The sequence below is a fragment of the Gordonia sp. BP-119 genome, assembly GCF_016924115.1.
GTDB classification, from domain to species: domain Bacteria; phylum Actinomycetota; class Actinomycetes; order Mycobacteriales; family Mycobacteriaceae; genus Gordonia; species Gordonia hongkongensis.
Window position 1 is genome coordinate 1 of record NZ_JAFFZF010000014.1, and the last position, 57,671, is coordinate 57,671.

At 69.4% G+C, this 57,671-nt stretch carries 49 protein-coding genes and 1 pseudogene (1 of these 50 running past the window's edge); 12 read left to right on the plus strand and 38 right to left on the minus strand.

The features are described 5' to 3' along the window. Positions 1-163: 163 nt before the first annotated feature. The 6 genes from hemB to JW364_RS10390 all read right to left on the minus strand — a co-directional run bounded on the left by hemB (position 164) and on the right by JW364_RS10390 (position 6,565). On the minus strand, positions 164-1,141 hold the full coding sequence (hemB, locus tag JW364_RS10365; protein ID WP_205334471.1) for a porphobilinogen synthase: 978 nt from the start codon (positions 1,139-1,141) through the stop codon (positions 164-166). 154 nt (positions 1,142-1,295) lie between these two features. Continuing rightward, positions 1,296-2,987 carry a bifunctional uroporphyrinogen-III C-methyltransferase/uroporphyrinogen-III synthase gene (locus tag JW364_RS10370; RefSeq protein ID WP_205334470.1) on the minus strand — a complete coding sequence of 564 codons (1,692 nt, stop codon included), beginning with the start codon at positions 2,985-2,987 and terminating at the stop codon, positions 1,296-1,298. 49 nt (positions 2,988-3,036) lie between these two features. Then, a complete protein-coding gene (gene hemC, locus JW364_RS10375; RefSeq protein ID WP_065629205.1) occupies positions 3,037-3,981 on the minus strand; it encodes a hydroxymethylbilane synthase in 945 nt (314 codons plus the stop codon). After that, a complete protein-coding gene (locus JW364_RS10380) occupies positions 3,978-5,357 on the minus strand; it encodes a glutamyl-tRNA reductase (protein WP_205334469.1) in 1,380 nt (459 codons plus the stop codon). Before JW364_RS10380 ends, hemC begins: the two co-directional genes overlap by 4 nt. After that, positions 5,354-6,160, minus strand: coding sequence for a redox-sensing transcriptional repressor Rex (locus tag JW364_RS10385; protein WP_137809729.1), 807 nt, complete (start codon positions 6,158-6,160; stop codon positions 5,354-5,356). The genes JW364_RS10380 and JW364_RS10385 overlap by 4 nt, the downstream gene beginning before the upstream one ends. Before the next feature lie 150 nt (positions 6,161-6,310). Then, positions 6,311-6,565, minus strand: a complete 255-nt coding sequence (locus JW364_RS10390) for a glutaredoxin family protein (protein ID WP_137809730.1) — start codon at positions 6,563-6,565, stop codon at positions 6,311-6,313. A 180-nt stretch (positions 6,566-6,745) separates the two neighbouring features. Here JW364_RS10390 and JW364_RS10395 point away from each other — a divergent pair, with 180 nt between their 5' ends. Continuing rightward, on the plus strand, positions 6,746-7,873 hold the full coding sequence (locus tag JW364_RS10395) for an HAD family phosphatase (protein ID WP_165630531.1): 1,128 nt from the start codon (positions 6,746-6,748) through the stop codon (positions 7,871-7,873). A gap of 36 nt (positions 7,874-7,909) precedes the next feature. Here JW364_RS10395 and JW364_RS10400 read toward each other — a convergent pair whose 3' ends face one another. The 11 genes from JW364_RS10400 to JW364_RS10450 all read right to left on the minus strand — a co-directional run bounded on the left by JW364_RS10400 (position 7,910) and on the right by JW364_RS10450 (position 20,089). Next, a complete protein-coding gene (locus tag JW364_RS10400) occupies positions 7,910-9,571 on the minus strand; it encodes an HNH endonuclease signature motif containing protein (protein WP_165630532.1) in 1,662 nt (553 codons plus the stop codon). A 410-nt stretch (positions 9,572-9,981) separates the two neighbouring features. Then, positions 9,982-11,145 (minus strand): zinc-binding dehydrogenase, encoded by a 1,164-nt coding sequence (locus tag JW364_RS10405; protein WP_137809731.1) that lies wholly within the window; start codon positions 11,143-11,145, stop codon positions 9,982-9,984. A 71-nt stretch (positions 11,146-11,216) separates the two neighbouring features. Further along, positions 11,217-12,389, minus strand: coding sequence for a lysophospholipid acyltransferase family protein (locus tag JW364_RS10410; RefSeq protein WP_189340042.1), 1,173 nt, complete (start codon positions 12,387-12,389; stop codon positions 11,217-11,219). A gap of 192 nt (positions 12,390-12,581) precedes the next feature. Continuing rightward, on the minus strand, positions 12,582-13,634 hold the full coding sequence (locus JW364_RS10415; RefSeq protein WP_065629199.1) for an NAD-dependent epimerase/dehydratase family protein: 1,053 nt from the start codon (positions 13,632-13,634) through the stop codon (positions 12,582-12,584). A 97-nt stretch (positions 13,635-13,731) separates the two neighbouring features. Continuing rightward, positions 13,732-13,833 carry a 30S ribosomal protein bS22 gene (locus JW364_RS10420; protein ID WP_003402602.1) on the minus strand — a complete coding sequence of 34 codons (102 nt, stop codon included), beginning with the start codon at positions 13,831-13,833 and terminating at the stop codon, positions 13,732-13,734. Positions 13,834-14,126: 293 nt separating this feature from the next. Next, on the minus strand, positions 14,127-14,360 hold the full coding sequence (locus tag JW364_RS10425) for a helix-turn-helix domain-containing protein (RefSeq protein WP_004019963.1): 234 nt from the start codon (positions 14,358-14,360) through the stop codon (positions 14,127-14,129). A gap of 188 nt (positions 14,361-14,548) precedes the next feature. Then, on the minus strand, positions 14,549-15,409 hold the full coding sequence (gene proC / locus JW364_RS10430) for a pyrroline-5-carboxylate reductase (protein WP_065629198.1): 861 nt from the start codon (positions 15,407-15,409) through the stop codon (positions 14,549-14,551). 6 nt (positions 15,410-15,415) lie between these two features. Then, positions 15,416-16,273, minus strand: a complete 858-nt coding sequence (locus tag JW364_RS10435; protein ID WP_058252638.1) for a thioesterase family protein — start codon at positions 16,271-16,273, stop codon at positions 15,416-15,418. A 38-nt stretch (positions 16,274-16,311) separates the two neighbouring features. Continuing rightward, the gene (locus tag JW364_RS10440; RefSeq protein ID WP_058252637.1) at positions 16,312-17,214 is read right to left on the minus strand and encodes a sugar phosphate isomerase/epimerase; all 903 of its coding nucleotides are present in this window, start codon (positions 17,212-17,214) and stop codon (positions 16,312-16,314) included. Positions 17,215-17,266: 52 nt separating this feature from the next. Continuing rightward, on the minus strand, positions 17,267-19,057 hold the full coding sequence (locus JW364_RS10445) for a hypothetical protein (protein ID WP_205334082.1): 1,791 nt from the start codon (positions 19,055-19,057) through the stop codon (positions 17,267-17,269). 54 nt (positions 19,058-19,111) lie between these two features. After that, complete coding sequence (locus tag JW364_RS10450; protein ID WP_171011611.1) at positions 19,112-20,089, minus strand: Ppx/GppA phosphatase family protein; 978 nt, start codon at positions 20,087-20,089, stop codon at positions 19,112-19,114. Positions 20,090-20,143: 54 nt separating this feature from the next. Between JW364_RS10450 and JW364_RS10455 the strand changes: the two genes are divergently transcribed. Beyond that, the gene (locus JW364_RS10455; protein ID WP_058252634.1) at positions 20,144-21,004 is read left to right on the plus strand and encodes a hypothetical protein; all 861 of its coding nucleotides are present in this window, start codon (positions 20,144-20,146) and stop codon (positions 21,002-21,004) included. Between the two features lie 29 nt (positions 21,005-21,033). Here the strand turns inward: JW364_RS10455 and JW364_RS10460 are convergent, their stop codons facing one another. The 4 genes from JW364_RS10460 to JW364_RS10475 all read right to left on the minus strand — a co-directional run bounded on the left by JW364_RS10460 (position 21,034) and on the right by JW364_RS10475 (position 24,417). After that, a complete protein-coding gene (locus tag JW364_RS10460) occupies positions 21,034-21,720 on the minus strand; it encodes a response regulator transcription factor (protein ID WP_058252633.1) in 687 nt (228 codons plus the stop codon). After that, a complete protein-coding gene (locus tag JW364_RS10465; RefSeq protein ID WP_205334081.1) occupies positions 21,717-23,129 on the minus strand; it encodes a cell wall metabolism sensor histidine kinase WalK in 1,413 nt (470 codons plus the stop codon). Before JW364_RS10465 ends, JW364_RS10460 begins: the two co-directional genes overlap by 4 nt. A 139-nt stretch (positions 23,130-23,268) precedes the next feature. After that, positions 23,269-23,589 (minus strand): GNAT family N-acetyltransferase, encoded by a 321-nt coding sequence (locus tag JW364_RS10470; RefSeq protein WP_058252631.1) that lies wholly within the window; start codon positions 23,587-23,589, stop codon positions 23,269-23,271. Positions 23,590-23,670: 81 nt separating this feature from the next. Continuing rightward, a complete protein-coding gene (locus JW364_RS10475) occupies positions 23,671-24,417 on the minus strand; it encodes a phosphoglyceromutase (RefSeq protein ID WP_058252630.1) in 747 nt (248 codons plus the stop codon). A 151-nt stretch (positions 24,418-24,568) separates the two neighbouring features. Between JW364_RS10475 and JW364_RS10480 the strand changes: the two genes are divergently transcribed. After that, positions 24,569-26,017, plus strand: a complete 1,449-nt coding sequence (locus JW364_RS10480; RefSeq protein ID WP_068970361.1) for an APC family permease — start codon at positions 24,569-24,571, stop codon at positions 26,015-26,017. Between the two features lie 71 nt (positions 26,018-26,088). Here the strand turns inward: JW364_RS10480 and JW364_RS10485 are convergent, their stop codons facing one another. The 3 genes from JW364_RS10485 to mshA all read right to left on the minus strand — a co-directional run bounded on the left by JW364_RS10485 (position 26,089) and on the right by mshA (position 29,815). Continuing rightward, complete coding sequence (locus tag JW364_RS10485) at positions 26,089-27,696, minus strand: AMP-binding protein (protein WP_137809733.1); 1,608 nt, start codon at positions 27,694-27,696, stop codon at positions 26,089-26,091. A gap of 82 nt (positions 27,697-27,778) precedes the next feature. Beyond that, complete coding sequence (locus tag JW364_RS10490; RefSeq protein ID WP_065629192.1) at positions 27,779-28,399, minus strand: YbjN domain-containing protein; 621 nt, start codon at positions 28,397-28,399, stop codon at positions 27,779-27,781. Between the two features lie 60 nt (positions 28,400-28,459). After that, a complete protein-coding gene (gene mshA / locus JW364_RS10495) occupies positions 28,460-29,815 on the minus strand; it encodes a D-inositol-3-phosphate glycosyltransferase (protein WP_137809734.1) in 1,356 nt (451 codons plus the stop codon). 127 nt (positions 29,816-29,942) lie between these two features. Here mshA and JW364_RS10500 point away from each other — a divergent pair, with 127 nt between their 5' ends. Genes JW364_RS10500 through JW364_RS10510 form a run of 3 tightly spaced genes read left to right on the plus strand, consistent with a single transcriptional unit; the run spans position 29,943 to position 32,634 of the window. Next, on the plus strand, positions 29,943-30,929 hold the full coding sequence (locus tag JW364_RS10500) for a metal ABC transporter solute-binding protein, Zn/Mn family (protein ID WP_137809735.1): 987 nt from the start codon (positions 29,943-29,945) through the stop codon (positions 30,927-30,929). Positions 30,930-30,973: 44 nt separating this feature from the next. Further along, positions 30,974-31,768 (plus strand): metal ABC transporter ATP-binding protein, encoded by a 795-nt coding sequence (locus JW364_RS10505; RefSeq protein ID WP_223259038.1) that lies wholly within the window; start codon positions 30,974-30,976, stop codon positions 31,766-31,768. Next, positions 31,765-32,634, plus strand: coding sequence for a metal ABC transporter permease (locus tag JW364_RS10510; protein WP_058252624.1), 870 nt, complete (start codon positions 31,765-31,767; stop codon positions 32,632-32,634). Before JW364_RS10505 ends, JW364_RS10510 begins: the two co-directional genes overlap by 4 nt. A 52-nt stretch (positions 32,635-32,686) precedes the next feature. On the opposite strand, the gene JW364_RS10515 is transcribed toward JW364_RS10510, so the two are convergent. After that, entirely contained in the window at positions 32,687-33,232 is a 546-nt protein-coding gene (locus tag JW364_RS10515) for a DUF2599 domain-containing protein (protein WP_165630535.1), read from the minus strand. Positions 33,233-33,245: 13 nt separating this feature from the next. Here JW364_RS10515 and JW364_RS10520 point away from each other — a divergent pair, with 13 nt between their 5' ends. Continuing rightward, positions 33,246-34,394 (plus strand): beta-mannosidase, encoded by a 1,149-nt coding sequence (locus JW364_RS10520; protein ID WP_242697003.1) that lies wholly within the window; start codon positions 33,246-33,248, stop codon positions 34,392-34,394. A gap of 24 nt (positions 34,395-34,418) precedes the next feature. Here the strand turns inward: JW364_RS10520 and JW364_RS10525 are convergent, their stop codons facing one another. From JW364_RS10525 to JW364_RS10540, 4 genes are read right to left on the minus strand one after another with little or no spacing between them, the layout of a single operon-like run. Further along, positions 34,419-36,074, minus strand: a complete 1,656-nt coding sequence (locus JW364_RS10525) for a glycosyltransferase family 39 protein (RefSeq protein WP_137809739.1) — start codon at positions 36,072-36,074, stop codon at positions 34,419-34,421. Continuing rightward, a complete protein-coding gene (locus JW364_RS10530; protein WP_137809740.1) occupies positions 36,071-37,630 on the minus strand; it encodes a glycosyltransferase in 1,560 nt (519 codons plus the stop codon). The genes JW364_RS10525 and JW364_RS10530 overlap by 4 nt, the downstream gene beginning before the upstream one ends. Continuing rightward, positions 37,627-39,237 (minus strand): hypothetical protein, encoded by a 1,611-nt coding sequence (locus JW364_RS10535; RefSeq protein ID WP_205334080.1) that lies wholly within the window; start codon positions 39,235-39,237, stop codon positions 37,627-37,629. The genes JW364_RS10530 and JW364_RS10535 overlap by 4 nt, the downstream gene beginning before the upstream one ends. 5 nt (positions 39,238-39,242) lie before the next feature. Beyond that, positions 39,243-41,204, minus strand: coding sequence for an LPXTG cell wall anchor domain-containing protein (locus tag JW364_RS10540; protein WP_137809742.1), 1,962 nt, complete (start codon positions 41,202-41,204; stop codon positions 39,243-39,245). A 221-nt stretch (positions 41,205-41,425) separates the two neighbouring features. Between JW364_RS10540 and JW364_RS10545 the strand changes: the two genes are divergently transcribed. Next, positions 41,426-42,229: an alpha/beta fold hydrolase gene (locus tag JW364_RS10545; RefSeq protein WP_068972228.1), complete on the plus strand. Its 804-nt coding sequence runs from the start codon at positions 41,426-41,428 to the stop codon at positions 42,227-42,229. Positions 42,230-42,700: 471 nt separating this feature from the next. On the opposite strand, the gene JW364_RS10550 is transcribed toward JW364_RS10545, so the two are convergent. Then, positions 42,701-44,266 (minus strand): carboxylesterase/lipase family protein, encoded by a 1,566-nt coding sequence (locus JW364_RS10550; protein ID WP_205334079.1) that lies wholly within the window; start codon positions 44,264-44,266, stop codon positions 42,701-42,703. A gap of 99 nt (positions 44,267-44,365) precedes the next feature. Between JW364_RS10550 and JW364_RS10555 the strand changes: the two genes are divergently transcribed. Continuing rightward, positions 44,366-45,124 (plus strand): LamB/YcsF family protein, encoded by a 759-nt coding sequence (locus tag JW364_RS10555; protein WP_055475217.1) that lies wholly within the window; start codon positions 44,366-44,368, stop codon positions 45,122-45,124. 20 nt (positions 45,125-45,144) lie between these two features. Here the strand turns inward: JW364_RS10555 and rlmB are convergent, their stop codons facing one another. The 5 genes from rlmB to JW364_RS10580 form a co-directional block, all read right to left on the minus strand. Beyond that, on the minus strand, positions 45,145-46,095 hold the full coding sequence (rlmB, locus tag JW364_RS10560; protein WP_055475218.1) for a 23S rRNA (guanosine(2251)-2'-O)-methyltransferase RlmB: 951 nt from the start codon (positions 46,093-46,095) through the stop codon (positions 45,145-45,147). Next, a complete protein-coding gene (cysS, locus tag JW364_RS10565; protein ID WP_205334078.1) occupies positions 46,095-47,486 on the minus strand; it encodes a cysteine--tRNA ligase in 1,392 nt (463 codons plus the stop codon). The genes rlmB and cysS overlap by 1 nt, the downstream gene beginning before the upstream one ends. A 63-nt stretch (positions 47,487-47,549) precedes the next feature. Further along, complete coding sequence (locus tag JW364_RS10570) at positions 47,550-48,896, minus strand: condensation protein (RefSeq protein WP_068972202.1); 1,347 nt, start codon at positions 48,894-48,896, stop codon at positions 47,550-47,552. After that, positions 48,893-50,344 (minus strand): acyltransferase, encoded by a 1,452-nt coding sequence (locus JW364_RS10575; RefSeq protein WP_068972203.1) that lies wholly within the window; start codon positions 50,342-50,344, stop codon positions 48,893-48,895. Before JW364_RS10575 ends, JW364_RS10570 begins: the two co-directional genes overlap by 4 nt. Then, positions 50,344-51,852 (minus strand): condensation domain-containing protein, encoded by a 1,509-nt coding sequence (locus JW364_RS10580; protein ID WP_068972229.1) that lies wholly within the window; start codon positions 51,850-51,852, stop codon positions 50,344-50,346. The genes JW364_RS10575 and JW364_RS10580 overlap by 1 nt, the downstream gene beginning before the upstream one ends. Positions 51,853-52,348: 496 nt before the next feature. Between JW364_RS10580 and JW364_RS10585 the strand changes: the two genes are divergently transcribed. Together JW364_RS10585 and JW364_RS10590 are read left to right on the plus strand one after the other, a co-directional pair. Beyond that, entirely contained in the window at positions 52,349-53,701 is a 1,353-nt protein-coding gene (locus tag JW364_RS10585; protein ID WP_068972204.1) for a hypothetical protein, read from the plus strand. Next, positions 53,698-54,930: a nucleotide disphospho-sugar-binding domain-containing protein gene (locus JW364_RS10590; protein ID WP_068972205.1), complete on the plus strand. Its 1,233-nt coding sequence runs from the start codon at positions 53,698-53,700 to the stop codon at positions 54,928-54,930. The genes JW364_RS10585 and JW364_RS10590 overlap by 4 nt, the downstream gene beginning before the upstream one ends. Here the strand turns inward: JW364_RS10590 and ispF are convergent. Genes ispF through JW364_RS10605 form a run of 3 tightly spaced genes read right to left on the minus strand, consistent with a single transcriptional unit; the run spans position 54,927 to position 56,602 of the window. Further along, entirely contained in the window at positions 54,927-55,394 is a 468-nt protein-coding gene (gene ispF, locus JW364_RS10595) for a 2-C-methyl-D-erythritol 2,4-cyclodiphosphate synthase (RefSeq protein WP_068972206.1), read from the minus strand. The two genes, JW364_RS10590 and ispF, sit on opposite strands and share 4 nt — an antisense overlap. Further along, a complete protein-coding gene (ispD, locus tag JW364_RS10600) occupies positions 55,391-56,083 on the minus strand; it encodes a 2-C-methyl-D-erythritol 4-phosphate cytidylyltransferase (protein WP_068972207.1) in 693 nt (230 codons plus the stop codon). The genes ispF and ispD overlap by 4 nt, the downstream gene beginning before the upstream one ends. Before the next feature lie 30 nt (positions 56,084-56,113). Then, on the minus strand, positions 56,114-56,602 hold the full coding sequence (locus JW364_RS10605) for a CarD family transcriptional regulator (RefSeq protein ID WP_004020903.1): 489 nt from the start codon (positions 56,600-56,602) through the stop codon (positions 56,114-56,116). Between the two features lie 446 nt (positions 56,603-57,048). On the opposite strand from JW364_RS10605, the pseudogene JW364_RS10610 reads away from it, so the two are divergent. Next, positions 57,049-57,671 (plus strand): annotated as a pseudogene (locus JW364_RS10610) (hypothetical protein) (it continues 61 nt past the right edge of the window).

A 57,671-nucleotide genomic window follows, 5' to 3' on the forward strand; every position in this document is an offset into this window, starting at 1 on the left:
TGGCCACCGCCTGAACCGCGGCACCGCCGCCCCACCTAGATCGATCACCACGACCACACCCCGGAACCGACACATCCCCGCAGCAGGAACCTCAACCCAGGCTGGACCCTAATTCAGCAGGCTCCTAGTGAACGGGCAGCACGACGAGCCCCACACGCTCAGGTCAGGACAGGCGCTGCGCCACCTCGACCGCCCAGTAGGTCAGGACAATCGACGCACCGGCCCGTCGGATGGCGGTCAGCGATTCCAGGATCGCCGCGTCGCGATCGATCCACCCGCGTTCGGCGGCGGCGGAGATCATCGAGTACTCACCGCTGATCTGGTAGGCCGCGACCGGCACGTCACTCATGTCGGCGACGTCGCGCACGATGTCGAGGTAACTCATCGCCGGCTTCACCATCACGATGTCGGCGCCCTCCTCGAGGTCGAGCCGGACCTCGCGCAGCGCCTCGACCCGGTTGGCCGCGTCCTGCTGGTACGTGCGCCGGTCGCCCTGCAACGACGAGCCGACCGCCTCGCGGAACGGGCCGTAGAACGCGGAGGCGTACTTCGCGGCGTAGGCCAGGATCCCGGTGTCGGTGAAGCCCGCCGCGTCGAGGGCGGCCCGGATCGTGGCGACCTGGCCGTCCATCATCCCGCTCGGCCCGAGCAGATGCGCACCCGCCCGCGCCTGGGCCAGGGACATCGACACGTAGCGTGCGAGGGTCTCGTCGTTGTCGACGCGACCCCGACCGTCGACGACGCCGCAGTGCCCGTGATCGGTGAACTCGTCGAGGCATGTGTCGGCCATCAGGACCGTGGCGTCCCCGAGATCGTCACCGAGGGTGCGCAGAGCCCGGTTGAGGATTCCGTCGTCGGCATCCGCACCCGACCCGGTGGCGTCCTTGTCCTCGGAGCGCGGCACCCCGAACAGCATGAGCCCGCCGACACCGGCGTCGACGGCCTCGGCCGCGGCGGTCCGCAGCGAATCCATCGTGTGCTGCACGACGCCCGGCATCGACGAGATCGGAGCCGGGTCGTCGATGCCGTCGGCGACGAACATCGGCAGCACCAGATGTCGCGGCTCCAGCGAGGTCTCGGCGACCAGCCGGCGCATGGCCGGGGTGGTGCGCAGTCGTCGGGGCCGGATCACGGGTGGCATGGGTCTCCTTCGTCTCACGGGCCCTTCGAGGCTCGTCGCTATCGCTCCTCGCACCTCAGGGAGCAGGAGCCTCGGCTTTCGCTCCTCGCACCCTTCGAGGCTCGTCGCTGCGCTCCTCGCACCTCAGGGCGGCGCCTCAGGGAGCAGGAGCAGCTCAGGAACGCGAGCGGCGAGACTTCTTGCGCGGGGGCGGAAGTGCGCCCTCGGCCCGAAGTCGGGCGGCGTGCTCGGCGAGCGCGTCGACGAGTTCGAGCACCGATGCGTTCTCCGGCTGAACATCCACCCGGAGCCCGAATTCCGTTGCGGTCTCGGCGGTCTTGGGTCCGATGCACGCGACGATGGTGCGCGCGTGCGGCTTTCCGGCGATGCCCACGAGATTGCGCACGGTCGAGCTGGAGGTGAAGCAGACCGCGTCGAAACCACCGGTCTTGATCATCTCGCGGGTCTCGGCGGGCGGCGGCGCGGCGCGCACGGTGCGGTACGCGGTGACGTCGTCGATCTCCCAGCCGCGGTCGCGCAGTCCCTCGGACAGTGTCTCGGTCGCGATGTCGGCGCGCGGCAACAGAACTCGGTTCACCGGGTCGAAGACGTCGTCGTAGGGCGGGAAGTCCTCGAGGAGACCGAGCGAGCTCTGCTCACCCGACGGCACGAGTTCGGGGTTGATGCCGAAGGAGCGCACCTTCTCGGCGGTGGCCTCACCGACGCAGGCGATCTTGACGCCGGAGAACGCCCGGGCGTCCAGCCCGAACTCGGCGAACTTCTCCCACACCGCGCGCACCGCGTTGGTGGAGGTGAACACCACCCACTGGTACCGCCCGTCGACAAGACCCTTGACGGCGCGTTCCATCTGCGCGGGGCTCCGCGGCGGCTCGACCGCGATGGTCGGCACCTCCTTGGGCATCGCACCGTGGCTGACGAGGCGTTCGCTCATGTCGCCGGCCTGGTCCTTCGTCCGCGGCACCAGGACGGTCCAGCCGTACAGGGCGCGCGACTCCCACCACGACAGCTTGCCGCGCGCACCCACGACCTTGCCGACCGTGACGATCAGCGGACCGGTGAGCGCGTTGCCCTGCTCGTTGAGCGTCGCGAGCGTGGCCTCGATGGTGCGCTGCGCACAGGTGGTGCCGTTGATGGTGATGGCGGCCGGGGTCTGGGGGGCCATGCCGTGCTCGGTGAGCGCGCTGGCGGTCTCGGCCAGGTGGCCCGATGTCGCGTGCAGCACCAGCGGGCCGGGGGCGGCGGCCAGCGCGGCCCAGTCGACCTCGCCGCGCACGTCGGCCTCGGTGTGGGTGGAACCGAGCGGCATGCCGGCGTAGCTCGGGACCACGGATGCGGCGGGCAGGCCCGGCAGCACCTCGAAGGTGACGGTCGTACGGGCGACGGCGTTGACCTCGGCGAGGACCGAATCGGTGGTCAGCGGATCGCCGGCGACCACGCGCACGACGTCGTCGCCGTTGCGGGCCGCGGCCACGAGGGTCTTGGCGACCTCGGCCGGATCGCCGAGCGCCGGTCGGACCACCGACTCCTCGTCGGCCTGCCCGGCATCGGCCGCGCCGGCCTCGTCACCGACGGCCTGCGAATCGTCGGCCGATGCGGCGGGCGTCGACGCGGCGTCGTCAGCGGGCTTATCGGCCTTCTTGGCGGATCGGCGAGTATCGGCGGCGGGTTCGTCGCGATGCGCACTGCCGATCAGCGACACCACCGGCGCGGGTACATCGGGATCGATGTAGGCGGTGGTCGCGTTGGTGATCACGGTGCGTGCCCGCACGGTGAGCAGGTCTGGGTCCCCTGGACCCGACCCCACGAACAGGATCCGTCCGGGATTTGCCTTCTTCGTACGGCTCATGGGTTCGCACTCTCCTGCCCTCTCGGCGAGGGCTGCAGTTCGTTCTCTGCTAGGGAGAGTTGACGAGGTCGCCCGCTCCCAGCTCCAGCAGTTCGGCGGCGAGGTCCTTGCCCAGCTGAACGGCACGATCGACCGGACCCACCACCGAAGCGCGGATCACGTCCGACCCGTCCTCGGCCGCCACCGCCGCACGCAACGACAGTTCGGCGAAGATGCGCCCGTCCTCGTCGATCGACTCGACCACCTCGGCGATCGCACCGACCGGTGCGGTACATCCGGCTTCGAGAGCCGCGAGTACCGCCCGTTCGGCCTCGATGGCCGCGCGGGTGGACTGGTCGTCCAACTCGGCGAGAATTCTCACCAGTTCGGCATCGTCTGAGCGGCACTCCACAGCGAGTGCACCCTGCGCCGGCGCCGGCAGCATGACCACCGGTTCGAGCGCCTCGGAGACCACGTCGGTCCGTCCGATCCGCACGAGTCCGGCGCGGGCGACCACGACTGCGTCGAGTTCGCCGCTGGCGACTTTGCCCAACCGAGAGTCTAGGTTGCCTCGTAGGGGGCGGATTTCCAAACCGAGACCCAGTGCTCTAAGCTGCGCGGCCCGCCGCGGGGCCGAGGTACCGATCACCGAGCCGGGCGGCAGTTCGCCGAGCACCATTCCGTCGCGTGCGACCAGCGCATCCCGGGGATCGACGCGCGGCGGGATGGCCGCGATCGTGAGGTCGTTCTCGGGGGCGGTCGGGAGGTCCTTGTACGAGTGCACCGCGACGTCGACCTCGTTGTTCCGCAGCGCGACGCGGATCGCCGTGGTGAACACCCCGACGCCGATCTCGGTGACGGGGGCCGCCGAGGCGTCACCGGCGGTCTTGATGATGACCAGTTCGGCGGGATGTCCGGCGGCGGTCAGGGCGTCGGCGATGGTCTGCGACTGGGTCCGGGCCAGCAGCGAGCCCCGCGTACCGATCCGGATCGGCGCGGTGGAGGGTTCGCTCATCGGTCACCCAGATCGCCGGCCGCCTCACCCGAAGGCAGGCCACCGAGATGGTCGGGAGCCGAAACCGCTTCGGCTGCACCGGGTTTGAGTTCGAACAGCTCACGCAGCGCCTCGGCGTAGTGATCCCCGTTGGGGGTCGAGGCGAGCTGCTTGACGCGCACGGTCGGTGCGTGCAGCAGCTTGTCGACGACGCGGCGGACGGTCTTGGCGACCTCGTCGCGCTGTGCGCCCTCGAGGTCGGGCAGGCGGGTCTCGAGGCGCAGGATCTCGGCCTCGACGACGTCGGCCGCGCGCTGGCGCAGGGCCGCGACGGTCGGGGTGACCTCGGCCTGACGCTGGTGCGTGAGGTAGTCGGCGAGCTCGGCGGCGACAATCGACCGGGCGGCGAGGGTGTCATTCTCGGCGGCTTGGGTCTCGGAGTCGCCGCGCAGTCCCTCGATGTCGACGATGTGCACGCCGGGCAGGCGGGCCGCGGCGGGGTCGACGTTGCGCGGGAGCCCGAGGTCGCAGATGACGAGCGGTGCTGCGTCCCCGGTACGGGCCGCGAGCGCCGAGTGCACCGACCCGACGCCGACGACCGCGCCGATCGCGCCCGTACACGTGACGACGACGTCGGCCGTGGCCATCGCCTCCGGCAGGTCGTCGAGCCCGACGCCGCGGACGCTGATGCCGTGGTTGGCGGCGATGTTGCCCGCGAGGTGGTCGGCCTTGTCGACGGTCCGGTTGACGACGACCATCTCGGTCACGCCCTCACGGGCCAGCTGCGCGGTCGCCAGACCGCCCATGGCGCCGGCACCGACGACCACCGCGCGGCGCAGGCGGTGCGCGCCCGTCGCGGGATCGGTGAGCAGCGACTTGGCACGGTGCAGCGCGACGGAGACCACGGAGGCACCCGCGCGGTCGATCCCGGTCTCGGTGTGCACGCGCTTGCCGACCCGCAGCGCCTGCTGCGCCAGCTCGTGCAGCACTCGTCCGGCGGAGTCGTTGGCGTCGGCGCTGAGGTAGGCGTTGCGGATCTGACCGAGGATCTGCTGCTCGCCGACGACGAGCGAGTCGAGGCCCGCCGCGACGGTGAACAGATGCTCGACGGCGGCCTCGGAGTAACGAACGTAGGCGTGGCGGGTCATCTCGTTGACGGTCATGCCGGAGTGGTCGCCGAGGACCGAGCCGACGGCCTCGAGTGCCGGGTGGAAGGCGTCGACGACGGCATAGATCTCCACGCGGTTGCACGTGGACACGAGCATGGCTTCGGAGATCGCCCGCGAGGAGAGCAGTTCGTCGATCAGTTTGGGGCGGTCGTGGTCGGAGACCGCCAACCGCTCGAGCACCTCGACGGGAGCACTGCGGTGCGATACCCCGAACAACAGAACACTCACGCTGTCACCGTTTCTTCACCCATCACATTTCCCTGGTGTCCGGCACTTCCCCGGTGCCCCCGCGTCGGCTTCGCCTCGCGCGCCTCCTTGACGTCGTCGCGCGGCCCGCGAGAGGCCTGGAAAGCCAACACCTGTAGTTCCAAGGCTAGATCAACTTGTCTGACGACAACATCCGACTCCGCCGGAAGCGACACGGGCGTGACGTTGAGCACCTGCCGGACACCCGCGGCCACGAATGCATCGAAGACGCGTCGGGCGTCGTCGTCGGCGGTGGCGATCACCGCGATCTCGACGGCCGGGACCACCTGTGCGCAGACGGCGGCGATGTCGGTCAGCGGGGCGACCCGCGGGCCGCCCGGCTCGAGAACCGCGCCGGTCAGGGCCGGATCGGCGTCGAACATCGCGGCGACCCGGAAGCCGCGTCCGAAGCCGGCGTGCGACAGCAGCGCACGGCCGAGCGAGCCGGCGCCCGCGAGCGCGACGGTGTGGATGCTGTCGGTGTGCAGCGTCATCGAGATCCGGGCGGTCAGCCTGCCGACGTCGTATCCGACGCCGCGCACGCCGTTGGCGCCGACGTAGGAGAGGTCCTTGCGCAGGATGGCCGGGTTGACCCCGGCTGCCGTCGCGAGCTCGCCGCTCGACGCCAGCAGGATGCCCCGACGACTGAACGAGCGCAGTACGTGCAGGTAGGTGGCCAACCGGGCGACCGTGGGACCGGGGATGTCGGTGGCGGGGTCGTCGACCGGAGGGACGGCGGACGCAGGAGGGTCGGCGTCGGCCGACTTCGCACTCTCCGCGCCCACTCGCACTCCCACACATCTGCCGGCGTCACCAGACACCGGGACCCGACTCTTCCCGACCAAGGGAGGATATAGCTTCCCTGTGAATCTGTTCACACGGCCCCTCGGGATCGGCCGTGCTGTGTTAGGCGTCTCGTCGAACGTGGGCGCCGATCACCGCCGCGCCGCGAGATCCGCCCGCAGACGCGGTTCGTCGACCTCCCAGTAGCTGTGCTCGTCACCGTCGAGGAGGACCACCGGGAGCCGGTCGCCGAACTCGGCGCGCACGTCCGGCCGACCCCCTTCGGCCGCCTCGTCGACGTCGACCTCGGTGAACCCCACGCCCATGTCGGCGCAGATACGGGTCAGTTCGGAGCGGGCCGCCGCGCACGCCGCGCACCCCGCACGGGTCAACAGTTCCACCGTCATGCCGACCATCCTCCCAGCGCAGCGCCCGCGGGATCAGCCGGGTGACCCTCCCCCGCCGACGGTGTGCGGTCCGTCACCGGGCGTGGGGATCGAACGCCGGAGACCAGTCGCCCGGTTCCCAGGCGCACCACTAGGCTGTACCCGGCAAGCAGTGCTGGCGCTACGCGTGGGAGGTGGGCAGTGGGCGAGACCCCGGGCCCGGAAGACCGGCAGGACGACGAGACGCCCGACGACGCCGCACTTCTCCCGCCGAATCCGACGCAGGGCGACGGCCCGACGGGCGACGACTGGGAGGCCCACGCCGCGAGCGTGGAGTTCACCGACGACTTCGACGAGGACGCCGAACTCCACGAACTCGTCGACGACGAGACCAACCGGGTCACCACCTGGATCTCCCAGCGGGCGACCGCCGCGACCGGCCGCTTCCGGCAGACCGCGCACGAACTCCGCCAGACGCTGGCCGGTGAGGCGAGCGCGAAGGCCGCCGTCGACTCGCTGCGTTCGCGCCCGACGGCCGAGATCCCGGGCGAACCCCGCCGCGACCTCACCGCCGCCGCCTTCTTCGACGTCGACAACACCCTGGTCCAGGGCGCGTCGATCGTGCACTTCGCTCGCGGTCTCGCCGCGCGGAAGTACTTCACCTACGGCGACATCATGGATTTCGCGTGGACGCAGGCGAAGTTCCGGATCACCGGCAAGGAGAATGCGCGCGACGTCGCGGAGGGCCGGGAGAAGGCGTTGTCGTTCATCGCGGGCAAGCCGACCTCCGAACTCGTCGAGCTCGGCGAGGAGATCTTCGACGACTACATCGCGGACAAGATCTGGCCGGGTACGCGGGCGTTGGCACAGCGTCACCTCGATGCCGGACAGCAGGTCTGGCTGGTGACCGCGACACCCGTCGAACTCGCGCAGACCATCGCCGACCGGCTGGGGTTGACCGGTGCGCTGGGCACCGTCGCCGAGAGCGTCGACGGGGTCTTCACCGGGCGGCTCGTCGGCGACATCCTGCACGGCCCCGGTAAGGCCCATGCGGTGCGCGCGCTCGCGATCCGCGAGGGGCTCAACCTGAAACGCTGTACGGCGTACTCGGATTCACATAACGACGTACCGATGCTGTCGCTCGTCGGCCGCGCGGTGGCGATCAACCCCGACACCGACCTGCGCGACGTCGCCAAGGTCCGCGGCTGGGAGATGTACGACTTCCGTACCGCGCGCAAGGCCGCCAAGTACGGCGCCGGCACCGCAATCGTGCTCGGCGCCGCGGGCGGTGGGGCCGCGGCCGCGGCGCGGTTCCTCCGGCAGCGCTGATCGTTCCTGCGACGCTGCCGGCCCTAACTCCCCGGATCAGAAGGGCGGTGGGCCGAGGCGGTCGAGTTCTTCGCGGGCTCGCTTGTTTCGGGCGCGTTCTTGTCGCCGGCGGGCCAGTTTGGCGTCCAGTCGGCTGTGCGTGCGCTCCGGATTGTCGGCGGCGATGACGCGTGGTGTGGGTGGGGCTTGGGCGGCTTGTTCGAACCGGATCCGCCGCAGGTTGGGGAAGGTGTCTTCCAGCGTTTCGGCGTCGCCGGGCAGGGTGACCCCTTCGGGGGTCTCGTACTCGGTGACCAGACGGCCGTCGTCGTCGCGGTACTGCACATCGACCCAGTCCCCGTGGGTTTTGAACAGGTGACCGGGACGGCATTTGGCGTTGAGGTTCTCACTCGACGTCGCTCCACCGCGGGCGGGGTCGGTGTGGTCGTACTCGGTGACGTGGTCGAGATCGCACGCGAACGCTGAACGGGTGCAGCCGGGTTCGGTGCAATATCCGTCCCGGACGCGTACGAAATCAGCACACGACGTGGTGGGCCGGTACCCGTTGCCGGGATGGGTTGCCGGGTAGACCACTGCGACCGATAGCGCGGTGGCATCGGCCGAGTCGCCGAAGTGGGTTGCGGTGGAATGATTCTCGCTGTCGGCGCGGGTGTCCTCGGCTGGTGCCGGGCGTTGCGCGGTCCGCCGCTGGTCATCATTGTTGCTGCCGGCGACGTAGGTGGGTTGGGTGCGGGCGGGGGTGACCGGGGTGAGGGTGGCGTCCGGGCGGGCGGCGAGGTCACGGACGTGTTCGTCGCTGATGATGCCGTGTTCGTCGAGGAACCCGACCCCGGGTGCTCCGGCCAGGGTGGAGGCATCGGTGACGACATGGATCACGACCTCGGCGCGGACCGCGTCGAGGACGCTTTGCGGGTCCGGGATGTCGGCGGTGCACGGCTGTTCATCGTCGCACTGGCAGTCGAAGCTGGTGCGGGTCAACAGCGCGAACATCGCATCGGATCGTCGTATCCCCTGGGTGCGGCCATCCCGCTGACAGACCGAGTCGGCGAGGATGGCGACGGCTTTGGCCGAGATCCGCACGTTCTCCGCCGACATCACCGCGGTGAGTTCGGCGGTGCCGTCGGGCAGTTCGTGGGTCCACACCCCACGCTGATCCATCGCGTCTTTGCGGCGTTGCCGCACCGCATCGGGGTCGTGGCGGAAGACCAGGCGGTCGACCATGTCCCGCAACCGCGCCCGATCCCACACACCCTTACGGCGGCGCACAGTATCGGCGATCTCGGCATCCAACGCGGGGGTGATCGGGTCATCGGCGGGGATCAGCTCGGTGCGGGAGATGACCAACCGGATCTGCCACTGCGACAGGACCCCGTCACGCAACGTGTCCGCAACCTCGGGGAGCCGATCCCGCAGTGCGATGGCCTCGTCGATCAGGGTTTCGGCGTGCCGGCGCGACACCCCGGCTTGGCGGGCGATGCGGGCGACGCAGTCGGCGTGGCCGTCCATCACGAACCCGGACGCGCTGGTGGTGATCAGGCGGTCGGTCATCGCCGCGATCGTCTGATAGCGGTGCCAGGTGAGATAGGACTCGCCGCGTCGGGTGGCGTCGAGGCCGGCCATCAACATGACCATGTCGGTCTCGGCGGCGTGGGCAGGATCGACCCCGGCGACGAACTCGCCCGGTAGATCGGTCCACACCCGCACAACGCCCCTCGACGCCGGTTTCGTCACCCGCCCCGAGCTGGGTGAGCTGTTACCAACCAATCTAAACCCGACCACCGACAAAACCTGGATGAGTCTCCACAGCAGATGACATCGTCGTAGACGAAATGTGCGCTGGGCGTTGCGGTATGGTGCCGTCCGGGTCGGTGGTGGCTGAGATCGTCGGGTCGCCAGGTGGTTTCGACACGGCGACTCGCCTAGCGGCTCGTTGCCGGCTCAACCAGCGGAGGGGGGCGCCGGCTCAACCAGCGGGGGTGGGCGACTCGCCTAGCGGCTCGGGGCCGGCTCAACCAGCGGGCAGGGCCGCACCGTCGACGGACTTCGACGCACGGTAAACAACCCACTGTGACAACTAGATTCGGCCACCGCACCGTGTCGCCCCGGTCCTACAGCGAGTCCACCTCACTCATCGGGTCGATGAGGACCTTGGCGTGGTGTTCGGCGCCGCCGAGGGCATCGAATGCCGCTCCCACGCCGTCGAGACCGACCGTCGCGGTGATCAGCGGTGCGACGTCGACCTTGCCGTCGGCCATCATGTGCAGCGTGTCGTGGAACTCGGCGGGGTCGTAGGCGAACACGAACCGCAACTCGTGTTCCTTGTTGAGTGCCATCGCCGGGCGGAAGGTGTCGGGTTCCATGCACACCCCGACCACGACGATCCGCGACCGGAACGGCGCCTCGGACACGACGTGCTCGATCATCCCGGGCGTCCCCACACATTCGAAGACGACAGGGCCCTTCGGCGTGGCACCCAGCCGGTCGGCCATGCGGAAGACCGAGGACCATGGCGCCAGCGGAATCCGCCGCAGGGTCCGCATGGCATCGAACGCCGCGCCCAGCAGATCCTGGGCGCGAGTGATGTACTTGCCGACCTCGGCACATCGCTCGAACGGCGACGACACCGTCGGGTCGACGACGATGTCGGCCCCCACGCGATGAGCCAGCACCCGGCGGCCGGGTGACGGGTCGCTCGCGATGACCGTGCGAACTCCGTCGGCCTTCAGCATCGTGATGACGGCCAGCCCGATCGGGCCGCAACCCACGACGACCGCGACATCCCGGCGTCCCACCTCCCCGCGTCGGACCGCGTGATGGGCGACGGCCATCGGCTCGGTCAGCGCAGCATGCTCGGCGGGCAGGTTCTCCGGGATCTCGAAGGTCATGTCCTCCGACACCAGGACGAACTGGGCGTACCCGCCCGGCGCGGACTCCGACAGTCCGGTCAGGTGGGCGTCGGCGCCGTGCCGGATCATCGGGACCGACACCACCGGGGTCCCGGGAGACCAGCGTTTACGGCAACCGGGCCCGTAGGAGACCACCTCGCCGGCGAACTCGTGTCCCATGACCACCGACTGCCCGGATCGCATGAATGCGTCGTAGCCGACCTCGGCGGACACCTGCGCCGTGGCATCGGCATGGACCCGGGCGTGCAGGTCCGAACCACAGATGCCCGCGCGGAGAACGCGGAGCAGTACCTGACCCTTGCCGGGCTCCGGGGTGGGGATCTCCTCGACCGTCAGCTCGCCCTGCCGGCACACGACTGCACGCATGCTCCATGAGTATCAGCTGACGGACCGGAACGGGCGTCGAACGCGCGCCACGCCCCCGCGCGACACCGAGCTCAGCCGAAGTAGACGCTTCCGCGCCGGCTCAGCATCCGGAAGAGGGTCTGCTGGATCTCTTCGCGCACGTGGTCGGTGAGATCGAAGACCACCATCGGGTCGTCGGCGGACGCCTCGTCGTAGGAGCCGGTCTCGATGGGCCGGCCGAAGTGGATGTGCCACTTCGACGGCAACGGCACCATGCCCAGCGGCCCGAGCCACGGGAACAGCGGGGTCACCGGGAAGTACGGCAGGCCGAGGATCTTGGCGAGCGGCTTGAGGTCGGCGAGCATCGGGTAGATCTCCTCGGAGCCGACGATCGACACCGGGATGATCGGCGCAGCATTGCGCAGCGCGGTCGTCACGAATCCGCCGCGGCCGAACCGCTGGAGCTTGTAGCGGTCCTTGTACAGCTTGCCGATGCCCTTGTACCCCTCGGGCCAGACCGCGGTCAGCTCACCCGCGCGCAGGAGACGGTCGGCGTCGGAGTTGCACGCCAGCGTCGCACCGATCCGCCGCGCGACCTCACTGACGCCCGGCGTGTCGAAGGCCATGTCGGCGGCCAGGACCCGCAGGTACCGGCCCTCCGGATGGTTGTCGCGCACGGCCAGGGAGGTGATCACGGCGTCGACCGGGATCGTGCCCGCGTGGTTGGCGACCAGGAGCGCCCCACCCTCGCGCGGCAGGTTCTCCACACCGGTGACCTCGACGCGGAACCACTTCTCGTAGACCTGCCGGATCGCCGGGAACCACACCGACTCGGTGAAGTGGGGATCGAATCCGAACTCGTCGACCTCGTACTCCCCCGCCATCCGTTCCCGGATGAACCCGGCGGTCGAGGTGAGGGTGTCGGCGACCGCGCCGCGCAGACCGCCCAGGCTGAACAGCGGACTCGATTTCGACGGACCGCGATGTTCGACGCCCAGCACCTCGTCGGGAAGGGTGATCTCGTCGCTGATCGGGGTCACCTGCGCGGGCGCGCGTCCGAACCCATCGGTGTTGGGGTGTCCGAGCGTCGATCCCCGTTGCGCCGCCGCGCTTTTCGATCGTTCACGACCGACCTGCTGACTCGGATGGCGTCGGCGACCCGACTCCCGGACACCCCGGGCATCGGGACCCGTCGGCGATGTGTAGAGCTGAATGACTTTCGCGGTACGTGCATCTGTCGCTCCGCCACCTGCCAAAGTGCTCACCCCTAGCTGAGTCCTGGGTTCGAAATCCGGGCCGGGTCTGGGCTCGGGTTGCTGCCGGCACTCGGACCGCCGAGGCGAACGAGTCGCGGCGTAGGAGCGCTGGGCGCGATGTGGGTCTGGCGTCCAAGCCTAGAGGTTGCACCCACGTTGCGCATGCTCACGGCGACTTCGCCGCCATCATGACCCTGAATTTCACTGCAACTGGTGGGCGGCCGACACGACCCGTCGCTCGAACGATCTCCACGAATCGGACCCGATCACCGGCGTCACCCCGCTGCGTTCGATGAAGTCGTCCAACGTCTCCAGCGTCGTGTACCGCGGGACGAAGCCGAGTTCGGTCCGCATGCGGGTCGTGTCGAGCACCCGGCCGTAGGTGAGGAACTCCGTCTGCGACGACCGCAGCTTCGCCGACCGCAGGTCCTGGAACACCCCCGCGATCGGCGCCAGCAGACTGCTCGGAACAGGCAGTTCGATGTGCCCGACGCGTCGGATCGCCTGCGTGAGCGTCACCACGCCCTCGCCCGAGATGTTGTAGGTGCCGACCTTCCCGGCGAGGGTGACGTGCTCCATCGCCGCGAGCGCATCCTCCTCGTGCAGGAACTGCAGTCGCGGCTGGAATCCGATCACCGTCGGCACGACCGGCAGGGAGAGGTACGAACTCATCCGGGTGGTGATGCGCGGACCCAACATGGCCTGCGGGCGGACGATGGTGATGTCGATGTCCTGACGACGACGGCCGAGACCGCGGACGTAACCCTCGACGTCGAGTAGATCTCGACCGTATCCCCGCTTCGGCTCCCGGGGAGCGCGCGTCTCCTCGGCGAAGTGCGACGGATCGCGGCTGCCCGCGCCGTACACCATGGCGGTGGAACGCAGCACGAGACGCTTCACCGATGGTGTGCGCTGGCAGGCCGCGCACACCTGCATCGCCCCGACGAGGTTGAACTCCTTGATCGCAGCGGAGTGCGGGGCGGTGTCGGCGATCGACGTCGCGGCGTGGACGACCGTGTCCACGTCATAGGCGGCGAGCGCCTTCGCGATCGTGGGACGCCGGATGTCCACCCGGAGGAACTCCGCTCGCCCCATCCGGCGGAGGAGATCCTTGCGCGGCACCCGCGAGTCCACGGCGAGCACCTTCTCGATGTCCGGATTGGCCGCGAGACGGGCCACCAGGTAGCCGCCGAGGAAGGTCGACGCCCCGGTGACCAGGACCACCCTGGGCGGTGCGGAGGTGGATTCGGCCATGCCCCGAGGCTATCGCCAGTCGGGCGTTCCGGCGCACCGAGGAGGCCCGGGACGACAAAAGGACCCGCCGTAGCGGGTCCTGATGCCGAAGAAAAGCCTATTTACCGAGTTTGCGACGCTGCACCCGGGTCCGACGCAGCAACTTACGGTGCTTCTTCTTCGACATGCGCTTGCGGCGCTTCTTGATCACTGAACCCATCGGGGCGCTTCCTCACGATTGACACTGATGTACTTGTTCGGCCCTGGTCAGCACTTCAGCCGGGTACGGCGCCGGGAGCGAAGCGACGAGCGGCGGTGCGTCACGTAGGACTCACCGGCGCATCCAGGTACGCGACCACCGAGCCTACCGGGCGGCACGCCGGATCGGGAAATCGCGATGGGCGACGAGCGGCGGCGGGGGACGCCCACACGCAAAAGGCCCCGTGACCGGCGTGGGCCGGTCACGGAGACCTTTCGAAGAAACTGCTGTTCAGGCGTGGTGCGAAAGCCGGATCAGCCGGCGTCGAAGTACGACGTCTCCAGGTAGTCGTGGACCGCTTTCGCGTGCACACGGAACGAGCGTCCGACCCGAACCGCGGGCAGTTCGCCGTTGTGGACGAGACGGTAGACGGTCATCTTCGAAACGCGCATCAACGATGCAACCTCGGCGACGGTGAGGAACTGCGACGCCGAAGCCGCGTTGCTCACTGCGCCTGTCCTGTCACCAGGAGTGTCTGCAGGTGCCATGGATCACTCATACCTCCGGTGCACGCGTCGCGGCCGCAGGCTTCCCCTCCTGCGGACATCAGACACGCACGTGCTTAAAGAAGCTTAGCGTGGCAGATGTGAAAAAAGCGACGTGAGAGACCGGTATTTCTGAGATTCCTGTGACTCGACCCCAACATGCTGGGGTTTGTCGGCCGTTCGACCACAATTCATGGGGTGTCGGTGACGGCGTGTCCCTGCGCCAAACCCTCGACTTCCACTCGACGTCCGCCGCGGGCGCTGGCGGCCGCGCAGGCACGAGTCGCCTGGTAGACCGCGTGCCGCAGACCGTTGGCCTCGAACTCCCGGATCGCCTCGGCGGTGGTTCCGCCGGGCGAGGTGACGGCCGCACGCAGGTCGACCGCGGACAGCCCCGAGTCGCTCAGCAGGATGCCCGCGCCGCGAATGGTCTGCACCGCCATCTCCGAGGCCTGGGCACGGGTGAGCCCCAAGCCGACGCCGGCGTCGATCATCGCCTCGGCGAGCAGGAAAACGTAGGCCGGACCGGAACCGGACACCGCGGTGACCGCGTCCATCTGCTTCTCCGGCACAACCGTCACCCGGCCGACCGTCTGCAGAATCTTGACCACCGCCTGCAGCTGTTCGTCGCCGACGTACCGGCCGGCCGAGACCGCCGACATCGCCTCGTTGACGAGCATCGGGGTGTTGGGCATGACCCGGATGACGGGCGACCCGGCCTGCAGCGCGCTCTCGTAGCGCGACAGGGGCAGGCCGGCCACCAGGGTCACGGTCACTCGCTCGGATTCCGCATTGTCCTCCGCCGAGGCGAGGATGCGCAGGATCGAGTCGACGTCGTCGGGCTTGATCGCCAGGAACACATACTGCGCCGACTCGGCCGCGCTCTTGACGTCGGTGACCAGCACGCCGTACTCCTCGGCGATCTCGGCGGCGCGGCTCTCCACCCGCTCGGCGACGACGAGGTCCTTGGTGGGGGTGCCTGCACCGATCAGACCGGCGAGCAGTGCCTCACCGATCTTGCCTCCGCCGATGATGGCGATGCGTTCGGACACGGATGTCTACCTTCCTGCGGGGATGAGGGCGAGCTGACGGGACTGTGCGACGACGGTCCCGGTCGAGTCCACCACGAGGTGGTCCTCCTCGAACATCCCGGGGCCGACCTCGGAACTCGTCGCGGCGAAACGCAGCCAGCCGGGCGCGGGATGGCGCCGGACGTAGGTGGTCAGCTGCACCGTGGGCGCCCACCCGAACAGCGCCAGGTTCATGACGACCGGGGGCGAGATGTCTCCGACCAGGACCGTGAAGTACTCGTCGGGTTCGACGCCCTTCGGCCGAATCCACCCGCGGACGAGCGGCTCGCCGGTCTCGCCGCGGACGACGGGGAACGTCTCCGAGTCGAGGACCAGGTCGATGGCGGCGCCGAGGTGGTTGACCTCGGCGATGGGCGAACCGTCGAGCGGGATGCCGGTCGACGACGGTTCCACGGGCACGGAGTCGAGGACCGTGGGGCCGGAGTGGTGCGGCCGGCCGCTGTCGGGACGCGCCATCGTCACCGACGAGGACACCACGGTCCGACCGAGTTGCACGGCGTCGACCGACAGGACCGTGACGGTGCGTCCGCGCTTGCGCACACTGATCACCAGGTCGACGTCCGCGGCATCGGGAGCGGTGAGGTAGTCGCTGGAGATCGCCACCGGGATCATCGCGGCCGCCGACTCGGCGAGCCGGTCGCCGTCCGGCGTGAGCGCGGTCAGCGCGGTCCGGGCCGCCTTCGCGACCACCATCTGCAGCGTGCCGCCGTGCACCTTGGGGCCGATCGTGAACGTCTCGTCGATGTGCGCCCGCAGGGTGATCGAGTCCGGACCGCCACGGTCGACCTCGGTCAGCTCCTGCACCTGGGTGATCTTGCTGGTCATCGTCCCGCCTTCGTCGAGGAGACCCGTCCCCCGACGAATCAGCTGCTCAACTGGCCGGTGGGCTCGGGGTGCAGCTCCCGTTTGAGATGCCGCCGCGCAAAATCTAGCGAACGGGCCAGCAGCGCGCTGCGCTCGGGTTTGGTGCGCGCGCTCCCCGTGGTGACCTCGAGCACAACCGCCCCGGCGAAGTCGCTCGCCGCGATGCGCCGGCACACCTCGGCGCAAGGCTGCGCCCCGTCACCGGGGATCAGGTGCTCGTCGGTGGCGGCACCGTTGCCGTCGGCGAGATGCAGGTGGTTGAGGCGCGAGCCCATCCGGTCGAGAAGAGCGAGGGCGTCGACGCCGGCGGTCGCGGTGTGCGAGAGATCGAGCGTGTAGTGCGCGTAGCCGTCATCGGTCGGATCGATCGACTTGCCGAACGCCGATGCCGCCAGACCGGGACCACCGCCGCGCTTGCTGAGTCGCCGGACCGAGGGCTCCCCTGCGCCGAACAGCCGGTCGGCGCGCATGGGGAACATGTTCTCAACGGCGACCGCGACCCCGCTGTCCGCCTCGAGTTCGTCGACGAGATCGTCGAAGGCGGCGACGTAGCCACGCTGCCACCGGAACGGCGGATGCACGACGACGGTCGACGCACCGAGATCCTCGGCCGCCTCCACCGCACGGGCCAGCTTCACGACCGGGTCGCGTCCCCACACCCGCTGGGTGATGAGCAGACACGGGGCGTGGATCGACAGCACCGGAACCTGGTAGTGGTCCGACAGGTACTCGACCCGCCGGATGTCCTGGCTCAGAGCGTCACCCCACACCATCAACTCGACGCCGTCGAAGCCCAGTTCGGCGGCGTAGGCGAAGGCCGCCTCGGTGTTCTGGGGATAGACCGACGCCGTCGACAGACCGATCGGGATCTCGGCGGACGGACGCGGGAGGTCGGGTCTCATCCGGTCCGCCCGCTTCGCTCCGCTCCCGACGGGTTCATCGGTTCACACCGGCTCACGCGGCCAACAACACCAGCGGCCCGATGGTGACCAGCAGACCCACGCCGAGCGCGAGCAGCGTCGTCGGCAGGTCCTTGGTGCGCCGGACCACATGCGACAGCGTCACGATGCCGAAGATCACCAGGACCGCGAGCACCAGCGCGAAGTACGGATTCCATCGCCACAGTTCGGTGAAACCCCAGAACAGGCCGACGCCGACCGCGAGGCCGACGATCGCCTGTCCGAACAACACCAGCCAGGCCTTCACCGGCGACTCCTCGGCGTCGTCGGTCGCCCGACCGTCCGGTGCCGGTGTGTCGACGGTGCCGGTCCGCTCGGCGGACTCCGCGTCCGCGGCCGAATGCACGACGTCCTGGCCGGCGTGCTCCGCCGTGGCGGCTGCCGAGTCGGGATCGGCGTCGTCATCGGAGGTCTCGTCGATGTCCGTGGTGTCGTTCAGGGCATCGAACTCCGCCGGGCCCTCGGGCTCGGCGGGATCCTCCGGCTCGCGCTCCTTCACCAGGTCGACCCGGTCCTCGTCGCCCTCGGAAGTGGACTCGATCGGTTCGATGGCCTCGGTCGGGTGGTCGTCGGTGGGGCGGCCTGCGGTCTGGAGACTCTCGGTCTCGTCCGAGCCGGTCCACCGACCGTCGGCGTCATGGGTCTCGGGGTGCGCCGCGGCGATCGCCGCCGTCGTCCCACCCGCGGTCGCGGCGGCGGCCGCGGTGGCTGCCCAGTCGTGCGTCGACTCGTCGCCGTCGGTGTGTGCGTCCGGGTGGTCGTCGGTGTGGCGATCGGGGTCGTTCCGGTCCCGGTTCTTGCCGCCGAAGAGCTTTCGCGCGAACCCGACGACACCCGACGGCCCCGTCTTCTTCGACGCCCCGATCTTGCGGGCCGGGCCCCCGGACCGGCCCTTGCCCCCCGGCCCGTCGTTCCCACTCTCCACGTCGGCGAAGTTGCGATAGGCGTCGAAGTCCATGACCTCGGAGAACCCGCCGTCGCCGCGCTCGCGGGGGCCGTCGGTTCCCGCATCGACCTCGGTCAGGTCGTAGGTGACCACGTCGTCGGAGTCGACGACCGAAAGATCCGACCCGTTCTCACCCACCACCGGGATGATGCCGGTGACGGCGTTCGCCGACTCCTGGTCGACGGGAGCGGAATCTCGCGGCGGCGTCTGCCCGAGGCGACGTGCCACCGCCTCGGAGCTGAAGTCGCGCGTCGACATCGGCGGGACGGCTCCCTGGCCGTAACCGGGCATCCCGCTGGCGGTGCGGTTACCCGGCCGTGCCTGGTGCTGCTGGTCGGCGCGCGGCCGGTCGACGACGGGCTGATCGTCGGCCGGGCGGCGCGGGACCGGGTTCGTCGAACGCGGGAACGGCGCGGCGGCCGCGGCCGGACGGTTCCGCGGGGTCGTGTCCCGCTCCGGGGCACCGTTCTCCGCAGCAGTCTTCTCCGGAGCTGCCTTCTCCGGGGCCGCCGTCTCCGGGGCCGCCGTCTTTGCAGGCGCGGTGCTCGCTGGTGGGGCAGCCGGCTCGGGCCGGGTTGCGGGTTCGGGCCGGGTTGCGGGTTCGGGCCGGGCAGCCGGCTCGGGCCGGGCCGCGGGCGCCGCGGAACCCTCTCCCGCGTCTGCGACCTTCGGGATCTCGCCGGTCAGCTCGGACACCGAGAACGATCCGTCCCGGCCGGCGCGTCGGCGGCCGCGGCCGTCACGGGTACGTGCCGGCGAGTCCCCCTGGGACCCCTGCGAGCGGGCGAGAAGTTCCGACACCGAGATGGGTCGGGATTCGGGCTCCGAATCCTTCGGCATGTAGTGGCTCTCCGTCCTCGTTCTCGAACGTTTGGGTCCGGGTCTACCAGGGTGTCAGCCGACGCCCTCGCGAACGCCCTGCACCGGTGTCGGCTCCAGCGCGTCGGCCTGCTCCGCGTCGAGTCGGCGCAGGATCACACCTTCCCGGAGTGCCCACGGACAGATTTCCAGTGTATCGACTTGCAACGCGCGCATCGCCGCCTCGGCGACCAGCGCCCCGGCGACCAGCTGGCCCGCCCGGTCCGAGCTGACGCCCTCGAGTTCGGCGCGATCGGCCTTGGTCATGCGGGAGATGAAGGAGATGAGCTGGCGAAGCCCGCTCGTCGTCAGTTCGCGGCGCACCCGCGGTCCGGCACTCGACGGCGCCGCGCCGGTCAGCCGGGCCAGGCTCCGGAAGGTCTTCGACGTGCCGACGCACAGATCCGGCGCACCGGGTGCGAGCAGTTGGGCCGCCGGTGCGCGGAGTTCGGCGTCGAGCCAGTCGCGCAGCACGCCGACCCGCCGCCGGTCCGGCGGATCGTCGGGCAGCCACTCGCGGGTGAGTCGTCCGGCCCCCAGCGGCAGTGACAGCGCGACGTCGGGTTCCTCGTCGACGCCGTTCGACATCTCCAGGGAGCCGCCGCCGATGTCGAGAGCGAGGATGCGGCCGGCGCTCCAGCCACGCCAGCGGCGCACCGCCAGCGACGTCAACCGGGCCTCGTCGCGCCCCGACAGGACGAGCACGCGCACCCCGGTCCGCTGCTCGATCTCGTCGAGCAGGTCGTCGGAGTTCGTCGCATCGCGCACGGCCGACGTCGCGAACGCCATCATCTGCTCGCAACCGGACGTCCGGGCGATGTGGGTGAACTCGTCGATCGACTCGATGAGCTTGGCGACGGCGCGATCACTCATCCGGCCGTCGGCGTCAATCTGTTCGGCCAGGCGCAGGACCGCCTTGGTCGAACTCATCGGGGTGGGGTGACCGCCACGATGGGCGTCGACCACCAGGAGGTGGACTGTGTTGCTGCCCACGTCGAGGACTCCTAAGCGCACGGGTCAACGGTAGTGCAGCCGCCTGCACCGCCCGATCCCGGCTACCGTGTAAAGGTGACCGCCATTTCGCCGTCCGCGCCTCGCATCGATCCCGCGCCGGAGGTCGAACTCGACTTTCCGCGCGAATGGTACGAATTCGCCGATCCCGCCGACCCCGAGCACGTCATCCGGGCCGATCTCACCTGGCTGCTCTCGCACTGGACGTGTGTGTTCGGCACACCCGCATGTCAGGGCATCCTCCCGGGCCGGGAGACCGACGGGTGCTGCAGTCACGGCGCGTATCTGTCCGACAAGGACGATCGCAAGACCCTCGCCCGCGGCGTCGCGATGCTGACGCCCGAGGACTGGCAGTTCTACAAGAAGGGCTCCGGCAAGGACCCGGTCGGCCCGAAGGGGTACCTCGAGGAGAGCGACCTCGACGACGAGCCCGCCCTGAAGACGCGACTCCACAAGGGCGCGTGCATCTTTCTGAACCGACCCGGTTTCTCCGGCGGCGTCGGATGCGCGCTGCACTCGATGGCGCTGCGCAAGGGACTCGAACCGCTCACGGTCAAACCCGACGTGTGCTGGCAGCTGCCCATCCGTCGTGAGCAGGACTGGATCGAACGCCCCGACGGCACCCAGGTGCTCCAGACGACGATCACCGAATTCGACCGGCGTGGCTGGGGCGAGGGTGGCCACGATCTGAAGTGGTACTGCTCGGGTTCCCCCGACGTCCACATCGGGGCCAAGCAGGTGTGGGAGTCGTACGCACCCGAGCTCACCGCGCTGCTCGGCGAGGCCGCCTATGCGGCGCTGGCAGCGGCCTGCCGGCGCCGGAACGGGCTGGGGCTCATCGCGATCCACCCGGCGACGCAGGCCGCGACCGAGCGCCGCGAGACCGACGTCAAATACGAGCTGCAGCCCCCGGAGTAGCCCCCCCGGGGCGCCGCGGCCCGGCCGGCTCACGCCTCGAGCTTGTACCCGAGGCCGCGGACGGTGATGAGGTGCTTCGGATTCGCCGGGTCGGGCTCGATCTTCGAGCGCAGGCGCTTGACGTGTACGTCGAGTGTCTTGGTGTCGCCGACGTAGTCGACGCCCCACACCCGGTCGATGAGCTGACCCCGGGTCAGGACGCGGCCGGAGTTGCGCAACAGATACTCGAGGAGGTCGAACTCCTTGAGCGGCAGGGTGATCGACGTTCCGTTGACCGACACGGTGTGTCGCTCGACGTCCATCCGGACCGGCCCGGCCTCCAGGATCCCGATCTCCAGACCGTCGTCGGGCACCTCCCCGCCGCGTCGCAGCACCGCGCGGATGCGGGCGATCAGCTCGCGCGCCGAATACGGCTTCGTCACATAGTCGTCCGCGCCGAGTTCGAGGCCGACGACCTTGTCGATCTCACTGTCGCGCGCGGTCACCATGATCACCGGGACGTTCGACCGGGTGCGCAGGGCCTTGCAGATCTCGGTTCCGGACATCCCGGGCAGCATGAGGTCGAGGAGGACGATGTCGGGGCTGACGCGATCGAAGGTCGGCAACGCCTGGGCGCCATCGGTGATGACGCTGGCCTCGAAGCCCTCTTTGCGCAGCAGGAAGGCCAGCGGATCCGCCAGCGATTCCTCGTCCTCGACGATCAGAACGTGGGTCAACTCTTGTTTCCTTCGGTGGGTCGGGCAGATGGGTCGTCACCCTCCGCGGAGGGAAGTGCGCGGGGCGGCGCATCGGGATCCGACAGCGCCTGCTGGGCGGCCGGCGGCCAGCCGGCGTCGGACAGGTCCTCCGGGATGCACAGCGTGAAGGTCGAGCCGGTGCCGGGTTTGCTCCACAGGTTGATGGTCCCGCCGTGATTGGCGGCCACGTGCTTGACGATGGCCAGTCCGAGTCCGGTGCCGCCGGTCATCCGGGACCGGGCCTTGTCGACCCGGAAGAACCGCTCGAAGACCCGCTGCTGATCCTCCGGCTCGATCCCGATCCCCCGGTCGGTCACCGCGATGGCGACCATCGGCCGCCCGTCGATCTTGATCACGCGGCGGCTGATCGAGACCACGGTGTCCGACGCCGAGTACGAGATGGCGTTCGAGATGAGGTTGTTCAGTGCGGTGAGCAGCAGCGGACGGTCGCCGCGGATGATGACGCCGATCGGACCGTCGGCGCGCAGTTCGATGGCCGCCGCCTCGGCGGCGAGCGTCGCCGCGGTCAGCGCGTCGTCGATGAGCGAGTCTACGTCGATGCAGGTGAACTCCGGTGTGACGCCGTCCTGGAGTCGGGACAACGCCAGCAACTCGCTCACCATGTTGCCCATGCGCTTGGTCTCGCCGACGACGCGGCGACCGAAGTGCTGCACCGAATCGGTGTCGTCGGCCGACTCGAGCAACGCCTCGGCGAGCAGCCCGATCGCGCCGACGGGGGTCTTGAGCTCGTGCGAGACGTTGGCGACGAAGTCTCGCCGGGTGGCCTCCACGCGTTTGTGTTCGGTGTCGTCGAGTCCGTACGCGACGACATAGCGTTCCTCGCCCTGCGCGACGATCCGCGCGTGACAGCGCACGTGCTCGACACTGGGCCGGGGCGTCCGTCCGGTCGAGACGAAGCCGAGACTCGACATCGGCGGGCTGAACTCGAAGCGCCGTTCGACGCCGGTGTCGAGCACTTCCTTCACGGCCTCCCACACCGGGTCGGCCAGCAGCATCTCGCGTACGAGCCCGAGTTCGACGGCCCGCTGGTTGTACAGCACGACGTCGCGGAACTCGTCGACCACGGCGATGGCGGTCTCGGTGTTGCGCACGACCATGCTCAACAGACCGGCCTTGGTCATCCGGCCGTCGTCGGTGGTCGCCTGCACGTCGGAGTCACGGACCTCGGCCGAGGCCGGCACCTCACGGGGACCGAGGGTCGCCTCGGGAACGAATTCGGCGGCGGTGGATGCGGAACGACGCGGGATGCGATCGAGGAACGCGAACCCTCGAGACCGGTCCCGGTCCCGGGTGCGTCGACCGATCACGACACCGAGGCAGAGCGCGAGTACGAACGCGATCGTCGCGGCGAAGATTGCGGCGGTCACAGGGGCAGCTTACGGCTCGACCAACACCGAACGCACATCTGACGAAGGTGTTCGACAGTTGTTCACGCGGAGTTGGCCGGAGTCCCTGCCGACGCGGCGGCGCGCTTCCCCGGTACCGGGGCGGCCGTGTCCGGACCGGTCATTGCGGAACCGGAACCGCCATGTCCGCGAACTCGGGGTGACGTTCGATGAAGCGCTGCACGTAGGAGCAGACCGGCACGACCTGCTTGCCGCCGCGCCGGATGTCCTCGAGGACCGCCTGGACCAATTGGCCCGCGTACCCGTGACCACTGAACTGCTCGCGGATCACGGTGTGCGTGATGACCACCTGGTAGGGCTCGGAGACGTAGTCGAGATAACCGACGATCTCGTCGTCGCCCTGGGAATCGGCGACGAGGATCGCCTCGTACCGCTCCTGGGCAGGTGAGTGCTCGATTCGCAGGGTGCCCATGTCCGCCATGCCGTCTAATGTAGCGCGCGCCACACCGTCGACGCCATGGCGAAACGTGTCACGTCTGGATGTCCGAACGGACCCCGTCGGCTACTTCTGCCCCTGGGCGGCCACCGCGGCGGCACCCGCGGCTGCCGCCTCGGGGTCCAGGTAGGTACCACCCGGGTTGAGCGGTTTCAGGTCGTCGTCGAGGTCGTAACGAAGCGGGTTGCCGGTGGGGATGTTGAGTCCGGCGATGTCGTCGTCGGAGATGCCGTCGAGGTGCTTGACGAGCGCGCGCAGCGAGTTGCCGTGCGCCGCGAGCAGCACGTTCTTCCCCGCCCGGACGTCGGCGACGATCGTCTCGAGGTAGTACGGGATGAACCGCTCGACGACGTCCTTGAGGCACTCGGTCAGCGGCACCTCGGGGAGATCGGCGTACCGCGCGTCGCCCACCTGGCTGTATTCGGCATCGGGTTCGATCGCCGGCGGCGGGGTGTCGTAACTGCGACGCCACAGCATGAACTGCTCGTCGCCGAACTTCTCCTTGGTCTCGGCCTTGTTCAGGCCCTGCAGCGCGCCGTAGTGGCGCTCGTTGAGGCGCCAGTCGCGGATCACCGGGATCCAGAGCCGGTCGGCCCGGTCGAGGGCGATGTGCGCGGTCGTGATCGCGCGGCGCAGCAGCGACGTGTAGACGACGTCGGGCAGCAGGTCGTGCTCGACGAGGAGCTCGCCCCCGCGTTCGGCCTCGGCCCTGCCCTTGTCGGTGAGCGCCACATCGACCCAGCCGGTGAACTGGTTGGACGCATTCCATTCGCTCTCGCCGTGCCGCATCAGGATCAGGGTGCCGTTGCTCATGGCCGATAGTTTTCCACAGTCGGTGCGCACCCTCTCCTCACCGGCGCCGGAACCCCCGGCCGGACCCCGGCGCGCACCTGGCGACGACGAAATGGTAATGAACCGGTCGATTCGCCGCGCGAACGGCCATGGGCGGGTCTAGCGTTAGCGCATGACAGCCAGTACAGACGCCGGTTCGGCCGGCCAGAATGCGGAGAAGCAGCCCGAGCTCAAACGCGTCTTGGGCTGGAAGCTGTTGTTGCTGTTCATCATCGGCGACATCCTGGGCACCGGCGTCTATGCCCTCACCGGACAGGTCGCCGGCGAGGTCGGCGGCGCGGCGTGGCTTCCGTTCCTGATCGCCTTCGCGGTCGCGACGCTGACGGCGTTCTCCTATCTGGAACTGGTGACGAAGTATCCCCAGGCCGCCGGCGCTGCGCTGTACGTACACAAGGCTTTCGGGGTCCACTTCATCACGTTCATCGTGCTGTTCACCGTCATGTGCTCGGGTATCACCTCGGCGACCACCGCGTCGCGCGCGTTCGCGGTGAACATGCTGACCGGCATCAACGGCGGCGAGTCCCCGGATGCGACGCGCCCCGCTCTGCTGTTCATCGCGATCGGCTTCCTGCTGCTGGTCATGTTCATCAACTTCCGCGGCGTCGCCGAAGGTGTGGGCACCAACGTGGTCCTGACCCTTGTCGAGCTGACGGGTCTCCTGCTGGTCATCTTCATCGCCTTGTTCTTCGTGTTCGGTGGCAACGCCGATCACTGGGATGCGGTGGTGGTTTTCGAATCGCCGGAGGAGAGGAACATCCTCATCGCGGTGTCGGCGGCGACGGCGCTGGCGTTCTTCGCACTGGTCGGATTCGAGGATTCGGTCAACATGGCCGAGGAGTGCAAAGAACCGACCAGGATCTTCCCCAAGGTCATGCTCAGTGGTCTGGGGATCACCGCGGTGGTGTACGTGCTCATCGCGATCCTCGCGGTCGCGATCGTGCCCGTGGGGGTGCTCGCCGAGAGCGAGACGCCGCTCGTCGACGTCGTGCAGACCGCCGCCCCGGACTTCCCGATGACCGAGCTGTTGCCGTGGATCTCGATGTTCGCGGTGGCCAACACGGCCCTGATCAACATGATGATGGCCAGCCGGCTGCTGTACGGCATGGCCAAGCAGGGGGTCCTGCCCAAGTTCCTGGCCTACGTCCATCCCGGACGCCGTACCCCGTTCGCCGCGATCGTGTTCACCACCGTCATCGCGCTGTGCCTACTGGTCTACGTCAGCGCCGACCCGAAGGGTTCCATCGTCGGACTGCTCGGCGGCACCACCGCACTGCTGCTGCTCGCGGTGTTCACCGTCGTCAACGTCTCGGTCCTGGTGCTGCGCAAGGACAAGGTGGGACACAAGCACTTCCGCACCTACACGCCGATCGCGGTCCTGGGTGCGGTCACGTGCGGGTACCTGACGTTGCCGATCACCGGGCGCGATCCCGAGCAGTACGTCATCGCCGGCTGGCTGCTCCTCCTCGGCGTCGTCCTATGGGCCCTCACCTACTGGTGGCACAAGCGCACGGGAGCGCACGCAGCGCACTACGACGACATCCCGCCCCACGAAATCCCCTGACGCACAAGAAATCCGTATGACGTTGTGCCCGGTTGCCGGGCACAACGTCATACGGATGTCAGACGCAGAGACTACTTGCGGAGGTCCTTGCGCAGGATCTTGCCCGAGGCCGACTTGGGGATCGTCTCGATGAACTCGACGGCCCGGACCTTCTTGTGCGGGGCAACCTTCGACGCGACGAACTCGATGACCTCGTCGGCGGTGATCTCCGCATCGGGCTGGCGGACCACGAACGCCTTCGGGATCTCCTCGCCCGATTCCGCCTCGATCACGCCGATGACCGCGGCGTCGGCGATCTTGTCGTTGGTGAGCAGCAGCGCCTCGAGCTCGGCGGGCGGCACCTGGTAGCCCTTGTACTTGATGAGCTCCTTGAGCCGGTCGACGATGTAGACGCAGCCGGTCGGATCGACCTGCGCCATGTCGCCGGTGTGCAGGTAGCCGTCGGCGTCGATGGTGTCGGCGGTCGCCTGATCGTTGTTGAGGTAGCCCAGCATCACGTTCGGCCCCTTGACCCACAGCTCGCCCGGCTCGGACAGTCCCTCGCTCGGCAGCTCGATCTCCGCCCCCGATGCGGGGTCGACGATCTTGTTCTCGGAGTTCGGCACCGCCCACCCGGTCGAGGACAGCGGGGGGTCCTGCTGACCCAGCAGGCCGGGTGTGTCGGCCGGGATGATGTGACTCACCGGCGACAGCTCACTCATGCCGTAGCCCTGCAGCATGTGCAGGTCGAGACGTTTGGCGACGGCCTGGCCCAGCTCGTCGTCCAGCGGCGCCGCGCCCGACATCATCGTGTGCAGCGAGGACAGGTCGTAGTTGTCGATGATCGGGTGCTTGGCGAGTGCCACGGCCACCGGCGGTGCGATGTAGGCCATGGTGACCTTGTGGTTCTGGATGTTCTCGAGGAACTCGACGAGGTCGAACCGCGGCATCACGACCAGCGACGCCCGGTTGTACAGCGCCGCGTTCAGCAGCACCGTCATGCCGTAGATGTGGAAGAACGGCAGCACCGCGATCACCACATCGTCGGCGCCCATGCCCTGCAACGGTCGGATCTGCGCGACATTGGCGACCAGATTGCGATGCGAGAGCGCGACGCCCTTCGGATTCCCGGTCGTGCCCGATGAATACGGCAGGACCGCGACGTGCGTGGCCGGATCGAACGACACCTCCGGTGCGGCCAGTCCGGCGCCCAGGAGGTCCGCCGCGTTCGGGTGTCCGGAGGCGTCCTGGCCCTCGCCGTCGAGGACGATCAGGTCGGCATCCGCCAGCCCGACCTCGTCGGCGGCGGCCTTGGCCTGCTCCAGCATCGGCGAGATGGTCACCAGCATCTTGGCGCCGGAATCCCGCAGCTGCTTGGCGATCTCGGGTCCGGTGAAGAGTGCGTTGATCGTCGTCGCGGTGCCGCCGGCCCGCAGAATCCCGTGGAACACCGTCGCGAACGCCGGGATGTTGGGCGACAGGATGCCCACCACGTCGCCGACGCCGACACCCCGCGACGCCAACGCGCCCGCCGCCGCCTCGACCTGCGAGATCAGCTGCGCATAGGTGGTCGTCGCCCCCGACTTCGGGTCCACCAGCGCGGTACGGGCGAGGTCCTCCTCGGCCACCGCGCCGAACAGGAACTCGAACACACTCACGTCCGGGATCTCGACGTCGGGGAACGGACTCGTGAAGCTCATGACACCTCCATTGGGGAATTTCTCGACCGCATCGTATCAACGCACGTTGACACGGTGTGACGTGGACCTCTCTCGAGAGAGTCTACGATTCGTCCGATTCGGCGGTCGACGGATCCTCGGTGACGCTCTGCGCACCGTCGACGACCGACTCACCCGGTACGTAGCGACCTTCGAGCGGCTTCCCCGCCTCCGGCAGGGACTCCTTGTCGATGAGGTGCTCGAAGGCGAGCAGGTTGCGCAGCGATTCGCCGCGCGACACCCGCCACGCCCACTCCCGCTGGATCGAGGTCAGGAACCCGAGTTCGAGCAGGGTGTTGAAATCCCCGTCCGCGGCCTCGAGGACCTGCCCCAGGATCCGGTCGACCTCGCCGGAACTCAACCCGTCGGCGGAGATCCGGCCCACGAGGTAGATGTCACCGGTGTTGTCGATGGTGTAGGCGACGCCATACAGCCGGCGGTTGCGCTTCAACAGGTACTTGTACACGCCGGCGTGGTTCTCATCGGGCCGGCGGCACACGAAGGCCTCCACCCGGACGCCGTGCTCGCTCGCCGTCAGCAGCACGGTGGTCTTGAGTTTGCGTTCGCCGGGCAGCTCGACGACCACGTGATCGACGTCGGCCCCGCCGCCGCTCTTGCGCGCGAAGGCGATCTCGTTCTCGCCCAGCGTCTTCTCCAGCAGGTCGACGACCTCGTTGCGACTCACGGCATCCTCTCGTCGGTGGTATCGGGAACCCCTTGCGCAGCGGGCGATTTCGGCGCAGCGTCAGACGGTGACCCGGTTGCGCCGACGACCCCAGCGGCGTCGGAGGCGCGCCGAGGCCGCGGCCGTAGCGGACACCTCGGGCGATGCCGGGCGCTGGTGCGCGGCGAACGACCGCATCGCCCGGCCGTAACTCTCGAGAAGCTGATCGACCGTGTGTTCCCAGGAGAACTGCTCGGCGTGGGCGCGGGCGTGCTGTCCGAGCTCGACGAGTCGATCGGGTTGCGCGAGAAGCTTTTCCAGCGCATTCGTCCAGTCCCCGACCCGATGCCCGTTGACCAGCACTCCCGTCCGGCCGTCGTCGACCGCCACCCCGAGGCCACCCACATTCGCGGCGATGACGGGCGTCCCGCAGGCCTGCGCCTCGATCGCGACCAGTCCGAAACTCTCCGAATGACTGGGCACGGCAACCACATCCGACGCCCGGTAGACCTGCACCAGACGGTTCGCCGGCTGGGGCGGCAGGAAGGTGACCGAATCGGCGATCCCGAGTTCGGCGACCTGATCCATCAGCGCGGTGGGCCGTTGCAGCCCCGACCCCGACGGCCCGCCGACGATGAGCACCCGCAGCCTCCGCCCGGTCGCGGCGGACTCACCGATGAGCGGCGCGACCGCGGCGACGAGGAGGTCGGGGGCCTTCAGCGGTTGGATGCGCCCGACGAACGTCACGATCATCTCGTCGGGGTCGAGGCCGAGCTCCGCGCGGGCGGCCGCGGCGGAACCCGGTGTGTAACAGTCGAGATCGGCACCAGGGGTCACCACGTCGATACGGTCGGCGGCGGCACCGTACATCGCGAGCAATTCGGTCGCCTCGGTCTGGGTGTTCGCGACCAGGCGATCGGCCTCCCCGACCACCTGCTGCTCCCCGATGACCCGCAGCTGCGGCTCGGCGGTGTCGCCCTCGGCCAGCGATGCGTTCTTGACCGCGGCCAGGGTGTGCGCGGTGTGCACCAGCGGTACACCCCACCGGTCGCGGGCGAGCCACCCCACCTGGCCGGAGAGCCAGTAGTGCGAGTGGATGACGTCGTAGTGACCGGGCGCCTGCGCGGCCTCGGCACGCAGGACCCCGGCCGTGAACGCACACAGCTGGGCGGGCAGGTCGCGCTTGTCGAGGCCCTCGAACGGGCCGGCGACGACGTTGCGCACCGTCACCCCCGGCGCTGCGGCGACCGACGCCGGGTCGGCCGACGACGTCGCGCGGGTGAAGATCTCGACCTCGACTCCCCGACGGGCCAGCCGCGTCGCGGTCTGCCAGACGTAGACGTTCATCCCGCCGGCGTCGCCGGTGCCCGGTTGCGCCAGCGGCGAGGTGTGCACGGAGATCAGCGCGACACGCCGCGGGGACGGGCTCGAGGTCATGGTCTCCACCATAGAGAAACGCCGTGTCGGGCGAGGAGTCCCCCGGCCTGCGGACACCCTGCATGCCCGTCGCCGCGATCACCTAGACTGCTTTCGGTAACGATTGTCATTTGCGTGAAGGTTGTCGATGAAGAAATCCCTGCTGGCCACGGCCGGTGTGCTGTCCGCCGCCGCCCTGGTGTTGTCCGCCTGCTCCAGCGACTCCGGCGGGACCGACGGCCCCCCGACCGTGGTCGCGTCCACGAACGTCTGGGGCTCGGTGGCGGCCGCGGTCGCCGGCGACAACGCCGAGGTGACCGCGCTGTACACCAACGCCGACGGTGATCCGCACGAGTTCGAGCCCTCGGCAGCGGACACCGCGACGATCGCTGATGCCGACATCCTTGTCTTCAACGGCGGCCACTACGACTCCTACATGGAGGAGGCGGCGGCCAACTCGGACGCGACGGCGGTCGACGCCTACGCCCTGCTCGGCAGCGACAAGCATGCCGACGAGGCCGGTGGCGAGCACGCCGACCACGGCGACGAGCACGCGTCCGGCGATCACTCCGACGGGGCCCACGACCACGCGCACGGCGACCAGAACGAGCACGTCTTCTACGACCTCCCCGTCGTCGCCCAGGTGGCCGACAGGGTCGCCGACGCGCTGGCCGAGAAGGACCCGGGCAACGCGGAGACCTACCGCGCCAACGCCGAGACCTTCACCACCGGCATCGACGGTCTGCGCGCGAAGCTCACCACCATCCGGGAACAGCACGCCGACACCGAGGTCGCCCAGACCGAGCCGCTCGCGGGCTACATGCTGACCGAGGCCGGGCTCGTCGACATCGCGCCGGCCGGTTTCACCCAGGCCGTCGAGGAGGGCCAGTCACCCGCGGCCGCCGACCGTGCGGCACTGCAGGACATCCTGGCCGACCGTCGGGCGAAGGTGCTGATCTACAACACCCAGGCCGTGGACCCGGTGACACAGGCCATGCTCGACGTCGCGCGCTCCGCGGGCGTCCCGGTCGTGGAGTTCACCGAGACCCTGCCCGACGGCGTCACCGACTACGTCGTGTGGCAGGGCGCCCAGATCGACGACCTGACCGCGGCGCTGGGTTCCGGCCCCAATTGACCGGGGCAGGCGACTCGACCGGGACAGGCAGGGGCAGGCCGGTCGTGGAGTTCACCGGCGCCCGGCTCGCGTTCGGCGACCGGGTTCTCTGGGACGACCTCGACCTGACGATCGAACCCGGTGAGTTCGTCGCGGTCCTCGGGCCCAACGGCTCCGGCAAGACGTCGTTCCTGCGGGTCCTGTTGCACCAGTACGCGCTCGACCGCGGCACCGTGACCACCACCGATGCGGTGGGCTACATCCCCCAGCAGCACGCCGAGGACGACGCCGACCCGATGGCCATCCGCGGCCGGGACCTCGTCGGGTTCGGTGTCGACGGCGGCCGCTGGGGTGTCGGACTCCGGGGCCGGGCACGACGCCGCGCACTCGTCGACACCGCGCTCGGTTCGGTGGATGCCCTGCCGTACGCCGACGCCCCGCTGGGCGTCCTGTCCGGCGGCGAGCAGCAACGGCTACGCGTTGCCCAGGCGGTGGTGAGCGATCCCGCGCTGCTGCTCTGCGACGAGCCGCTCGCCAGTCTCGATCCGACCAACCAGCAGGTGGTCGTGGACCTCATCGATCGCCGGCGCCGGGACGCCGGGACGGCCGTCGTGTTCGTGACCCACGAGATCAACCCGATCCTGCCCTTTGTCGACCGGGTCCTGTACCTCGTCGACGGCCGGTTCCGCATCGGCGAGCCGCATGAGGTGATGACGACGGAGACGCTGAGCGAGCTGTACGGCAGCGATGTCGAGGTGCTGCGCGTCAACGGCCGTCTTGTCGTGATCGGCGGCGAGGACGCCCACCACTGCGCCGCCGACAGCGAACCGGGTGTCGCGAGGCGAGGCGGTCCGGCGTGAGCGTCACCCACCTCTCCGTCGACCGCTCGCTGAGCGACCTCTGGGATTTCTCCACCACCATCGACCTGCTGGGTTACGACTTCATGCAGCAGGCACTGCTCGCGATGGTGCTGCTCGGCCTCCTGGGCGGCCTGCTGGGCCCGCTCATCGTCGCCCGGCAGATGTCCTTCGCGGTGCACGGCGCCAGCGAACTGTCGGTGACCGGTGCCGCGGCGGCCCTGCTGATCGGGTTCAGCGTGAACCTCGGCGGCGTCATCGGCGCGGTCATCGCCGCGGCGGTCTTCGGCTTCCTCGGGAACAAGGCGCGGGAGCGCGACTCGGTGATCGGCGTCGTGATGGCGTTCGGCCTCGGCATCGGCGTCCTGTTCCTGGCCTTGTACGGCCGGATCGGGACCGGCTTCGCGTTGCTGACCGGTCAGGTCGTGAGCGTCGGCATCAACGGCCTGGTCGCGATCGCCATCACCACGGGCATCGTCGTCGTCGTGCTGGCCGTCATCTACCGGCCACTGCTGTTCGCCTCCACCGATCCCCGGGTCGCGCAGGCGCGGGGGGTACCCATCCGCACCCTGTCGGTGGTGTTCGCGATCATCATGGGCCTGGCGGCCGCGCAGGGCGTGCAGATCATCGGCGCGCTGCTGGTGATGTCGCTGATGATCACCCCGGGCGCCGCCGCCGCCCGCGTCACGTCGAATCCGACGCGCACGCTGGTGTTGTCGGTCGTGTTCGCCGAGGTCGCGGCGGTCGGCGGGCTGCTGATGTCGCTCGCTCCCAAGCTGCCCGTGTCGGTCTTCGTCACGATCATCTCGTTCGCGATCTACGTCGTGTGCCGGATCATCGGCAACCGCCGCGTGCATCGCACGCGCTGATCCGACAGAACACAACCACTGCCGGGCCGCCTCGCTCGCACCGCAGTACCTTTCATTCCTCGGCGAAGCCGGGGTTGCAGCCGGCGCCGACCATGTCCTCCTCGGCGACGACCGGCCGGCCGGGTTCAAGGTTCCAGCTGGGCTTCTCGGGTTCGACGATGCGGGCGAACCGCCAGTGGCAATCGAACTGGGCCTGCATTCCGGGGGTGTCGGCGGTGGGGTCGAGAGCGACGACCTCCGCCCACGCGGCGGCCATCGCGCCGGGGTCGGTGGTGTAGCGCCCGGAATTCGTGGGGAACACCGAGAGGCTCGGACCGACGTCGGTGTCGGTCCACTCGGTCCGCTCGATGTACGGCGGGCGGTAGACGATCGTCGGCGCGCTCTCGGTGGGCGAGTACGGGCCCGATGAATACGGGGTGGGCGACGGGCTCGTCGTGCTCGAGCCGGTCGTGGTCGGACCCGGTGCTGCGGGCTCGACCGTGTCTGTCCCGCACGCGGACAGGACCGCGGCGACGGCCAGCGCGCCGGCCGCGGCGCGCCACCGCCGCCGCCCTCCGTCGGCCACTCCCGCACCCGCCCTGCGCAACCCCGTCGACATACCGACACCCTAGGTGACGGGTAGCCTGCACCTTGTGGTCCGCCGGCGCACGCACAAGCGGGCGGTCGGGTTGTTCGTCACCGCGATCGCCGTCGTCGTGCTGTGCCTCGCGGGGTGTGCGCGCACCCCCGATCCGGGACCTCCCCAGATCACCCAGTCGCATCGGGCCTCGACCACTCCCACCGGCCTGGTACTCGACGGAAAACCCTGGTGGCCCGCGGGTTTCAATGCGTATCAGCTCAGCACCGACTGGTCGGTCAACCGCGGCTGCGGCGCCCAGGTCGACGCCGACGGGTACTTCGACAGACTCCCGCCCCGCGCGCTGACCCGATTCAACCTGTACTCGGTCTTCGCCGTCGACAAGCGCAGCGGGCTCATCGATTTCGGGCCGATCGACCGGGTCTTCCAGGCCGCGGCCCGGCATCACCAGATGGTCCTGCCGGTCCTCACCGGAGGCTCGGGCGACTGCGAGGACGAGCGGTTCAAGGAACGCGACTTCTATGTCGACGGTTGGCAGACCGAGGAGATCGTCGGCGGGCTGACGTACGCGGAGTGGGTCGAGATCGCGGTGACCCGCTGGCACGACGAGCCGTCGATCGCCGGCTGGGAACTCGTCGGGGAGCCCGAGGCGAGCGAATGCGGTCCGGCCTCGTGCAACTGGGAGGCGCGAACGTGTCCCGACGATGCCACGGCCGTGTTGCGCGCGTTCTTCGACCGCGCCGGCGCCCATCTCCGGGCCTACGACGCCGACCGTCCGATCTTCTCTGGAGTGGTGGGCGGCGACCAGTGCGGCCTCGCGGGCGCGGGTTATGCCGAGGTCCTGGGCTCGGCCGGCGTGGACGTGCTCGACTTTCACGACTACCGCTCCGATGTCGATCCCGAATCGGGGCCCGCGGGCAGCAATCTGCGCGCACGACTGGCGCAGGCTCGCGAGCTCGGAAAACCGCTCGTGGTCAACGAGATCGGGATACACGCCGGCTCATGTGGCTCGATCGCGAACCGGGCCGAACAGTTCGAGACCATCATCGCGCGCCACCGCGACGCCGGGGTCGCCGGCGCGCTGCTGTGGTCCTTCGTGCCGGACCCGCGCGGCGCGCAGTGCTCGTACGACATCGGGTTGCATGACCCGGCCTGGAATGTGGTGCGCGAGAACGTCTCCTGATCGCATGCGACGGTCCGCTCGGGCTCACACCAGCTGATACAGCCGCCAGTCCGGCAGATCCGCGCCCTGGTTGCGCGCCTCGAGGACGAGAACCCCGATCTGGGCGCCGTTCTCGTAGATGGTCGGATACCGCTGGTTGACCGCGTCGGAGAGTCCCCGACCTTCCGGTGGGACGGTGAGGAAGTAGCGCACACCGCCGCCGACCGGGTCGTTGAGCAGCTGCGCGAAGTCGCGATCCGACGGGATGACGAACTGGCGCGGCCGCTCGGACTGGACCACCACCGCGAAGCCGTACACGGTGTCGCACAACACCGCGCCGTCGGGCAGGTCCAGACCGTCGAGATACTGCGCCAGCGCCCGCTCGGTGGAGAACGACCGCACGATGCGCTGCTCGCCGAGGTACTTCTGGTCCACCGAGTCCGGGCGCGGATCGACCACCGATCCGAGCGCGAACTCCTGGGGCGCGTACTTGGGTGACGTCATCCCGGCGGCGGTGACCGGGATCGCGGTGGCGACCACGACGATCACGATCGTCGCGGCGATCTTGTTACTCCAACGCGAGGCATAGGGGCGGGGCGGCAGAATGTCCGAATGCCTGCCCTCGCGACGCATCGGAACCTGCTGCCGTAGGGGCACAGACAACAGGGCGATGACCGCGGCGAGCAGGACCACGGTCATGTAGAACCGAAGAAAGCCGAACGTGGAACCGCGTGAGTAACCGAAGACCTGAAACGCCAGCACGGCCACGATCAGCAGTGCGGGCAACATCGCCGCAAGCCGATGACGTCGGGCACGGACCCCGATGACTCCGAGAATGAGTATCGGAAGCAGTGGCGCGAGGATGAAGATCTCGGTGAGGGAGAACCCGATCGCATCCCCGGTCGTCGACGACCCGCTACCGCCGGACTGCGCGATGATCGCGGCGTTGCCGTACTCAGAGGTGAACTGCGCGAACGCGTCACCCGTGATGAGCCAGCCCGCCGCCGCCCAGGCGAGGAAGGCCAGTGCGCTGGGCGCCACCACCAGGGTGACGTCGAGGAGCGTGCGCGACACCCGTTTTCGGCGGTCGCGACGTGTGTAGGTCACCCAGCCGACCACGAAGGCCGCGGCCAATGCGGCGGCACCGCCGTCGTAGCGGGTGAGATAGGACAGGCCGAGCGCGATCCCGGCCACCACGAGCTCGTGGACGTCGTCTGAGGAGACCCACCGGATCAGACGACGGGTGGCCCAGGCCAAGAAGAAGAGGTACGGCGCCTCGCTCATCCCGTTCGCGGCATAGAGGACGATCATCGGATTGATCGCGTAGAAGATCGTGAAAGTGCCTGCCACGAGCGGACGCAGGCCCTGGTCGCGCGCGATCCCCGACGCCTGCACCACCGATCCGGCCATGAACGCCGACGACATGATCACCGCCGAGAGCGCCTGCGTCGTCATCTCCGGGATCCACGGGGTGAGCGCGGTCAGCGGCAGCTGGACGATGGCGGTCAGCGGGGTGAAGATGAATCCGATCGCCGCGAGATGCGGTGTCCGACTGAACAGCACGCTCTGTGCCGACTGCACCCTCGACAGCGCGTCGCCGAAGAACAGCTGCACCTCGCTGACGAGGTAGACCCCGATGACGAGGTACGGGATCCACGTCGCGAGGAAGATCAGCACCGAGGCCGGGACACGGCGGGTCACGTCGGCTCCTGCCCGTCGGGATCGGTGTCCGGCGAACTGCTCGTCGACAGACCGTGAAAGGTCTTCTCCCAGTACGACGGATTGACCAGGATCTGCCACATGCCCTTGATGGCGGCGACACTCATCATCAGCCAGTACAGCGGGATGAGAAGGGCCAAACCGAGCAGTTCGCTGCGATCGTCCTCGCGGATCGCGACGAGGTTCATGTACAGCGCTGCCCCGTTGCCCAGCAGCAGCGAGATCAGCGACAGGTAGTAGATGGGTCCGGGGAACAGCTCGGCGACGACCGGTGGCTGCCCGCCGATCCACAGCGCCAGGATCAGCCAGAACACCATGTTCAGGCAGGCGATCACCGGGGTCCCGGCGATCAGCAGCGTGAAGCGCACGAACGCGACGGGCCCGAGGATGTGCCAGAGCTTGACCGGGTGCCGCATGTGGACGAGCCACGTTTGCATATAGCCCTTGTACCAACGGGAACGCTGGCGGACCCAGTTGATGGCATCGACATTGGCCTCTTCCATCGTGACCGAGTCGAGCACCAGGGTGCGGTATCCGTGGTCGGCGATGCGGACCCCGAGGTCGGCGTCCTCGGTCACGTTGTAGGGGTCCCAAGCGCCGATCGTGTCGAGGACATCGCGCCGGAAGTGATTCGACGTGCCGCCCAACGGGATCGGCGCTCGACTGACCATCATGCCCGGCAGCAGGAAGCCGAACCAGATGCCGTAGTCGGCCGTGAACCACTCGGTCAGCATGTTGTCGCGCACGTTGTGGAAGCTGAGCTTGCCCTGCACGCAGACCACCGAGTCGTCGCCGGAGTTGTTCAGCACGTACACCGCCCGACGCAGCTGCAACGGGTCGGGTTTGTCCTCGGCGTCGAAGATGGTGACGATGTCGCCGGTGGCGAAGTGCATACCGTAGTTGCAGGCCTTCGGTTTGGTCCGCGGCTGTGCCGGGGGTGTCAGGACAACCGTGACGATCCCGTTCTCCTCCACCCCGCGCGCCGCCTCGATCGTCGGCTCGTCGTCCTCTTCCAACAGCAGCAGGACCTGGAGCTTGTCCCGTGGGTACTCGATCGTCTCCATCGCGGCCACCAGTTGACCCACCACCTCCGGCTCGCCGTAGGCCGGGACGAACACGGTGTAGGCGGGCAACTCGTCGTCGGGGATGGACCGGGCGTCCTCGTCGGAGACGCGGATGGCACCGTTGACCAGTCCCCGCCGGAAGATCACCAGGCGGTCGGCGAGGGTCACCACGTATCCGATCGTGGCGATCGAGACCAGGGTGGCGCAGGTCCCGACCGGTTCGATCACCATCGCGACGGCGATGATGCCGAGCAGCGTGAACCCGATGATCTTCTGAATCCGGCTGAAGGCCACCGAGGCCGACATGTCCTCGTCGGCGTTGCGGAGACGGTTGACGGCGTCTTCGAGGGCCTGCGCCCGGTAGTCCGGGTCGGCGAGCAGTTCGGCCACCGGACGCGTCGGTCTCGTGCTGCGCGCGACCCCCGGCTTGTCGGCGGCTGCGGCGTGCCCGGGGCCGGCCTCGTCGATGCTCATGCACCGGCCCCCCGAGCGGCCCCGAGCTGGGCCCGGATGAGCTCCCCGGCCAAGCCGATGAGCAGGGCCTCGTCCTTGAGTTGCGGGTCGGTGTCCAGCAGGACCGAGTTGCCCCGCAGCAGGATCGTCATCAGTGAGTTCATGTTCGCCAGGATCGTGATGCGCGGCTCCGGGAAGTAGGCCTCCGGCTCGTGGTTGTCGACCGCCCACAGCATGACCTGCTGGGTTCGGTTGCCGTTGTTCCATCGCCAGGACAGCACCGTGTAGGTCAGGTAGCGCTCGTCGTCGACGACACTCCACACCCGACCCCGGACCCCGTTCGACAGGTCCACCTCGATCGGAAGGCTCGTGCGTTCGTTGGACAGGTCGTAGCGGAAGATGTCCGGGTAGACGTCGAGGACGAGTGGCCGCCGGCTGTCGACGCTGTCGACGACCACCCGCCGGGGACGCGCGAACTTGTCGTAGGCCCGGTTGCCGCGGGTCTGCACCAGGACCTGGCGGATCAGCACGGACCCCGGCCCGTAGAGGCGTGACACCCACCCGTAGACACCCAGGGACTCCTGCCGCCAGCCGACCGGGACCACGAGCGGCTCACCGATACCGAGCTGCGGATAGCGATTGCTCTGGTAGTTGCTACCCACCGGCGGGGTGGGGCACAGCGCCAGCAGGACCGCCACGAGCAGCACCACCAGACCCGGCCGGCCCACGAACGGGACTTTCGGCGGACTGATCCGGCCGGCCTCGGGCGGCGACCACTTCCGGCCGCCGCGCCGCCGATAGTCGACCAGCATGTAGGCCGACGTCGCGAGGGCCGCGATCAGGCCCGGATAGGGCACGACGATGTTCCGGGGCGCGCCGAGCGCGTCGAGCACGAACAGCGCGACCAGGCCCACCGCACCGGCCAGCAACGCCGCGAGCAGCTTCCGCCGCCACGTCCGACCCACCGCGATCGCGGTCGCGGCGACGGCCATCAGCACCACCACGAAACCGGCGGCGAGCGACGTCCCACCCATGATCAGCACGACGGCGCGGACCGGCGGCGGGAAGATGAGCACCAACAGCAGCCACACCCACCGGTAGCGGGCGACCGGACGCAGCCCGAAGAGCAGAACCGCCGCGCCGAAGACGAACAACCACAGGGCGAGCAGATCCATGTGGGTGGTGAGGTACGCGCGCGCATAGCGCGGGTTGACCAGATACTTCATCGCCAGCGCGAGGATCAGCACCACGATGCCGACGATGACGTCGGTCTGCCGGTCGTAGATCGGCAGTTCGTCGACGGTGCGCCACGACACCCCGATGACGGCGATCAGCGCGAGGACGACCAGCACCGGGACGTAGAGGATGAGCGTCTGCGCCATCAACTCGTCGACGATCGCGACGATCGTGTTCCAGAACCCCAGGGCCGTGCACCCGATCAGGAACAGCCACCGGGCCGCCACCAGCCACTCCGGGTGATCGACAAAAGCGGGGTGCGGCGTCTCGGGCTTGCGGCGCGTGACGACGCCGACGAGCGTGGCGACCGCACTCGTCGCACCGGCCGACCCCGGATCCGGGGTCGACGGTTCCGGGTTCTGGGCCGTGGTCGTCGCGGGAGCCTCGGGCACGCCGGTCAGCTCTCGGCGGTCCGTTGCCGTCGACGGCGCAGGATGAGGGTCGCCGCGACGGCCGCCACCACGACGATGCCGACCCCGACGACCGCGAACGCCACCCAGGAGGTGTCGCCGGTCGACGATTCCGGCTGCTGCGCGTCGTCATCGACCACGAGGACGGGCTCCTGGCCGGACACCTGCAACAAGGCGTCGCCGTTCAGCGACGGCCAGCGATCGGGATCGGCGGCCAGCCAGTCGAGCAGGGCGTCGAGATCGGCGGCGTCGTTCGTCGAGGTCGCGACAAGCACCGACCGGCCGGCATCACGGGCCACCTGCAGCGAACCGAAGCGCACGGTCGGCGACAGCAGCACCTCGGCGCGCCGGCCGTCGGGATTGAGCACCGAGACCGTGCCGCCGTCGGCGGTCACCGGCAGCGACAGCTCGGGCAATCCCTGGCCGTCCGCGGCGATGACGACCGCGGGGGCCGAGGCCGACATGGCGTCGTCGAGCGGTACGACGTCGACTCCGAGACGCACCGCCGACAGTCGCTGCAGGCCCGACATCAGCGCCACCGCGCGGGCGACGTCGGCGACGTCACCGCGGGTCCAGGCCAACGAGTTCCGCGGCATCAACGCCTGCGGCAACGATGCGAACCCGGATGGTGTCGGCGGGTCGGCGACCTCGGATCGCACCTCCCCGGACGAGTCCAGGCTCAGCGAACTGCGCACTCCCGCGCCACACTGCTCGCCGACGTCGCCGTGGTTGTAGGTGACGGTGACCTCGGTGAAACGCGTCAGCAGATCGGCGGGGATGTCGACCCAGGAGTTGTAGCTGCCGGAGGAGTCGGCGGGCCAGGAGGCGATGACCCGGTCCCCGACGGACACCGCGATCTGGCCGCCCATCGGGGTGTAGGTGCCCTTCAGCTGCATTCGCACGTTCTGAGACGGCCGTCCCAGGCGCGTCTGGTCGACCCCGAACGAGATGGTCGGCCAGCCGGTCGCCGAGACGCGCTGATCCCCCACGCCCAGTTCGGCGAGCGTGGTGACCTCCGGCGCGAGTTGCGGTGCGGCAAAAGGCGGTCCGGCCACGGCCGCGGAGCTGACGGCGATCGACGAGAGATCAGAGGTGAGGAACTCGACCTGGGTCTCCAGGTCGTCCTCGCTGCCGCCTATCCGCAACACCGGCCAGCCTGCACCCGGCCCCAGGCTGAGTCCGTCGGGCAGAGCCGAGTTGATGACGATCTGCCGTTCGAGCGATTCGATCTCCTCGTCGGGTGCGGCATCGCCGCGCGGCAGCGAGTCCGTCTCGATCTCCACTGTCGCCGCACCGTAATTCGCGATCACGGCGGTCGCGAGCGACACGGCCGCAGCGCCCTCGGCGGGCCGCACGTCGTCGGGGACGAAGATGGTCAGCTTGCGCAGGACCGGCGGCAGGAACTCGGCGACGCTGTTCGGCGCGGCTTCCCGGCCACCGTATGTGACGGTCGCATTCTGGATGCGCAACCCCGAATCGGGGTCGAACAGACACGATCCGGCCGTGCGCAGATAGGTCCGCAGGACGATGTCGGCGGCGTTGCGTTCGACCCGCACGCCGCGTAGCGACAGCGAGATCGGCGAATTCACAGCCGGATTGATCGGCGTCCGCGAGATCAGCCGGCCTTCCTGCAGGACGTCGATGTTGCCGCCGGTGACGAAAGCGGGATACTGCGTGACGCCGCGCAATTCGGTGGGGGCGAGATCCGGCGGTACCGCGAGGGACAGACTCACCTCGCCCTGCTGTCCCGGGAACGCGATGGTCGGCGACGAACCGAGATCGCGAAGGTTCAGCGGCGCAGGCGGATCCCCCGGCGCCGCCTGCGCGGCCGGTGTCGACGGCGCCCCGATCGAGGCGATGCCGGCCAACAGCAGGCCCACCAGCAACAACGCCGGCCCACGGCTACGTCGACAACGCGACTCGCCGCGGGTTTTCCAGGACACGTGCATTCGTCACCCTTCGAGTGACCCCCGTCCCGACCCTCAAACGCCCCGAAGGAAACCTATCCCACGACACGGCTCGGCACATATTTTCACGCGATCGGACCGGTGGGCCGCCCGGTGCGAGTCATCCGTGCCATCTCGATTCGCCAACGATGCCCCGAACCGGCACCCGACTCTGCGACCATGTCCTGCAGGTCGACACGTCCGGCGAGATTCGAGGGAGCGCGATGCGACAGGTTCACGCCGGCGAACGCGTCGACGGCGGCGTCTACGTGGACATCGCCGACGCGACGATCTGGCACTTCACCGCCGGCGAGTCATACGGCCCGCCGATGGTCCTGCTCCACGGGCTGTTCGCGTCGGCGTCGACGTGGGGAACGCAGATCCCCGCCTTCCTCGACGCCGGTCAGCAGGTGTTCGTACCCGAACGGCCCGGTCACGGTCACAGTCCCGACCTCCCCGGCGAGTTCCACCTCGACCGGATCGTGGCACGCACGATCGTCTATCTCGAGACCGTCGTGCGCCGGCCTGCCAATCTGGTGGGATGGGCCGACGGCGGCACCGTCGCCCTGCTCGTCGCCCGGGACCGCCCGGACCTCGTCCATCGGCTGGTGTTCGTCGGCGGATACCTGAACCGTGCCGGCCGGATGGCCGACGAGTTCATCTCCCGGGTGTCTCGCCGCGACCCGGTGACGATGGACTACCTGCGCATCTACTACGACACCACGTCACCGGACGGGCCCGAGCATTTCGAGACGGTCTTCGACAAGGCGGTCCGGATGCTCGCCGCCGAACCGGAGTGCGAGGTCAGCGAATTCACCGGCGTCGAGGTACCGACGCTGGTGGTGGTCGGCGATCGCGGGCTCGTCCGCCTCGAGCACGCGCTCGAGCTGTCGCGGACGCTGCCGGCGGCCCGGCTGGCCGTGATCCCGGGCACCCACATCCTGCCCGTCGAATCGCCCGAGCTGTTCAACCCGCTCGTCCTGTCGTTCCTGGCCGCCGACCCCCCGTCGGTCTGGGAGTTCGGCTGACCCGCTCCGAAAGAACAACAAACCGCGGCGGGTCTGTGGGGTGCTCCCTCTGCTCCCTGAGGTGCGAGGAGCGTTAGCGACTGCCCCTTTGCTCCCTGAGGTGTGAGGAGCGTCAGCGATTGCCCCTTTGATCCCTGAGGTGTGAGGAGCGTTAGCGACGAGCCACGAAGGGCCTGGTGAGACGCGTCTCGGAGCCCTTCGTGGCTCGCTGCGCTCGCACCTCAGGGAGCATAGATGTGGACGCTCACTGTTCTTTCGTGGTCCACGACGGCCGCCAGGCCGCAGTTACTGAGGTGCGAGGAGCGTCAGCGACTGCCCCTTTGCTCCCTGAGGTGTGAGGAGCGTAAGCGACGAGCCACGAAGGGCCTGGTGAGACACGTTGCGAAGCCCTTCGTGGCTCGCTTCGCTCGCACCTCAGGGAGCAGAGATGTGGATGCTGAGGGGTGTTCTCTCGTTGTGCACGACGGCCGCCTAGGCCGGCGAATGCACCCGGTACCACGCCTGGCGCCGCAGGGTGTCCGGGTCGGCCTCGACGTGGTCGGGGTCGTCGAGGACGAGGACCTTGCGGTCGGCGGTGGTGTAGGCGGGCCAGCCGAAACCGGGGTCGCCGGTGCGGGCGAACCCGCCCCAGCGGGTCTGGACGTTCTTGGTGACCCGGCCGGTGGCGGGCCAGTCGGCGAGGGCGAGACCGGCACCCATCGGGGCCCGGTAGGCACCGAACACGCTGAACAGCTCGGTGCCGTGCGTGGCCCCGAAGCCCGTGGCCTCGAGCACCTTCGTCTGGTAGTCGTAGCGGTACACGTAGGTCGGGGCGACGGCGCTGTGCCCGTCGGCGAAGGCGCTCATCGGTGCCCAGAACATCGAGTCGCCGTCCAGCCGGATGCGATCCCGGTCCCCGTCCTCGTAGTGCGAGGCGATCTCGCGCCGGACCTCTTCGTCCTCGACGCGCATCAGGGTGCGTTCGGCGTCGGGCAGGACGTTCCAGTCGGGCAGGACGTTCCAGAGTTTGGCGAACAGCTTGCCCTCGTCGCGGTTGCTGCCGATCACGAGCGGCACCGGCTGCGTGAGCCCACCCGCGGCGGCGGCGAGCGGCGACCGCGGCAGCAGATCGCCGTCGACGACGGGCGCGAACGGGATCGCACCGCCGGCGGTCTTGGTGGCGAATCGCATCAGCCGGTTCGCCGCCGCCAGCAGCAACGCCGGGTTGGGCGAGGTGAGCAGACGCTGGGCGTGGACCGTGTCGACGGGCGGCTCGTCCCGTTCGAAGGAGGTCGCCCGACGCTGCGGGTCGCGCAACAGCCGGACGAACTCGTCCGCGAAGATCTTCGCCGCGTCCTGCTCGACGATCAGTTCCGGGGCGGGACTCTGCGCGATGGCCTGGTGATAGAGACCGGTCGTCGACGGGGCGGACAGCAGCGAGAGCACCGACGACCCGCCGGCGCTCTCGCCGAAGATCGTGACGTTCTCCGCGTCCCCGCCGAACGCCTCGATGTTGTCCTGGACCCACTGCAGGGCCGCGATCTGGTCACGCAGGCCGACGTTGGAGTCGAACGGACGGTCCTCGGTGGCGAACTGACCGAGGTCGAGGAAGCCGAACGGACCGAACCGGTACTGGATGGTGACGACGACGACGTCCTGGGCACGCGCGAGGAAGGCGCCGTCGTAGAGCGGGGTGGCGGCCGTGCCGAGGATGAACACACCGCCGTGGATGAACACCATCACCGGTCGCGGAGTCGACGACGCGACGTCGGGCGAGTAGACGTTCAGCGTGAGGCAGTCCTCGGCCATCGGCGCGAACTTGCCCGGGGCGATGGCCGTGAACCGCTTCTCCTGGATGGCCGCTTTGGCCACCTTGGTGCAGTCGCGGACGCCGGGCCAGTCGTGGGCGGGCTCCGGTGCACGGAACCGGCGATGGGCCACCGGCGGTGCCGCGAACGGGATGCCTCGCCAGCTGATGGTCCCCTTGCGCAGCCGCTTCCCCCGGGCGCCCTCGACCACGCCGTTACGGGTGGTCACCTTACTGTCGAGAAATGCCATACCCACCACCGTAGACGAAAACGACGACTTCGTCTACCCGCCGCCGCGCACACACCGATCGGGCGGTCCCCGCTGGTCGGCCACCACTACGATGCGCTCATGGGTTCCGGCGCGGCACGCATCGACCTCAACGCCGACCTCGGTGAGGGCATCGGTGACGACGCGGCGATGCTGGGGATCGTCACCAGCGCCAACGTGGCGTGCGGCTTTCACGCCGGCACCCCCGCGCAGTTGCTCGCCACCTGCCGGGCCGCGGTCGACGCCGGGGTCCGGATCGGCGCCCAGGTGTCCTACCCCGATCGCAGCGGCTTCGGGCGCCGGTTCATGGAGATGACGACTCCGGACCTCGTCGCCGACCTGGTGTACCAGATCGGCGCGCTCGACGCCCTCGCCCGATCGGTCGGCGGGGCCGTCACCTACGTCAAACCGCATGGCGCGCTGTACAACACCATCGTCCATCACGAGCAGCAGGCCGAGGCCGTGGTCACCGCGGTCCGCGATGTCGACGCCGGATTGGCGGTCATGGGGCTACCGGGATCGGAGGTGCTGTCACGCGCCCGACGGGCGGGACTCGACACCATCTCCGAGGCGTTCGCCGACCGCGCCTACACCCCGGAGGGCACCCTCGTGCCGCGCGGAACCGACGGCGCGGTGTTGTCGGACAGCGCCGAGATCGCGCGACGGGTGGTCGAACTCGTCACGACGGGCCGGATCGGCGCGATCGACGGAACCCTGATCGACGTCGACGCCGGATCGGTCTGCCTCCATGGCGACACCCCGGGCGCGGTCGGACACGCGCAGGCCGTGCGCGACGCACTCACCGCCGCCGGAATCGTCATCGGCGCGCCACCGGCCTGACCGGCCGGGAGGGATGCTGCCTAGCCGCGTCGCTGGCGGGCGAACTCGGCGAGGACCACACCCGCGGCGACCGAGGCGTTGAGGCTCTCGACGTCGCCGGCCATCGGAATGGACAGGATCGAGTCGCAGCTCTCGCGGACGAGGCGGGAGAGCCCCTTGCCCTCCGAACCGACCACGATCACGGTGGGGCCGCTGCCGTCGTAGTCGTCGAGGGTGACGTCACCGTCTGCATCTAGACCGACCAGTTGCGCCCCGGCGTCGGCCCAATCCTTCAATGTGCGAGTCAGATTGGTCGCGCGGGCGACCGGCAGGCGCGCCGCGGCACCGGCGCTGGTCCGCCAGGCGACGGCCGTCACGCTCGCGCTGCGTCGTGCGGGGATGACCACGCCGTGCCCGCCGAAGGCCGCGACCGAGCGGATCACCGCGCCCAGGTTGCGCGGATCGGTGATGTTGTCGAGGGCGACGAGCAGCGGCGGGGTGCCGCTGGCCTTGGCCTCCGCCATCAGGTCGTCCGGGTGGGTGTACTCGAACTCCGGCACCTGCAGCGCGATGCCCTGGTGCATTCCGTTGGTGGACAGGCGATCGAGTTCGGGTTTGCCGACCTCGAGGATGGAGATCGCCGAGTCGCCGGCGATCTTCACCGCCTCGGCGACCCGCTCGTCGGGCTCGGAGTTGGTGGCGATGTACAGCGCGGTGGCCGGCACGCCGGCGCGCAGGCATTCCACAACCGGATTGCGGCCGAGGACATACTCGGGACCTTCGTCCCGGGCCCGCGCCCCGCTGCGACCGGCCGCCGACTTCGACGCCGCCTTGGCTCGCTTGTGAGCCGGATGATACGGCCGGTCAACTGCTTTCGGTGTCGCGCCACGGGCCTCGAGGCCGCGGCGACGCTGACCACCCGAGCCGACGGTCTGCCCCTTCTTGGTGCCGTCCTTGCGAATCGCGCCTCTGCGCTTGGAGTTCCCTGCCATCACGCCTCACCCTTCAATGCCCATTGCGCACCGTCGGGGGTGTCGGTGACCTCGATACCGGCCTGCGCCAGCCGATCCCGCACCGCGTCCGCGGTCGCCCAGTCCTTGGCGACGCGCGCGTCGGCGCGTCGCTGCAATTCCGCCTGCACCAGCACGTCGAGTGCGGAGGTGGCGGCCGACTCGTCGGCGGCACCCGCCCACCGGTCGTCCAGCGGGTCGACGCCCAGAATCCCCATCATCGCGCGGACCGTGGACGCAGCGGCCAGCGCGGCGGCTCCGTCACCGGACTCCAACGCGGTATTGCCCTGCCGAACCACGTTGTGCACGACCGCGAGTGCGGCCGGGACGCCGAGGTCGTCGTCGAGCGCGGCGGCGAACTCGGGGTCGACATCCCCGACGACCACCTCGCCCACGCGCGCGCCGACCCGGGCCACGAACGACTCGACGCGCCGATAGCCGGCGGCGGCCTCGGTGAGCGCGCCAGACGAGTACTCCAGCATCGACCGGTAGTGCGCGCTGCCGAGGTAGTAGCGGAGCTCGACCGCCCGGACCCGTTGCAGCATCGCGGGGATCGACACCACGTTGCCCAGCGACTTGCTCATCTTCTCGCCACCCATGGTGACCCAGCCGTTGTGTAACCAGTAGCGCGCGAACGCATCTCCCGCACCGTGTGCCTGCGCGATCTCGTTCTCGTGGTGCGGGAAGATGAGATCCATCCCGCCGCAGTGGATGTCGAACTCAGCGCCGAGCAGCGAGGTGGCCATCGCCGAGCACTCGAGGTGCCAGCCGGGACGGCCGGGGCCCCAGGGCGTCGGCCAGGACGGCTCGTCGGGCTTGGCCGCCTTCCACAGGGTGAAGTCGCGGGGATCGCGTTTGCCGGTCCCCGCGCTCTCGCCCTGATGCACGTCGTCGAGCCGGTGTCCGGACAGCGACCCGTACTCCGGCAGGCTCAGGACGTCGAAGTACACGTTGCCGTCGGCGACGTAGGCGTGCCCGCGGTCGATCAGTCGCTCCATGTATTCGATCATCTGGGTGACGAACCCCGTGGCCCGCGGCTCGGCCGACGGCGGCAGGACCCCCAGCGCGCGGTAGGCGTCGTCGAACGCACGCTCGTGGGTGGCCGCCCATTCCCACCACGGCCGTCCCGCGTCCGCGGCCTTCCGCAGGATCTTGTCGTCGATGTCGGTCACGTTGCGCACGAACAGCACGTCGAGGCCCTGGTGGGTCAGCCAGCGCCGCAGGATGTCGAAGGCGATACCGCTGCGGACGTGCCCGATGTGCGGAACTCCCTGGACCGTCGCCCCGCACAGGTACACCGACGCCTGGCCTGGGTGCAGCGGCACGAAGTCGCGCACCTCTCGGGAGTCGGTGTCATACAGGCGCAGGGTCACGACCGGCAATCCTACCGGACCCTGACCTGGCCACCGACGGCCCGAGCCGCAGGTGCGCGCACCTCACGCACCCTCACCGGGGACGCCGACCGGGCCGGCCGGCTCCGCGGCGACGGCGGCGGCGGTCGCCCTCATCTCCGCGATGGTCGCGGACAGGACTGCGACTGCCCGCTCGGTGGCGGGATGCCGCACGCGGACGTGGATCCCGTCCGCATCGCGCCAGAACCACCATTGCGCGGTGTCGGTCGGTTTGGCACTGGAGACCTGTTCGGCCCGTACCCCCCGATGCGGACCCGGCAGTCGCGTGTAGTCGACGTAGGACATCATGAAGACGTCCGACCGGCGCTGACGGAGCCGGTTGCCGAAGGCGAGGTAGACCGGGGTCAGCCCGATCTCGGCCAGCGGCAGGGCGGCGGCGAGCCGGACCGTGTTGATCTCCGCCGCCCCGAACAGATCGTCGCCGCCGGTGATCCGCAGGGGCGCGTTGCCCACCGACCAGCCCACACAGCCGGGGCCCGCGCCGGTGCCGGTGGGCACCACGGTGGCGAGCTCGTCGGGCCCGCCGAGCGACTTGACGGCCATTGCCGCGCAGGTGAGCACCGCGGGGTACGTCCGCCCGCCGTGTCGGTGGACCGCCGAACTGAATGCCCGCGCCTTATCGCCCGGCAGGAGGGTCTCGACGATCGTGCGCATCTCCACGGATTCGCCCGCCGGGACACCGAGGTCGACGGGGAACTCCGGGACCTGCCAGTCGGTCGCGGCCAGGAATCGTCCCCACTCGCCCAGTCGGGGGTCGTCGGGGGGCACCGCCGCCTCGTCGCCCGCGACCCGACGCAGCGCGTCCAGCCCGGACTCCGCGGGAGCGAGGGCCGCGCCGGCGAGCAGATCGCAGATCTCGGAGGACAGCAGCGCCATCGAGCGCGCGTCGACGTAGCAGTGGTCGAACCCGCAGACGAGGGTCGTGCTCGACGCTCTGCGGACGGCGGCCAGGAAGTGCGGCACCGGCTCGAACGGGTTGCACGTGGCGGTGATCCGTCCGGCCAGTTCGGCCGCGAACTCCGCGGGCCCGAGCCCGGCGTCGGGTTCGTGCGAGTCCTCCTTGACGTCGACGCCGCCGTGCAGCACTCGCTGGTATCCGGTGTCGGTCGCCACGTAGTGGCTGCGCAGGACGTCGTGCCGCGCGATGACGGTGGACACCACCTCGCCAAGGCGCGCGAGCTCGAGCCGCTCGGGGAAGTCGAGCGTGAGCGCGATCCAGCCGGGTTGCCCCTGCGCGATCGAGTCCAGGTGGAATCGCTCGTTCTCCGACACCGGCGCGCTCGACGACGCCGCGCAGCCGCCGGGTAGCGGAAGCCATCGGATCAGTTCCCCCGGCTCGACCTCCCAGGTCTCCGAACTCGAGAGCTTCACCGCTGCGGCCTCCCGCTCGCATAGTCGTCGAGGATGCCGCCGACACGTGCGAGGTGGTCGGCGACCGATGTGCGTGCCACGTCGTTGTCGGGGAGATGACACCGGACGACGAGGCCCGCGGGGGTCCGCGTGAACCACAGGTTGGCGTTGCGCGTGGGGCCGACGCCACTCGAGGTCTGCATCGTCGTCAGGGCCGGGTCGTCGCCGATCGGTAGTCGCGCCAGATCGGTGTAGGACACCATGTACGGGCTGCCGTCCAGGCCCCGGAAGACGCCTTCGGCGGCCAGCAACGCCAGGACCCCGTGTGCGGGCGCCGAACTCGCGCGGCGCGCGGCGCGCACGCTACGTCCGGCCGCGCGCACCACGTCGTCGAAGGGCGTCGGCTCGGCGGGGAGCTCCACTGCGATCGGGGCGAAGTTGCACAGCCAGCCCTGGGTCCACGCGGTCCCGGCGTCGCGGGTGGCGAGCACCGTGGAGACGAAGAACCGCGACTCCCCGGTGATCTCGCGGTGACGCACCGCCAGGGTGGCGTACAGGAGACCGGCGAATCCCTCGCCGGTCCGGTCCAGTCGGGCGTCGCAGCGCGCGAGCGCATCCGGATCGAGCAACCACTGCTCCACCGCGACCGCCGGGGCCGGGGCGTCGTCGGTGAGGCCCAGGTCGAGCGGGCACCGCGGTGCGCGACCGTCGTTGGCCAGCAACACCTCTCGCCACATCGCCACCCGCTCGTCGTCGGGCGGGAGCGCGGCCGCCGCGGACCGTTCGGCGAGCACGGCTTCGCCGAACGCGCCCGGCGCCGGCGGTGTGGGTGTCCTCCCCGCGCAGTGTGCACGGTAGAGCGCGGTGATCTCGGTCAGTGCGAGCACCGACGAATATCCGTCGCCGTGCGCGTGATCCGTGGCCACGAAGAAGGTGAAACCGCCGTCGTCGACGGTCGCCGCCCACCAGGACCCCGGAACCAGTTCCGCGCGAGCCTTTTCCGACGCCCGACGCCCGACCCAGGTGCCGAGATCGGCCCCGGCCACGATGACGGATTCGGTGTCGGCGACCTCGATCACGTACTCCTCGGGCGGCGCCACCCACCGCTGGGGACCGTCCGGTCCGGGGCGGTAGTGCGCGCGCAGTTCTTCGTGCCGACGCACGAAGTCGGTGAGCGCCGCGGCCATCGCGCCCTCGTCGAGGACGGTGTCGAAACGCATGGCGGCGAGCAGGAATCCGGTGTGCACCTCGCCGCGACGCCGCTTGTCGCCCATCGTCGCCAGGTGGTCGGACTGCAGGAACGAGACCCCGCTCCCCCACTGCTGCGCGGCACGGCCCACTCGATCGGCGTCGCGCAGTTCCCACTCGACGGTCCGACCGCCGATCAGGTGGTCGCGCAGCGGGACCACCACCGAGCCCGGCGCACCGAACCGGGGCGTGGCGAAGACGGTCCGCACGGCGCCGGTCATCAGCTGCCGAGTGCGGCCGTCGACCCTCCGGTGTGCGCTCCGGCCGGCACGGATTCGACCGCACGGTAGGTGTACTCGCAGTCACCGTCGGCGACGATCGTCGTCAGGATCTCGCGGAACGTGGAGAGGAAGACCTCGACGGCGGCGGCGTTCTCGTCGGCGGGGAATCGCGCGGACACGTTGAGCCCGGTCGGAATCCGGTTGATCCAGAAGTAGACCTCGTCGGCGTCGCGCGTCGCGCTGCGCAGCACGCGCGCCTGGCGAGGTGTCCAGTCGGCCGCACCCTCGGCATGACGGAGGTCGATGTAGGACACCACGAAGCCGGGCGGCGTCACGTCGCCGCCGATGAGTTCGGCCACCGGCGCGAACGGGGCCGCACCCACGCTCTTGTACTGCGCGGAGGTCGCCGCCACGGCCGTCAGCGCGTCGGTGAACTTCGCCGGCCGGCCGGGCCGGATCGCGACGGGGATGATGCCGACGAACCAGCCGACGGCTTCGCCCCACTCGATGGCGTTACGGGTGTGCACCGGGCCGATGAATCGCAGATCCGCACTGCCCGACAGCGCGGCCGAGGTCATGGACAGCGCGGTGTAGATCCCCGCCGCCATCGACGATCCGGCACCCTTGCACACCGCGTCGAAGCGCTTGGTGTCCGCGGCGTCGAGCAGCCAGTGCGACAAGGTCGCCTGGAACCCGTTGTCCGGCAAGCGTTCCGACACGATGGTGCGCGGCGAACCGGCCGGCACCTCGAACCGCGGGAAACGTGGGACGGGTTCGGGCTGCACGGCGGTCGGGGTGTCGTCGAAGAAGTCCCGCCACTGACTGACCGCGACGTTGTTCGCGTCGATCTGCTCACCGAGTCGACGCTCGGCGTCGCTGAAGTCGAGGTAGCTGCCGAACTGGTTCAGCGCGTGGGGTTCACCGGTCACCTCGGCGGCGTAGAGCGCGGTGAGCTCGCGGATGGCGAACACCTGGGTGTAGGCGTCCATCACGGTGTGGTCGGCCGCGAACACGAGCAGGAATCCGGTGTCGTCACCGGTCGGCTCCACGGTCACGGCGATGCAGTGCGGCCAGCTCAACGGCGTGACCGTGCGATTGAAGTAGTCGGTGACCAGGCCGGAGACCTCGTCGGCAGCCAGGTCCGACCCGAAGTCGCGCTGGCGGACGGTGATCGAATCGGCCGAGATGGTGATCCGGGTCAGGTCGCCCTGCGGATGCTCCGGTTCGTGGACGCGTACCGAGGTCCGAAAGGCCTCGTGCCGGCGATACCACGCGATGATGGTGCGGGAGAGAGCTTCCCGGTCGAGCGGATGCTCGATCCGGAAGGCGGTGCCGATCCACTGGCTGTACCACTCCGACCCCTCGCGGACCGCCCGGCGGGCGTGTTCGAGGTGCATGTAGGACAGCTGTCGGGAGTCCGTCTGCCACTCGGTGGCGTCGACCTGCGGCTCCCAGGCGGTGACGGTGCCGCCGGGCATCGAATAGTCGGTCAGCTCGGTGTATTCCACAACTTCCTCCGTGTTCGCCACGCGTTCGAGCACCTCGGTGGACGTCCTCAACGACACCACCGCAGACCCAGACACCACAGCCGATCGCACCAACGTGGTTAGGACGCCCTTATCAACGGTCAAGACAGTAACCCGGATCCGCCTTGATTGATAGTTTGGCGAGCAAAATGAATGCGAGGCTATGCGGTGGCAAGAGTCGGCCGACAACCTGACTCGAACGTCCGTAGGTCCGACTAACGTGCTCGTATGGCTCTGACCCTTAGTTTTGAGGTCTCCGGAGCGCTTTTCTGCCGTAGCAATGACCGCTGGGCGCGCGGGAGTCGCCCGTTGGTCCCTGACTCGGTGTGAAAGATCTCATCGTCAGAACCCCTACCGAACCGCGGTTTCCCTCTCGTGTCTCCCGGAGAGGCGTCCGGTAGTGTGCGCGTCCTGCGGTGAAGAGTGCGGAGTCCGTACCGGCAATCACCTGACCCGATCAACCAACGGCAAGGCAAGCATGAATTTTGCATCCCTGGTCCGCCCCGACCGCACGTCGGCACCGGAGGTCGTCGACCGCCTGACCGCAGACGACGACCTGTTCGTCCGGATGGACGTCGTCCTCGGCCTCCCCGTCGTGAACCAGACACTCTGGCGGTTCCCGGGCACGGTCGACGTCGACACCATCACCGCACTCGGCCAGAAGTTGCGTTATGGGCGCCTGAGCAGGCTCGTCACCCGACACCGTGGACCCGGCCGCGCGTACTGGCGGTACACCCCGGAGGCGGGCGCGGTCTCGGTGCAGACCGAACCGGTACCGGCCGGCGACGAGGAGGCCTGGGGCCGGGCACAGGCGGACGCCCCGCTCGACTTCGAGAACGGGCCGGCGTGGCGGCTCGTCGTCGCCCGCGCGGCCGCCGACGACTCGGTGCTGGTCTCGCTGATCATCTCCCATGTCATCGCCGACGGCGGCACCGGAGCGGTCGCGGTCATCGAGGCCATCCACGGCCTCGACTACGTGCCCGGCGCCGAACCCGGCCTCGTCTCCGACGTCCGCGATGCGGCGGACCTGCTGTGGACCGCGGGCACGACCGCGGCGCGGATCTGGCGGGCGAGCCGGTCCACCCCGCCGCCCTCCCCCGTGCGGGTGACCGGCCGGCCCACACCCGACACCGACGTCTCGAGCGCCGAGACCGCGCCGAATGTCACGGTCCTGATCCCGCAGGCGGACTACACCGGGGCGGCGAAGTCCCGCGGGGGCACCGACAACAGTCTCTTCGCCGCCCTGATGGTCGGCATCCTCGAGCGCAGCGGCCGCGTGTCGGAAGGGGACGTCGTCCCGGTCTCGCTGCCGGTCTCCTCCCGCACGCTCGACGACCGGCGGGCCAACGCCAGCTCGGGCGCAACGGCTTTCGTGGAGGTCGTCCCCGGGCGCTACGACGACCTCACCGCGGTGCGCACCGCATGCAAGGACGCCTACGGCAGACTCGCCGCGAACTCGGGCGCCGTCGCGCAACGAGCCGTCGTGTTGCAGGCGCTGAGCCCGTCGATCACGCGGCGCCTGGCGTCCAAGGTGACCACACCGCTGTGCCTGGCGTCGAACGTCGGCCAGGCCCCCGACGAGTTCGCGACGCTCGGCACCGGAACCGCTGGTGCACTGTCGATCCGGGCCATCACCGCGACCGGCGACCCGGTGCGGTTGCGCGACCGCAAAGGCGGCGTCAGCGGCTGGCTCGCGATCAACGACGGCCACGTGATGTTCAGCGTCAGTTCCCTCGACCCGGTCCGCATCCCCGACGCCGCGTCCCTGCGGTCCCTCGTCGAAGACGAGCTCGCCGCCTGGGGGATCTCGGGAAAGCCCTGGGGCGCATGAGGTTCGCATTCGCGGTCCACGGCAGCCGGGGTGACATCCAGCCGGCGATCGCGCTCGGCGCCGAGCTCACCCGGCGCGGACACGGGGTACGTCTGGCCGTACCGGCGGATCTGGTCGACATGACCGCCGCGACGGGTCTGCCGACCGAGGTGCTGGCACCGTCGACCGCCGAGCTCCTCACGAGCCCTCTGGTGAAAGAACGCCTCAAATCGAAGAACCCGCGCGTACGTCTGCGTGCACTCGGCGAGGTCGCCGAACACGGGCGCGCGACCTCCGAGCGCGTGATGCGCGAGCTCGCCGACTCCTCGGATCTGCTCGTGACCGGTCCGCTCGCGCAGGACCGCGGCGAGGCGATCGCACAGAGCCGTGGAATCCCGTTCGTGCCGTTGCACTTCTGTCCGCTGCGGCCCAACGCGAGCCTCGACGTCCGCTACCGCCGCTACCCCCGGCCCGTCTCGCGAGCGATGTGGCTGCTCGCCGACCGCACCTATTGGCTGACGGTGCGCGGGGCGGACCGTCGACTCCGCCACGAACTCGACCTACCGGCCGCGAAAGGCCCACTCGGGAGCCGACTCCGGGCGCGGGGCGTGCCGGAGATCCAGGCCTACGACGCCGCGCTCTTCCCCGGTCTCGACGAGGAGTGGGGCGCGCAGCGTCCGCTGGTCGGATTCCTGTTGCCCGACAAAGCGTCCCGGAGTGCGATGGCGACCGGGAACGACGCGACGGCCGCCGCGCTGGACTGGATCGGCGGGGGCGAACCACCCGTCTATGTCGGTTTCGGCAGCATGAAGATCAGCAGCGAGCAGATCACCGCCATCGTGTCCACTCTGCTCGCCCGCGGCCTGCGCGTCATCGGGCACACCGAACACCCGCTGCCACACCACGACCGGCTGCTGCACATCGATGGGCCCGTCGACCACGAGCTCCTGTTGCCGCAGTGCGGCGGTGCCGTTCACCACGGTGGCGCCGGCACCACGGCGGCCGTGGCGCGCGCCGGGATCCCGTCGGTGGTCGCGTGGTTGAGCGCCGATCAGCCGATGTGGGCGGCCGCCCTGCGCAGAGCCGGCGCCGGAGCGGGCAACCGTCTCGCCCGGTTCGGCCCGGACGATCTGGCCCCCCTCACCGATCCCGCGGTGGCGGCGGGCGCGGCCGGTCTCGCCGCGCGTCTCACCCCGCCGGCCGAGGCCACCGGCCGGGCCTGCGACATCCTGCTGAGCTCGGGGAATTAGTCCGCGGCGTCCAGCAGCGCGGTGGCCACCGCGGCGATCCCCTCGCCGCGGCCGGTCATGCCCAGGCCGTCGGTCGTTGTCGCCGACACCGACACCGGGCCGCCCAGCACGTCGGACAGCACCTGCTGCGCCTCCGCACGGCGCGGTCCGATCTTGGGCCGATTGCCCACCACCTGTACGGCCGCGTTCACCACGCGGAGCCCGTCGGCCTCGATGAGAGTCCGTACGTGCGAGAGCATCTGGACTCCCGAGACACCCTCCCACTCCGGGCGACCGGTGCCGAACACGGAACCCACGTCACCCAGACCCGCCGCCGACAGCACCGCATCGCACAGCGCGTGGGCGCCGACGTCGCCGTCGGAGTGGCCTTCACACCCCGGTTCGTCGGGAAAATACAGACCGACCATCCAGCACTCGGCGGACGCGTCGACGCGATGGGCATCGGTACCGATGCCGACCCTCATCGCCCACCGACCATGTCGCGCACGATACGCAGGTCCCAGGGCGTGGTGATCTTCATGGCAAGCGGGTCTCCAGGGACGAGGTGGACATCGATTCCGCATCTCTCGACGAGGCCGGCGTCGTCGGTCGCGATACCGGCGTCATCGGCGTGCGCGCGGATGAGGGCGTCACGGGCGAAACCCTGAGGGGTCTGCACGGCGCGCAACTTCTCGCGGTCGACGGTCCGCGTCACGCGTTCGAGACCGGCCGGGCCGGGCTCGACCTGTTTGAGGGTGTCGACGACGGGAACGGCGGGGACGACCGCCTGATGCCCGGCGCGGATCGCGGCGACGACGTCGGTGAACACCCGCGCGGGGGTGAGTGGTCGCGCGGCGTCGTGCACGAGCAGGATGCCGGCGCCACCGGCGGCGGCGATGCCGGCGCGCACCGAATCCGATCGGTGAGCGCCACCGGCGACGACGCGCACGCCGGTCAGCAACGCCGATGCCCGCTCGACGAGGTCGGCGGGCACCACGACGACCACGGTCGCCCCCAGCGAGGCGGGGATGTTGTCGACGCATCGCTCGATGATCGTCCGTCCACCCACGTCCACGAAGGCCTTGGGCACCGGCTCACCGAGCCGGGTTCCCGACCCGGCGGCCGGGATGATGACACAGACTTCTGCGCCGGAAAGCTCCGGCGTAGGGGTCACGAAGAGTCCTGATCCAGGTGCGACCGGCGGTCAGGAAGCGGCGGCGAGGACCTCGTCCAGCATGCTGGTGGCCTTCTCGTCGTCGGTGTTCTGGGCGAGTGACAACTCGTCGACCAGAACGCGACGGGCTCGGGTCAGCATCCGCTTCTCACCGGCCGACAACCCACGATCCTGTTCGCGACGCCAGAGGTCGCGGACGATCTCGGCGACCTTGATGATGTCGCCCGAGATCAGCTTCTCCTGGTTCGCCTTGAACCGGCGCGCCCAGTTGGTCGGCTCCTCGGTGTGCGGGGCCCGCAGAACCTGGAAGACCTGATCGAGACCTTCCTGCCCGACGACGTCGCGAACGCCCACGTACTCGAGCTTCGTCGAGGGAATCTGAACGGTCATGTCACCGTCGGCAACCTTGAGAACAAGGTATTCGATCTGCTCACCCTTGATGGTCCGGGTCACGATGTCTTCGACCCGGGCAGCACCGTGATGGGGGTAAACGACGGTGTCGCCAACTTTGAAATTCAATGTTCCTTGCCCCTTTCGAGTGAAGCCAGTCTAGCACGGGCGTTCCGAGGCACCCACCCAACGGTGCAGGTCAACGCGGTGAACAGGTTTCATGACAGGCTCTTGCGAGGTCGCGAGGGGTGCGCGGTGAGGGTGGGCTACCCCACCGGAGCTCCCCGTCGGCCTGGCGCGGGGTACGCCCCACCACGGTGTCGACCGGGCTCCCCGGCACCGCCCGCCGACCCCTGGGACGACGTGGGCTCGACCACCCGGCGACCGCTGCGGGGCCGTGGCGCCGGCGACGGCGACAGACCAATCGGGTACCCGGCCGGACTTTTCCGCACCGCGCCCACTACGCTGCGTAGTGCAGGGTTTCGCGCGCTGCATGTCGGCTTCGTTTGACCTGGGAGGATCGGGTGTCAGTGCTATCACTTTCCGCGCGGCGGTCGGCGGTTCGGCCATCTCGCATGGTGACCGCGGTTGCCGCGATCGGCATCGCCGTCGCCCTCGGCACCACCGGCTGCGGTGCGGGTCAGATCTCGCAGACCGCCAATCAGCTGCCCGCGATCAACGGCGCGAACGTCAACTACGACGAACTCGAGCTCCGCGACGTGCAGATCCTCTACCCCGAGAACGACGCATCGACGGTCTTCGGCGACGGCGGACCGTTCGAGCTGGCGTTCGTCATCGCCAACTCCGATCCGCTGGTCTACTACCGCCTCAAGGGGATCAACCCCGAGGAGGGGCAGGTCACCTTCATCGAGGGCGCTGAGGCCGATGACCGCGTCATCCCGCCCAACGGGGCGCTGCGCGGCGGCACCCCGGTCGGCGCCAACCCCGAGTTCGAGAAGCGCCTCAGCGTCGAGCTCGACAACACCGGTGACACGGTCGCGGCGGGTCTGACGACCGAGCTGACGTTCGTGTTCGAGAAGCGCGAGGCCGACGGCCGCTGGGTCGATGCCGGCCAGACCACCGTCGACGCCCCGGTCGACGGCGGCGCCGAGCTCGAGCGCCAGGACGTGGCACGTAACGCCGAGCCGACGTTCTACAACTAGCATCACGGCGACGAGGGCCACGGCGAAGAGGGCTC

What these genes read in the sequence shown, in the direction of transcription:
- JW364_RS10370 (WP_205334470.1), bottom strand. Translation starts at nt 2,987, where the DNA reads ATGAGCCGTACGAAGAAGGCAAATCCCGGACGGATCCTGTTCGTGGGG.
- JW364_RS10420 (WP_003402602.1), bottom strand. Translation starts at nt 13,833, where the DNA reads ATGGGTTCAGTGATCAAGAAGCGCCGCAAGCGCATGTCGAAGAAGAAG.
- JW364_RS10425 (WP_004019963.1), bottom strand. Translation starts at nt 14,360, where the DNA reads ATGGCACCTGCAGACACTCCTGGTGACAGGACAGGCGCAGTGAGCAAC.
- JW364_RS10540 (WP_137809742.1), bottom strand. Translation starts at nt 41,204, where the DNA reads ATGCACGTGTCCTGGAAAACCCGCGGCGAGTCGCGTTGTCGACGTAGC.
- rlmB (WP_055475218.1), bottom strand. Translation starts at nt 46,095, where the DNA reads ATGGCAGGGAACTCCAAGCGCAGAGGCGCGATTCGCAAGGACGGCACC.
- hemC (WP_065629205.1), bottom strand. Translation starts at nt 3,981, where the DNA reads ATGAGCGAACCCTCCACCGCGCCGATCCGGATCGGTACGCGGGGCTCG.
- JW364_RS10470 (WP_058252631.1), bottom strand. Translation starts at nt 23,589, where the DNA reads ATGGCGGACATGGGCACCCTGCGAATCGAGCACTCACCTGCCCAGGAG.
- JW364_RS10390 (WP_137809730.1), bottom strand. Translation starts at nt 6,565, where the DNA reads ATGACGGTGGAACTGTTGACCCGTGCGGGGTGCGCGGCGTGCGCGGCG.
- ispF (WP_068972206.1), bottom strand. Translation starts at nt 55,394, where the DNA reads ATGAGGGTCGGCATCGGTACCGATGCCCATCGCGTCGACGCGTCCGCC.
- JW364_RS10435 (WP_058252638.1), bottom strand. Translation starts at nt 16,273, where the DNA reads ATGACCAGCAAGATCACCCAGGTGCAGGAGCTGACCGAGGTCGACCGT.
- JW364_RS10415 (WP_065629199.1), bottom strand. Translation starts at nt 13,634, where the DNA reads ATGGCCGAATCCACCTCCGCACCGCCCAGGGTGGTCCTGGTCACCGGG.
- JW364_RS10575 (WP_068972203.1), bottom strand. Translation starts at nt 50,344, where the DNA reads ATGACCGGCGCCGTGCGGACCGTCTTCGCCACGCCCCGGTTCGGTGCG.
- JW364_RS10590 (WP_068972205.1), top strand. Translation starts at nt 53,698, where the DNA reads ATGAGGTTCGCATTCGCGGTCCACGGCAGCCGGGGTGACATCCAGCCG.
- JW364_RS10475 (WP_058252630.1), bottom strand. Translation starts at nt 24,417, where the DNA reads ATGAGCAACGGCACCCTGATCCTGATGCGGCACGGCGAGAGCGAATGG.
- JW364_RS10545 (WP_068972228.1), top strand. Translation starts at nt 41,426, where the DNA reads ATGCGACAGGTTCACGCCGGCGAACGCGTCGACGGCGGCGTCTACGTG.
- JW364_RS10480 (WP_068970361.1), top strand. Translation starts at nt 24,569, where the DNA reads ATGACAGCCAGTACAGACGCCGGTTCGGCCGGCCAGAATGCGGAGAAG.
- JW364_RS10485 (WP_137809733.1), bottom strand. Translation starts at nt 27,696, where the DNA reads ATGAGCTTCACGAGTCCGTTCCCCGACGTCGAGATCCCGGACGTGAGT.
- JW364_RS10585 (WP_068972204.1), top strand. Translation starts at nt 52,349, where the DNA reads ATGAATTTTGCATCCCTGGTCCGCCCCGACCGCACGTCGGCACCGGAG.
- JW364_RS10500 (WP_137809735.1), top strand. Translation starts at nt 29,943, where the DNA reads ATGAAGAAATCCCTGCTGGCCACGGCCGGTGTGCTGTCCGCCGCCGCC.
- hemB (WP_205334471.1), bottom strand. Translation starts at nt 1,141, where the DNA reads ATGCCACCCGTGATCCGGCCCCGACGACTGCGCACCACCCCGGCCATG.
- JW364_RS10530 (WP_137809740.1), bottom strand. Translation starts at nt 37,630, where the DNA reads ATGAGCATCGACGAGGCCGGCCCCGGGCACGCCGCAGCCGCCGACAAG.
- JW364_RS10515 (WP_165630535.1), bottom strand. Translation starts at nt 33,232, where the DNA reads ATGTCGACGGGGTTGCGCAGGGCGGGTGCGGGAGTGGCCGACGGAGGG.
- JW364_RS10405 (WP_137809731.1), bottom strand. Translation starts at nt 11,145, where the DNA reads ATGCGTGCAGTCGTGTGCCGGCAGGGCGAGCTGACGGTCGAGGAGATC.
- JW364_RS10440 (WP_058252637.1), bottom strand. Translation starts at nt 17,214, where the DNA reads ATGAGACCCGACCTCCCGCGTCCGTCCGCCGAGATCCCGATCGGTCTG.
- JW364_RS10445 (WP_205334082.1), bottom strand. Translation starts at nt 19,057, where the DNA reads ATGCCGAAGGATTCGGAGCCCGAATCCCGACCCATCTCGGTGTCGGAA.
- JW364_RS10550 (WP_205334079.1), bottom strand. Translation starts at nt 44,266, where the DNA reads ATGGCATTTCTCGACAGTAAGGTGACCACCCGTAACGGCGTGGTCGAG.
- mshA (WP_137809734.1), bottom strand. Translation starts at nt 29,815, where the DNA reads ATGACCTCGAGCCCGTCCCCGCGGCGTGTCGCGCTGATCTCCGTGCAC.
- JW364_RS10555 (WP_055475217.1), top strand. Translation starts at nt 44,366, where the DNA reads ATGGGTTCCGGCGCGGCACGCATCGACCTCAACGCCGACCTCGGTGAG.